52 protein-coding genes and 1 tRNA gene (1 of these 53 running past the window's edge) are annotated in these 57,671 nt (G+C 58.8%); 21 read left to right on the top strand and 32 right to left on the bottom strand.

The genetic code is table 11. The annotated features are described in order from the left end of the window. On the bottom strand, positions 1–486 hold the start of the coding sequence (locus tag BLR72_RS00265) for a glutamate synthase subunit beta (protein ID WP_091943953.1). Its footprint begins 969 nt before the window's first position; only the first 486 of its 1,455 coding nucleotides appear in the window; the start codon lies at positions 484–486; the stop codon falls past the left edge of the window. A 116-nt stretch (positions 487–602) separates the two neighbouring features. Continuing rightward, a complete protein-coding gene (gltB, locus tag BLR72_RS00260) occupies positions 603–5,321 on the bottom strand; it encodes a glutamate synthase large subunit (protein WP_091943950.1) in 4,719 nt (1,572 codons plus the stop codon). Between the two features lie 429 nt (positions 5,322–5,750). Here gltB and BLR72_RS00255 point away from each other — a divergent pair, with 429 nt between their 5' ends. Then, positions 5,751–6,800 carry a threonine aldolase family protein gene (locus BLR72_RS00255; RefSeq protein WP_091943946.1) on the top strand — a complete coding sequence of 350 codons (1,050 nt, stop codon included), beginning with the start codon at positions 5,751–5,753 and terminating at the stop codon, positions 6,798–6,800. 48 nt (positions 6,801–6,848) lie between these two features. On the opposite strand, the gene BLR72_RS00250 is transcribed toward BLR72_RS00255, so the two are convergent. Continuing rightward, on the bottom strand, positions 6,849–7,319 hold the full coding sequence (locus tag BLR72_RS00250) for an Hsp20 family protein (protein WP_027229493.1): 471 nt from the start codon (positions 7,317–7,319) through the stop codon (positions 6,849–6,851). A 295-nt stretch (positions 7,320–7,614) separates the two neighbouring features. On the opposite strand from BLR72_RS00250, the gene BLR72_RS00245 reads away from it, so the two are divergent. Continuing rightward, positions 7,615–8,037, top strand: a complete 423-nt coding sequence (locus BLR72_RS00245) for a hypothetical protein (protein ID WP_051614367.1) — start codon at positions 7,615–7,617, stop codon at positions 8,035–8,037. A 173-nt stretch (positions 8,038–8,210) separates the two neighbouring features. Continuing rightward, positions 8,211–9,236: an alpha/beta fold hydrolase gene (locus BLR72_RS00240; RefSeq protein WP_244506584.1), complete on the top strand. Its 1,026-nt coding sequence runs from the start codon at positions 8,211–8,213 to the stop codon at positions 9,234–9,236. A 39-nt stretch (positions 9,237–9,275) separates the two neighbouring features. On the opposite strand, the gene hisN is transcribed toward BLR72_RS00240, so the two are convergent. Together hisN and BLR72_RS00230 are read right to left on the bottom strand one after the other, a co-directional pair. Next, positions 9,276–10,049 carry a histidinol-phosphatase gene (gene hisN / locus BLR72_RS00235; protein ID WP_091943944.1) on the bottom strand — a complete coding sequence of 258 codons (774 nt, stop codon included), beginning with the start codon at positions 10,047–10,049 and terminating at the stop codon, positions 9,276–9,278. A 240-nt stretch (positions 10,050–10,289) separates the two neighbouring features. After that, a complete protein-coding gene (locus BLR72_RS00230) occupies positions 10,290–11,180 on the bottom strand; it encodes an N-formylglutamate amidohydrolase (RefSeq protein ID WP_091946356.1) in 891 nt (296 codons plus the stop codon). A gap of 282 nt (positions 11,181–11,462) precedes the next feature. Between BLR72_RS00230 and BLR72_RS00225 the strand changes: the two genes are divergently transcribed. Then, positions 11,463–11,825 (top strand): cell cycle two-component system response regulator CpdR, encoded by a 363-nt coding sequence (locus BLR72_RS00225; RefSeq protein ID WP_027229490.1) that lies wholly within the window; start codon positions 11,463–11,465, stop codon positions 11,823–11,825. A 100-nt stretch (positions 11,826–11,925) separates the two neighbouring features. Continuing rightward, positions 11,926–12,000, top strand: a tRNA-Val gene (locus BLR72_RS00220). Between the two features lie 73 nt (positions 12,001–12,073). Here the strand turns inward: BLR72_RS00220 and BLR72_RS00215 are convergent. Next, positions 12,074–12,382, bottom strand: a complete 309-nt coding sequence (locus tag BLR72_RS00215) for a BrnA antitoxin family protein (RefSeq protein WP_091943942.1) — start codon at positions 12,380–12,382, stop codon at positions 12,074–12,076. Then, positions 12,382–12,627, bottom strand: a complete 246-nt coding sequence (locus BLR72_RS00210; RefSeq protein WP_027229488.1) for a BrnT family toxin — start codon at positions 12,625–12,627, stop codon at positions 12,382–12,384. The genes BLR72_RS00215 and BLR72_RS00210 overlap by 1 nt, the downstream gene beginning before the upstream one ends. A 130-nt stretch (positions 12,628–12,757) precedes the next feature. Here BLR72_RS00210 and BLR72_RS00205 point away from each other — a divergent pair, with 130 nt between their 5' ends. Further along, on the top strand, positions 12,758–13,810 hold the full coding sequence (locus BLR72_RS00205) for a trypsin-like peptidase domain-containing protein (protein WP_175492244.1): 1,053 nt from the start codon (positions 12,758–12,760) through the stop codon (positions 13,808–13,810). A gap of 2 nt (positions 13,811–13,812) precedes the next feature. Here BLR72_RS00205 and grrM read toward each other — a convergent pair whose 3' ends face one another. From grrM to BLR72_RS00185, 4 genes are read right to left on the bottom strand one after another with little or no spacing between them, the layout of a single operon-like run. Continuing rightward, a complete protein-coding gene (grrM, locus tag BLR72_RS00200) occupies positions 13,813–15,000 on the bottom strand; it encodes a cyclophane-forming radical SAM/SPASM peptide maturase GrrM/OscB (protein WP_244506583.1) in 1,188 nt (395 codons plus the stop codon). Beyond that, the gene (locus tag BLR72_RS00195) at positions 14,985–15,257 is read right to left on the bottom strand and encodes a hypothetical protein (protein ID WP_139202480.1); all 273 of its coding nucleotides are present in this window, start codon (positions 15,255–15,257) and stop codon (positions 14,985–14,987) included. Before BLR72_RS00195 ends, grrM begins: the two co-directional genes overlap by 16 nt. Next, positions 15,241–18,792, bottom strand: coding sequence for an nSTAND1 domain-containing NTPase (locus tag BLR72_RS00190; protein WP_091943932.1), 3,552 nt, complete (start codon positions 18,790–18,792; stop codon positions 15,241–15,243). Before BLR72_RS00190 ends, BLR72_RS00195 begins: the two co-directional genes overlap by 17 nt. 13 nt (positions 18,793–18,805) lie before the next feature. Next, positions 18,806–20,530 carry a hypothetical protein gene (locus BLR72_RS00185; RefSeq protein ID WP_139202479.1) on the bottom strand — a complete coding sequence of 575 codons (1,725 nt, stop codon included), beginning with the start codon at positions 20,528–20,530 and terminating at the stop codon, positions 18,806–18,808. Between the two features lie 685 nt (positions 20,531–21,215). Between BLR72_RS00185 and BLR72_RS00180 the strand changes: the two genes are divergently transcribed. Genes BLR72_RS00180 through BLR72_RS00170 form a run of 3 tightly spaced genes read left to right on the top strand, consistent with a single transcriptional unit; the run spans position 21,216 to position 24,800 of the window. Further along, a complete protein-coding gene (locus BLR72_RS00180; RefSeq protein WP_027229483.1) occupies positions 21,216–21,581 on the top strand; it encodes a hypothetical protein in 366 nt (121 codons plus the stop codon). A 51-nt stretch (positions 21,582–21,632) separates the two neighbouring features. Then, positions 21,633–23,936 carry a DNA/RNA non-specific endonuclease gene (locus BLR72_RS00175; protein WP_091943926.1) on the top strand — a complete coding sequence of 768 codons (2,304 nt, stop codon included), beginning with the start codon at positions 21,633–21,635 and terminating at the stop codon, positions 23,934–23,936. Between the two features lie 15 nt (positions 23,937–23,951). Beyond that, positions 23,952–24,800, top strand: coding sequence for a peptidoglycan recognition protein family protein (locus BLR72_RS00170; protein ID WP_091943923.1), 849 nt, complete (start codon positions 23,952–23,954; stop codon positions 24,798–24,800). Between the two features lie 5 nt (positions 24,801–24,805). On the opposite strand, the gene BLR72_RS00165 is transcribed toward BLR72_RS00170, so the two are convergent. Further along, complete coding sequence (locus BLR72_RS00165; protein WP_091943920.1) at positions 24,806–25,744, bottom strand: homocysteine S-methyltransferase family protein; 939 nt, start codon at positions 25,742–25,744, stop codon at positions 24,806–24,808. Between the two features lie 235 nt (positions 25,745–25,979). On the opposite strand from BLR72_RS00165, the gene BLR72_RS00160 reads away from it, so the two are divergent. Continuing rightward, complete coding sequence (locus BLR72_RS00160) at positions 25,980–26,639, top strand: TetR/AcrR family transcriptional regulator (RefSeq protein ID WP_091943917.1); 660 nt, start codon at positions 25,980–25,982, stop codon at positions 26,637–26,639. A 94-nt stretch (positions 26,640–26,733) separates the two neighbouring features. Continuing rightward, positions 26,734–27,216 carry a MaoC family dehydratase gene (locus BLR72_RS00155; RefSeq protein WP_091943914.1) on the top strand — a complete coding sequence of 161 codons (483 nt, stop codon included), beginning with the start codon at positions 26,734–26,736 and terminating at the stop codon, positions 27,214–27,216. 16 nt (positions 27,217–27,232) lie between these two features. On the opposite strand, the gene BLR72_RS00150 is transcribed toward BLR72_RS00155, so the two are convergent. From BLR72_RS00150 to BLR72_RS00130, 5 genes are all read right to left on the bottom strand, one after another. Continuing rightward, positions 27,233–28,411, bottom strand: coding sequence for an alpha/beta hydrolase family protein (locus BLR72_RS00150; RefSeq protein WP_091943911.1), 1,179 nt, complete (start codon positions 28,409–28,411; stop codon positions 27,233–27,235). Between the two features lie 168 nt (positions 28,412–28,579). Beyond that, positions 28,580–29,134, bottom strand: a complete 555-nt coding sequence (locus BLR72_RS00145; RefSeq protein ID WP_091943908.1) for a sarcosine oxidase subunit gamma — start codon at positions 29,132–29,134, stop codon at positions 28,580–28,582. After that, entirely contained in the window at positions 29,127–32,138 is a 3,012-nt protein-coding gene (locus BLR72_RS00140; RefSeq protein WP_091943905.1) for a sarcosine oxidase subunit alpha, read from the bottom strand. The genes BLR72_RS00145 and BLR72_RS00140 overlap by 8 nt, the downstream gene beginning before the upstream one ends. Positions 32,139–32,141: 3 nt before the next feature. Beyond that, on the bottom strand, positions 32,142–32,510 hold the full coding sequence (locus BLR72_RS00135; protein WP_027229474.1) for a sarcosine oxidase subunit delta: 369 nt from the start codon (positions 32,508–32,510) through the stop codon (positions 32,142–32,144). 24 nt (positions 32,511–32,534) lie between these two features. Continuing rightward, complete coding sequence (locus BLR72_RS00130; RefSeq protein WP_091943902.1) at positions 32,535–33,788, bottom strand: sarcosine oxidase subunit beta; 1,254 nt, start codon at positions 33,786–33,788, stop codon at positions 32,535–32,537. Positions 33,789–34,180: 392 nt separating this feature from the next. On the opposite strand from BLR72_RS00130, the gene rpsU reads away from it, so the two are divergent. The 3 genes from rpsU to BLR72_RS00115 all read left to right on the top strand — a co-directional run bounded on the left by rpsU (position 34,181) and on the right by BLR72_RS00115 (position 36,030). Next, positions 34,181–34,432, top strand: a complete 252-nt coding sequence (gene rpsU, locus BLR72_RS00125) for a 30S ribosomal protein S21 (RefSeq protein WP_027229472.1) — start codon at positions 34,181–34,183, stop codon at positions 34,430–34,432. Between the two features lie 132 nt (positions 34,433–34,564). Then, complete coding sequence (locus tag BLR72_RS00120) at positions 34,565–35,422, top strand: tetratricopeptide repeat protein (protein ID WP_091943899.1); 858 nt, start codon at positions 34,565–34,567, stop codon at positions 35,420–35,422. An 8-nt stretch (positions 35,423–35,430) separates the two neighbouring features. Further along, positions 35,431–36,030 carry an NAD(P)H-dependent oxidoreductase gene (locus BLR72_RS00115; RefSeq protein ID WP_091943896.1) on the top strand — a complete coding sequence of 200 codons (600 nt, stop codon included), beginning with the start codon at positions 35,431–35,433 and terminating at the stop codon, positions 36,028–36,030. Between the two features lie 49 nt (positions 36,031–36,079). On the opposite strand, the gene BLR72_RS00110 is transcribed toward BLR72_RS00115, so the two are convergent. The 8 genes from BLR72_RS00110 to BLR72_RS00075 form a co-directional block, all read right to left on the bottom strand. After that, positions 36,080–37,480 (bottom strand): NAD(P)(+) transhydrogenase (Re/Si-specific) subunit beta, encoded by a 1,401-nt coding sequence (locus tag BLR72_RS00110; protein WP_091943893.1) that lies wholly within the window; start codon positions 37,478–37,480, stop codon positions 36,080–36,082. Positions 37,481–37,482: 2 nt separating this feature from the next. After that, entirely contained in the window at positions 37,483–37,893 is a 411-nt protein-coding gene (locus BLR72_RS00105) for an NAD(P) transhydrogenase subunit alpha part 2 (RefSeq protein ID WP_027229469.1), read from the bottom strand. Then, positions 37,893–39,200, bottom strand: coding sequence for a Re/Si-specific NAD(P)(+) transhydrogenase subunit alpha (locus tag BLR72_RS00100; protein WP_091946351.1), 1,308 nt, complete (start codon positions 39,198–39,200; stop codon positions 37,893–37,895). Before BLR72_RS00100 ends, BLR72_RS00105 begins: the two co-directional genes overlap by 1 nt. Before the next feature lie 156 nt (positions 39,201–39,356). Beyond that, a complete protein-coding gene (locus BLR72_RS00095; protein ID WP_027229467.1) occupies positions 39,357–39,578 on the bottom strand; it encodes an aa3-type cytochrome c oxidase subunit IV in 222 nt (73 codons plus the stop codon). 137 nt (positions 39,579–39,715) lie between these two features. Continuing rightward, positions 39,716–39,862, bottom strand: coding sequence for a DUF3096 domain-containing protein (locus BLR72_RS00090; protein WP_081815702.1), 147 nt, complete (start codon positions 39,860–39,862; stop codon positions 39,716–39,718). 119 nt (positions 39,863–39,981) lie between these two features. Continuing rightward, positions 39,982–42,285: a putative bifunctional diguanylate cyclase/phosphodiesterase gene (locus BLR72_RS00085; RefSeq protein ID WP_091943890.1), complete on the bottom strand. Its 2,304-nt coding sequence runs from the start codon at positions 42,283–42,285 to the stop codon at positions 39,982–39,984. Positions 42,286–42,452: 167 nt separating this feature from the next. After that, positions 42,453–42,956, bottom strand: coding sequence for a hypothetical protein (locus BLR72_RS00080; protein ID WP_027229466.1), 504 nt, complete (start codon positions 42,954–42,956; stop codon positions 42,453–42,455). Then, positions 42,949–43,557: a CGNR zinc finger domain-containing protein gene (locus BLR72_RS00075; protein ID WP_091943887.1), complete on the bottom strand. Its 609-nt coding sequence runs from the start codon at positions 43,555–43,557 to the stop codon at positions 42,949–42,951. The genes BLR72_RS00080 and BLR72_RS00075 overlap by 8 nt, the downstream gene beginning before the upstream one ends. 64 nt (positions 43,558–43,621) lie before the next feature. Between BLR72_RS00075 and BLR72_RS00070 the strand changes: the two genes are divergently transcribed. After that, entirely contained in the window at positions 43,622–44,521 is a 900-nt protein-coding gene (locus tag BLR72_RS00070; protein WP_091943885.1) for a branched-chain amino acid ABC transporter permease, read from the top strand. On the opposite strand, the gene BLR72_RS00065 is transcribed toward BLR72_RS00070, so the two are convergent. After that, positions 44,518–45,267 carry an SDR family NAD(P)-dependent oxidoreductase gene (locus BLR72_RS00065; protein ID WP_027229463.1) on the bottom strand — a complete coding sequence of 250 codons (750 nt, stop codon included), beginning with the start codon at positions 45,265–45,267 and terminating at the stop codon, positions 44,518–44,520. The genes BLR72_RS00070 and BLR72_RS00065 overlap by 4 nt on opposite strands. A gap of 264 nt (positions 45,268–45,531) precedes the next feature. On the opposite strand from BLR72_RS00065, the gene BLR72_RS00060 reads away from it, so the two are divergent. Both BLR72_RS00060 and BLR72_RS00055 read left to right on the top strand, forming a co-directional pair. Beyond that, positions 45,532–46,116, top strand: a complete 585-nt coding sequence (locus tag BLR72_RS00060; protein ID WP_091943882.1) for a TRAP transporter small permease subunit — start codon at positions 45,532–45,534, stop codon at positions 46,114–46,116. Further along, complete coding sequence (locus BLR72_RS00055) at positions 46,109–47,911, top strand: TRAP transporter large permease (RefSeq protein ID WP_091943879.1); 1,803 nt, start codon at positions 46,109–46,111, stop codon at positions 47,909–47,911. The genes BLR72_RS00060 and BLR72_RS00055 overlap by 8 nt, the downstream gene beginning before the upstream one ends. Positions 47,912–47,975: 64 nt before the next feature. On the opposite strand, the gene BLR72_RS00050 is transcribed toward BLR72_RS00055, so the two are convergent. Next, entirely contained in the window at positions 47,976–49,082 is a 1,107-nt protein-coding gene (locus BLR72_RS00050; protein WP_027229460.1) for a TRAP transporter substrate-binding protein, read from the bottom strand. Positions 49,083–49,325: 243 nt separating this feature from the next. Between BLR72_RS00050 and BLR72_RS00045 the strand changes: the two genes are divergently transcribed. Continuing rightward, positions 49,326–50,096: a gamma-glutamyl-gamma-aminobutyrate hydrolase family protein gene (locus BLR72_RS00045; protein WP_091943876.1), complete on the top strand. Its 771-nt coding sequence runs from the start codon at positions 49,326–49,328 to the stop codon at positions 50,094–50,096. 4 nt (positions 50,097–50,100) lie between these two features. Here the strand turns inward: BLR72_RS00045 and BLR72_RS00040 are convergent, their stop codons facing one another. The 4 genes from BLR72_RS00040 to BLR72_RS00025 all read right to left on the bottom strand — a co-directional run bounded on the left by BLR72_RS00040 (position 50,101) and on the right by BLR72_RS00025 (position 53,268). Continuing rightward, on the bottom strand, positions 50,101–50,562 hold the full coding sequence (locus tag BLR72_RS00040) for a hypothetical protein (protein ID WP_091943872.1): 462 nt from the start codon (positions 50,560–50,562) through the stop codon (positions 50,101–50,103). Between the two features lie 83 nt (positions 50,563–50,645). Then, a complete protein-coding gene (locus tag BLR72_RS00035) occupies positions 50,646–51,665 on the bottom strand; it encodes a LacI family DNA-binding transcriptional regulator (RefSeq protein WP_027229457.1) in 1,020 nt (339 codons plus the stop codon). Between the two features lie 97 nt (positions 51,666–51,762). Further along, entirely contained in the window at positions 51,763–52,683 is a 921-nt protein-coding gene (locus BLR72_RS00030; RefSeq protein WP_091943869.1) for a DMT family transporter, read from the bottom strand. 93 nt (positions 52,684–52,776) lie between these two features. Further along, complete coding sequence (locus BLR72_RS00025; RefSeq protein ID WP_081815700.1) at positions 52,777–53,268, bottom strand: MarR family winged helix-turn-helix transcriptional regulator; 492 nt, start codon at positions 53,266–53,268, stop codon at positions 52,777–52,779. 342 nt (positions 53,269–53,610) lie between these two features. Between BLR72_RS00025 and BLR72_RS00020 the strand changes: the two genes are divergently transcribed. The 3 genes from BLR72_RS00020 (at position 53,611) to BLR72_RS00010 (ending at position 56,566) form a co-directional block, all read left to right on the top strand. Beyond that, positions 53,611–54,357, top strand: coding sequence for a creatininase family protein (locus BLR72_RS00020; RefSeq protein ID WP_091943864.1), 747 nt, complete (start codon positions 53,611–53,613; stop codon positions 54,355–54,357). 116 nt (positions 54,358–54,473) lie between these two features. Then, the gene (locus tag BLR72_RS00015; RefSeq protein WP_091943861.1) at positions 54,474–55,583 is read left to right on the top strand and encodes a CobW family GTP-binding protein; all 1,110 of its coding nucleotides are present in this window, start codon (positions 54,474–54,476) and stop codon (positions 55,581–55,583) included. Between the two features lie 11 nt (positions 55,584–55,594). Beyond that, the gene (locus BLR72_RS00010) at positions 55,595–56,566 is read left to right on the top strand and encodes a WD40 repeat domain-containing protein (RefSeq protein ID WP_091943855.1); all 972 of its coding nucleotides are present in this window, start codon (positions 55,595–55,597) and stop codon (positions 56,564–56,566) included. A gap of 22 nt (positions 56,567–56,588) precedes the next feature. Here BLR72_RS00010 and BLR72_RS00005 read toward each other — a convergent pair whose 3' ends face one another. Next, positions 56,589–57,494: an HNH endonuclease gene (locus BLR72_RS00005; RefSeq protein ID WP_091943852.1), complete on the bottom strand. Its 906-nt coding sequence runs from the start codon at positions 57,492–57,494 to the stop codon at positions 56,589–56,591. Positions 57,495–57,671: the final 177 nt, after the last annotated feature.

Raw genomic sequence — 57,671 nt, 5'->3', positions numbered from 1 at the left:
CTGGGCGGCGGCAAGGCCTGCCGGACCCGAGCCGATGACCGCGACATTCTTGCCGGTCTTGGCAAGAGCCGGCTGTGGAATGATAAAGCCCTTTTCATAGGCCTTGTCGGCAATCGCCTGCTCCACCGTCTTGATCGAAACCGGTACGTCCTCGAGATTGAGTGTGCAGGCTTCCTCACAAGGCGCGGGGCAGATACGGCCGGTAAACTCCGGAAAGTTATTGGTGGAGTGAAGATTGCGGATCGCCTCGTCCCAATTGTCGTTGTAGACGAGATCGTTCCAGTCCGGAATCTGATTGTGGACCGGACAGCCCGTCGGTCCATGGCAGAATGGTATGCCGCAATCCATGCAGCGCGCCGCCTGCTTCTTCACTTCGCTATCCGACATCGGGATCGTAAACTCCCGGAAATGCCGTATGCGATCCGACGCAGGCTGATACTTGCCAACCTGCCGGTCGATTTCGAGAAAACCTGTAACCTTACCCATAAAACTTCTCTCCCTCGCCTCTCGGGGGACTACCCTCGCCTTTTCAGGGGTTAGGGCAGCATTCGCCCATGCCGAGCGTCTTTGATGAGACACTCGAAGCATGGTGCTTGTTGACTTTATTCGGCTGCGACGCCCATGCGCATGCGCTCCATATCTTCGAGCGCGCGACGGTATTCGACCGGCATGACTTTCACGAATTTCGGCCGGAAGCTTTCCCAATTGTCGAGAATTTCCTTCGCCCGCGCCGAACCGGTGTAGTGCATGTGGTTCGAAATCAGCTGTACAAGCCGTTCTTCGTCGTGCCTCGTCATATTGGCCGAGACATCGACGCGACCCTTGTGCATGAGATCGCCGCCGTGATGATGCAACTTTTCGAGAATGTCGTCCTCTTCCGGAACCGGTTCGAGTTCGACCATCGCCATGTTGCAGCGCTGCGCAAAATCGCCGGCTTCGTCGAGTACATAGGCGACACCGCCCGACATGCCCGCCGCGAAGTTGCGCCCGGTCTGGCCAATGACGACGACAACGCCGCCGGTCATGTACTCGCAGCCATGGTCACCCGTGCCTTCGACGACGGCAATCGCCCCCGAGTTGCGCACGGCAAAACGTTCGCCGGCGACGCCGCGGAAATATGCTTCGCCCTCGATGGCCCCGTAAAGCACGGTATTGCCGACGATGATCGAGTTTTCCGGGATGATCCTGGTGTTTTCCGGCGGGCGAATGACTATGCGTCCGCCGCAAAGGCCCTTGCCGACATAGTCGTTGCCGTCGCCGATAAGATCGAACGAAATGCCCCGCGCGAGGAAGGCGCCGAAGGATTGCCCGGCCGTCCCATGGAATTTGACCGAAATGGTCTCGTCCTTGAGCCCCTTGTGCCGGTAGCGCTTGGCCACTTCGCCCGAGAGCATGGCACCGGCCGAGCGGTCGACGTTCTTGATGTCCATCTCGATCCTGACAGGGATCTTGCTTTCGAGCGCGGTCCTTGCCTGCTCGATCAGCTTGCGATCGAGAATATCGACGATCGGATGGTTCTGCCGCTCGGTCCACCGCGTCTTTTCTTCGGGCGCCTCGGGCTTGTGGAAGATGCGGGTGAAGTCGAGACCCTTGGCCTTCCAATGTTCGATCGCCTCGCGCTTCTCGAGGAGTTCCGTCTTGCCGACGATCTCTTCGAGCCGGGTGTAGCCCATTTCGGCGAGGAACTGCCGTACCTCTTCCGCCATGTAGAAGAAGAAGTTGATGACGTGCTCGGGCGTACCCTTGAAGCGCTTGCGCAATACCGGGTCCTGCGTCGCGACGCCGACCGGGCAGGTGTTGAGGTGGCACTTGCGCATCATGATGCAGCCCGCCGCGATGAGCGGCGCTGTCGAGAAGCCGAACTCGTCGGCGCCGAGCAGGGCACCGATGATGACGTCGCGTCCGGTGCGCAGACCGCCATCGACTTGCAGTGCGATGCGCGAGCGCAAGCCGTTGAGCACGAGCGTCTGCTGCGTCTCGGCAAGGCCCATTTCCCACGGGCTGCCCGCATGCTTCAGCGAAGTCAGGGGCGACGCACCGGTTCCGCCGTCATAGCCGGAAATGGTGATGTGATCGGCGCGCGCCTTGGCGACACCGGCCGCGACCGTACCGACGCCGACCTCGGAGACCAGCTTTACCGAAACATCCGCCTCGGGGTTGACGTTCTTGAGGTCGTAGATCAGCTGCGCCAAGTCTTCGATCGAATAGATGTCATGGTGCGGCGGCGGCGAGATAAGGCCAACGCCGGGCGTGGAATGCCGGGTCTTCGCCACCGTCGCATCGACCTTGTGACCGGGCAACTGTCCGCCCTCGCCGGGTTTGGCACCCTGCGCCACCTTGATCTGCATCATGTCGGAGTTGACGAGATATTCCGTCGTCACGCCGAAACGACCCGATGCCACCTGCTTGATGGCCGAACGTTCCGGGTTCGGCTTGCCGTCCGGCAGCGGGTAGAAGCGGTCTGGTTCTTCCCCGCCCTCGCCGGTGTTGGACTTGCCGCCAATCCGGTTCATGGCGATGGCGAGCGTGGTATGCGCCTCGCGGCTGATCGAGCCGAATGACATCGCACCCGTCGAGAACCGCTTGACGATCTCCTTAGCCGGCTCAACATCGTCGATCGATACCGGCTTGCGGCCCGCATCTGTTGCGACCCTGATCTTGAAAAGGCCGCGAATTGTCTGCGCACGTGCCGACTGGCTGTTTACGAGGTCCGAATATTCCTTGAACGTTGCGGCCGATTCCGTGCGGACCGCATGCTGCAGCTTGGCGACCGCATCGGGGGACCACAGATGCGCCTCGCCGCGAATGCGGTACGCATATTCGCCGCCGACCTCAAGCGTGCTCGACAGGACAGGATCATTGCCGAACGCATCACGGTGACGGCGCACCGTTTCCTCGGCAACTTCCTCAAGACCAACGCCCTCGATGGTTGTTGCCGTGCCAAAGAAGAAGCGGTCGACAAAATCAGTCTTCAGGCCAACGGCGTCGAAAATCTGCGCGCCGCAATAGGACTGATAGGTGGAAATGCCCATCTTGGACATGACCTTCAGGATGCCCTTGCCGATCGACTTCATGTAGCGCGAAACGACTTCCTTGGCGTCGACCTCCGGCGGGAACTCGCCGCGCTTGTGCATGTCGAGCAGGGTGTCGAACGCGAGGTAAGGGTTGATCGCCTCCGCGCCATAGCCGGCGAGGCAGCAGAAATGGTGCACTTCGCGCGGCTCGCCCGATTCCACGACGAGACCCACCGAGGTGCGCAGGCCCTTGCGGATCAGGTGATGGTGGACTGCGGCCGTCGCCAAAAGGGCGGGGATCGGTATGCGGTCCGGACCAACCTGGCGGTCGGAAAGGATGATGATGTTGTAGCCGCCATGGACGGCCGCTTCAGCTCGGTCGCACAGGCGTTCGACCGCACCGGCGAGACCGGCAGCACCTTCATCGACGCTATAGGCTATATCGAGCGTCTTCGTATCGAACCGATCTTCGGTGTGGCCGATGGAACGGATCTTCTCGAGGTCGCCGTTGGTCAGGATCGGCTGGCGCACCTCCAGCCGCTTGCGGCGCGAGGAGCCGACGAGATCGAAAATGTTCGGACGCGGGCCGATGAACGAGACCAGGCTCATGACCAGTTCCTCGCGGATCGGGTCGATCGGCGGGTTGGTGACCTGGGCGAAGTTCTGCTTGAAGTAGGTATAGAGCAGCTTCGACTTGTCCGACATGGCCGAAATCGGCGTGTCAGTGCCCATCGAACCGATTGCTTCCTGGCCCGTCGTCGCCATGGGCGACATCAGGAGGCGCGTGTCTTCCTGCGTATAGCCAAACGCCTGCTGGCGATCGAGAAGGCTCACATCCTTGCGCAGCGCGCGCGGCTCGACCGGGCTCAGTTCCTCAAGAATGAGCTGCGTGTTCTTCAGCCACTGCTTGTAGGGGTGGCGCGTCGCGATCTCTGACTTGATCTCCTCGTCAGAAACGATGCGCCCCTTCTCGATGTCGATCAGCAGCATGCGACCGGGCTGCAGGCGCCACTTCTTGACGATCTTTTCTTCCGGCACCGGCAAGACGCCGGCTTCCGACGCCATGATGACGTAATCATCATCGGTCACGATGTAGCGCGCGGGACGCAAGCCGTTGCGATCGAGCGTCGCGCCGATCTGGCGACCGTCGGTAAAGGCGATTGCCGCCGGGCCATCCCATGGCTCCATCAGCGCCGCATGATATTCGTAGAACGCCTTGCGCTCTTCCGACATCAGTTTGTTGCCGGACCATGCCTCGGGAATGAGCATCATCATCGAGTGCGCGAGCGAATAGCCGCCCTGGAACAGGAACTCCAGCGCGTTGTCGAAGCAGGCGGTATCGGACTGACCCTCATAGGAAATAGGCCAGAGCTTGGAGATGTCGTTGCCGAAATACTCGCTGTCGACCGAGGCCTGGCGGGCCGCCATCCAGTTGACATTGCCGCGCAGCGTGTTGATCTCGCCATTGTGCGCGACCATGCGATAGGGATGCGCCAGCTTCCACGACGGGAAGGTGTTCGTCGAAAACCGCTGGTGGACAAGAGCAAGCGCACTTTCAAAGCGCGGATCCTTCAGATCCCTGTAGTAGGCACCAACCTGATAGGCGAGGAACATCCCCTTGTAGACGATGGTCCGCGCCGACATCGAGACGACGTAGAAATCGCTCTCCTTGCCGCCGTTCTCCTGGTAGATGCGGTTCGAGATGACCTTGCGCAGGACAAATAGCCTGCCCTCGAAATCCTCGTTGGTTTCGATATTGGGGTTGCGGCCGATGAAGACCTGCCGGTGGAACGGTTCGGTCGCCGCAATATGCGGTGCCTTCGACAGCGAGGAATTGTCGACCGGAACGTCGCGAAAGCCAATCAACGACTGGCCTTCCGAAGCGATTACCTCCGAAATGACGGTTTCGATATGCGCCCGCTCTTCCGCATCCTGCGGCATGAACAGGTAACCGACCGCATAATGGTTGACCGGGGGCAACTCGACGCCTTTTTCGGCCCATTCGGCCCGGAAAAACGCATCGGGAATCTGGACGAGCATGCCCGCGCCATCGCCCATGAGCGGGTCGGCGCCAACCGCACCGCGGTGGGTGAGGTTTTCGAGCATGAACAGGCCGTCTTCGATGATCTTGTGCGACTTCACGCCCTTCATATGCGCAACGAAGCCGACGCCGCAGGCGTCATGCTCATTGCGCGGATCGTAAAGGCCCTGTTTTGACGGAATACCCGACGATTTATTGGTTTTGACCGCACGAGTCTGTACGGCCTGAGCAAGTTCAGTCGTTACAGATGGCGTCAAATCCGTCATCGTCAATTCCTCCAATTCGGCCCGTTGCGGGCGGTCAATCTCTCATGGGACGGAATAACATAATTCCGGCCCCGCCTCGGTGCGGCATATCTTCCGGTTGCAGGCTGCGGTCACCATTCTAGGGACGGAAGCAAGAATGCCCACCATCCCGTTTCGGTTCACGCAAATAGGACAGCAATGCTGTCTTATTGTGGTATGCCAGAATAAACGCCATCACACAAGATGGAAAAGTAAAAAATATGCGCACTGCGCGAAACATCATTGCGCAAAAGACCGCCAAAGTATCGCGATAGTTTCGGTTAGGGTGATTTCCGCCAAAAAGGCCAAGGAAAACAGCTGCTTCCCCCGCAGCCTCGTGCGAGCATGGCTTTCCACGCGTCTGCTAAAGGGATATGCCAGCGGCATCAGATCGTACTGCAGGACAATCTCATGCATTTTGCTTCCGACAACTGGGCCGGCGCCCACCCCAAGATCGCTGAAAGCCTGGTCAAGAATGCAGGCGGCTTTGTGCCGGCCTATGGGTCGAGCGCGCTCGACAAGGCAGTGGAACAAACCTTTTGCGAGATATTCGAACGTGAGGTCGCGGTTTTCTTCGTTGGAACCGGCACGGCGGCCAATTCTCTGGCCCTCGCAAGCTTTGCCAGGCCTGGCGGGATGACATTCACGCACCGGGAAGCACACCTTATTGGCGACGAGGCCGGGGCTCCCGAATTCATCAGCGCAGGCGCGCGCCTGCGTCCCGTCGATGGGCCGACCGGACGCATGGATTTGAATAACCTCAGATCCGCTCTTGAACCCGTTACGCCCGGTAACGTCTTTATCGGTCAGGCGATGGGCGTGTCTATTACCCAGGCCACCGAGATCGGAACGCTCTACGAACTCGCCGACATTGCCGCCATCTCCGCGCTCTGCCGCGAGCACGATCTGCCGCTGCATATGGATGGCGCCCGCTTTGCCAATGCGTTGGTCTCGCTTGGGTGCTCGCCGGCAGACATGACCTGGCGGCAGGGTGTGGACATCGTCTCGTTCGGCGGTACCAAGAACGGCTGCTGGTGCGCCGAAGCGCTGGTGTTCATGGACCCGGCAAGAGCGGAGGGCTTCCCCTTCCTGCGTAAGCGCGTCGCCCAACATTTTTCAAAATCGCGTTTCATCGCCGCCCAGTTCGAGGCTTACTTCGCCGGTGGCCTATGGCTGGAACTTGCGGCCCACGCCAATGCCATGAGTGCACGCCTCGCTGACCATATTCGCGCATCAAAGCAACTGCGCCTCGCCTGGGAGCCACGCGCAAACGAGGTGTTTCCCGTGATGCCAAGAGAAACAGCCGCAAAACTGCGGGAAGCCGGCGCTGTTTTTCACGATTGGCGAGCGCCGCATTTTGAAGGAAGAGTTGCTGCTGAAGGCGAATCGCTCGTTCGGCTGGTGACGAGTTTTGCAACGACGCCGGATGAAGTAGACCGCTTCGGCGCCCTCATCGCATGAAAAAGCGGCGCTTTCACGCCGCTTTCTCCCGTTGTACCTGCCAATCGCTTAGCGGGCGGCTTTAGCTTCTATCTGCTTGGCTTCCGTGTCCGACAGGGAAGTCACGGCAATCTTGCGCGGCTTCATCTCTTCCGGGATTTCGCGCTTGAGATCGATATGCAGCAGGCCGTTTTTCAGGCTGGCACCACTGACCTCGACGAAATCGGCAAGATGGAAGCGGCGTTCGAAAGCCCGCGAAGCAATGCCGCGATAAAGCGTTTCGGCATTTTCATCGGTTTTCTCGGCATTCTTTTCGCCGGTGACCTTCAGCTGGTTGCGATGTGCCTCGATCTGGATCTCGTCCTCCGAGAACCCTGCAACGGCCATGGTGATGCGATAGGCGTTGTCGCCGGTCCGCTCGATATTATAGGGCGGATAGGTCTGGGCGCCTTCCGGCTGAGCCAGCGAATCAAGAATGGTGAACAGCCGATCAAAGCCGACGGTAGAACGGTAAAGGGGTGAGAAATCAACGTGACGCATGTTTAAGCCCTCCTTTAGAGCGACAATGTTTGCGTATTTTGGTTCGATTGAGAGCTCCCGCAGTGGCAAGCCTTCGTAAACCAGCGACCCCGTTATGGCGGTCACAACGTCTATTTGGTTAGGCATTTTCTCGATTTCAAGGGCGCGGCAGGCATCAAAAAGTCCAGCGCCAGCGTGACGATCCCGGCCGCCAGATGAACGCAAAATGAACATGTTCTTCGGAATACGTTCAGCTCGATGCCGCTAAACCTACACTCAATCTGGCATTCGATCCGACACGACAAAGGACTTTGAAATGAAAAAAACCGTTCTTGCGCTCACGTCAGTGGCGCTTCTGATCACCGGCTTCTCGGCTTCAGCTTTCGCCGATGGCCGCTACTACCGGAACAGCGCGCCGGCGATCTACGTGGACGACGAAGATTACAATGATGGCTATCTGGTACAGGACCGCCGCTACTACGAAGGCTACCGCGATGACCGCCGCTACCGGTTCGGACCGCGCGATGTTACCCGCATGCTCGAACGGCGCGGCTACAGGGTGCGCGATGTGAACTTCGATCGCGGTCGCTACTTTGCCCGCACCTCGCGTCGCGGCGAGCCCGTCCTTGTCGTTGTATCTCGCGACGGCGACATTCTTGAAACCCGGCGCATGGGCCGCGATCGTTACTACGACCGTCCGAAGAGCGGGTTCAGCATCGAAATAAATCCGGCTTACTGATCAATCAAGCCGAGATCGTTGCGGATGTAACGTCCCTTCCAGCCGCAACGTATTGACCGGAAACTCCCAGGCAGGGTTTCCGGTCATTCTTTTTCTGGATGCCGCCGTTTGACCTTTAAGGCGGCGCATCCTATCAAAAGCGCATTCAACCATCACATCGAGCGGGCACCGACGTGGACCAGCCAACGCAAACGATCCGGCCCCTTGTCGAAACCGCCGCCAATCCGATACCGGCAGGCACGCGCGTCGAAGGGCTCGATCTCGGCAAGGGCAAGGTGCTGCGCTATGCGATCACCCCCGCCTCCAGCCACCCGCTGCATGGCACGATCATCATTCTGCATGGCCGCAACGAGTGCATCGAAAAATATTTCGAGACGATTGCGGACCTCTCCGCGCGGGGTTTTGCGGTGGCAACCTTCGACTGGCGAGGGCAAGGCGCGTCAAGCCGATATTTACGCAATGCCGCCAAGGGCTTCGTGAAGCGTTTCGATGATTATGCGGGCGATTTCGAGCTCCTGTTCAAGTCCGTCATCCTGCCCGATTGCCGTGGTCCATATTACGTTCTCGCCCATTCGGCCGGAGCACTGGCTGCCCTCGTCGCCGCACCGGCCTTTGCCAACCGGATAAGGCGGATGGTGCTGATTGCACCACTGCTCGACATCAATTCCAGCCGCGCCCGCAAGCTGACCGCGCGGGTCATCGCCAATACGCTGCGTTCAACCGGGCTTGGCGGCACCTATATGCTCGGCGGTCCGCATGTATTGCGCCCGTTTACTGCCAATGAGGTGACATCTGATGTGAGCCGCTACAATCGCAATTGCGGCGTCCTTGAAAGCGCGCCCGAGCTTGCGATCGGTGGCCCGACTGCAAGCTGGATCGTTGCCGCCGCGAAGGCGATCAAGCGCGTAACCAGGCCCGACTACGTCGACACGATCCGCATCCCGACACTCATCGTTGCAGCGGGGGCCGACACCGTCGTCTCGACGCCGGCAATAGAACGTTTCGCCGTGCAGATGCGCAATACGACGCTGCTTACCATCGATGGCGCGCGCCACGAGATCCTGCAGGAAAAGGATTTGTACAGAGAGCAGTTCTTCGCTGCCTTCGATGCCTTCATCCCTGGCACCGGCGGCGACGATGGCTCCGTTCTGGCGGAGGCTGGCGAAGACAGCGAGCCTGCCCTGGATGTCAGCGCCTGAAAACCGACGAGGCGCGCAGGCGCCGCCGCATGTCGTGCTCTACCCGTTCAAAACCTCAAGAGCCTGAGCATGGAGTTCGGCGTTGGCGGCGGCAATGATACTTCCGGCCTTTTCGGCTGGACCGCCATCCCAGGTTGTCACAACGCCGCCCGCCTTTTCGATGATGGGTATCAGCGCAACAATGTCATAGGGATGAAGGCCCGTCTCGACAACGAGATCCACAAAACCCGCAGCAACCATCGCATAGGCGTAGCAATCGGTGCCGTAGCGGGCGAGCTTGACGCGTTGTTCGACGCGATCATAGGCAGTCCGCTTCTCGGCCTTGAATATAGCGGGCGTCGTCGTGAACAATGTGGCATCGGCAAGATCGCGCGTCTTGCGTGTCTCAAGCTGGCGCGTCCCGCCCGGACCCTCATACCACGACGCTTCGCCATCACACAGGAACAGCTCTTTGGTAAATGGCTGCGCCATGACGCCAGCAACCGCGTCGCCATCCACAGTAAGCCCGGCCAGGGTACCCCAGACCGGTATACCGGAGATAAATGCGCGCGTGCCGTCGATCGGATCGATTACCCAGATATGCGAATGGTCGAGATTCTCGCCGCCATATTCTTCACCCAGAATACCGTGGTCTGGATGCTCCGCGTTGATCAGCCCCCGAATCGCTTTCTCCGCCTCCCGATCAGCCTCGGTAACCGGATCAAACCCCGACTCGAACTTGTTGTCGATGAGCGAAATATTGCGGAATCGCGGCAAAGTCTGCTCTGCGGCGACACTCGCAATCCGCTTTAAAAAGGAAAGTTCTACGACCAAAATGGCTCCTCGCGATTAAAACATTCTCATACAGGTGCATTATGGATGAGATTTGTGCATATTATTTGAGCAGTTTCCAACAGTGCACAAAATCATACACAAATTTCTTGACATTTGTGCGACGCAGCATAGAGTTGTGGGTGAACGGGGCGACCTGTTCTGCCCTCCTTGGGCGTTTCCTCCCTAGACTTGGACCGCGCTTCATGCGCGGTCTTTTTTATTGGCCGCGCTGCTATGCGCCTATTCCGCCGCGAGCGGCTGGTCGAGAAAATAAAAATCTGGCAGCGAGACGAGATCGGCAAGAAACTGGGCGATATCCCGCTGTAATTGATCGAACCCGGACTTCTTCTCGTAACTCTGTTCATTGAGATAGAGGCCGCGATTGACCTCGATCTGTAGCGCGTGAAGGCCCTTCAGCGGGCTGCCGTAATGTTCGGTGATATAGCCCCCGGCATAAGGCTTGTTGTGCGCAACGAGGTAGCCCATTTCCCGCAGGAGATGGATAGCGGAGTTGGCAAGTTCCGGCGCGCAGCTCGTTCCGAACCGGTCGCCGATGATGAAATCCGGGCGCATCCCGCTCTCCGGGAAGCGGATGCCTGTCGGCATCGAATGGCAATCCACCAGGACGCCATAGCCGAAGCGCTGTCGCGTGGCCGAGAGGAGGCCGCTGAGCCTGGCATGGTAGGGCTTGTAAATCGTGCCGATGCGATCCAGCGCCTCACCGAGCGGCAATTTCTTTGCATAGATTTCCTGGCCCTCGCCAACGAGGCGCGGCACCGTACCGAGGCCTCCGGCGACACGGGCGGAACTTCCGTTGGCATAGGAGGGCAGCGCCTCCTGAAACATCTTGGCGTCGAGTTCGTAGGGTTCGCGATTGACATCGAGATAGGCGCGCGGAAAGTGCGCCAGCAACAAGGGTGCTCCAAGCGGCACGGCGGAGGCGAACAGTTGGTCGACGAAACAATCCTCGGACCGGCGAATGGTCTGCGGGTCGAGTTGTGACTGTTCGAGGAAAGCGCGCGGGTAAAAGCGGCCGCTATGCGGGGAATTGAAAACGAAAGGAATGCGCTGGTCGGAGGGTTGCCGCACTTCGAACGGCTGGATATCGGTGAAATCGCGCTCGACTGTCATCTTCTGCTTCAAGGTTTCGCGGCAAGGCGGGCTGGTTTTCCCCTACTCTAGTGCAAGTTTCTACGATAGGGAATTGATGAACGGTTCGAAACGGCTTGTCCGCCAACTTTCTCCGGCGTTAAGGCTCAATGCTGATCACACCGTCGACACCTCGACTTTTGCCCCGTTCGCCCTTATTTCTAGCAAATCATTCACGCGATCTTTACCAAAAAAGCGTTTTGTTAAGAGTAGTACGACGCAGGGTTTGGGGATGATCCGGCGCTAGAGAATTCGGACGGACTGATGAAGAGAATCCTTCTTGCAGAAGATGACAATGATATGCGGCGCTTTCTAGTCAAGGCGCTGGAAAAGGCGGGCTATCACGTCACGCATTTCGACAATGGTGCCAGCGCCTACGATCGCTTACGCGAAGAGCCGTTCTCGCTGCTTTTGACCGACATCGTCATGCCGGAGATGGACGGGATCGAGCTTGCACGGCGCGCCTCGGAGATCGACCCGGATCTGAAGATCATGTTCATTACCGGCTTTGCCGCCGTTGCCCTGAATTCCGATTCGAAGGCGCCAAAGGATGCCAAGGTGCTGTCGAAGCCCTTCCATCTGCGCGATCTCGTCAACGAAATCGAAAAAATGCTGGTCGCAGCTTGAGAAGCTGCGACATTCTTTCGTTCCGGCAAAGAAAGCCTGATAAGTTCTTCAGGCGCTATTGACGGGGCTGATTCAATATGGTGTATGCGCCCCGTCAGATGGGCGTGTAGCTCAGCGGGAGAGCACTACGTTGACATCGTAGGGGTCACAGGTTCAATCCCTGTCACGCCCACCATCTGAACCCTCCCCTATGGTTCGTATATTATATGTCTGCAGCGCAGATGTTGAGGCTGGCCGAGCCAGAAATCCTAAACCTTCGCACGCTTCAAGACGTCATTGATTTTACTTTGCCAGCCCTTGCCCGTGGCTTTGAACTTGGCAACGACGTCTGCATCGAGACGAATCGTAACCGGCATTTTGGTCAGATCCGCCCTTGGCCGGCCGCGTCTGGCAATTTCTCTGTCCATCTCGGTGGCAAGCTCTGGGAGAGCTTCACGGAAGGGCTTCGCTTGGGCGATCTCTTCCGTCGTCAACGGCGGGCTATCGACTGCGTCCCAATCCTCTTGTGTGAAACCACGACCCGGTTCAAAGCCTGTCTTGAACGTTTTTTTGACCATCAGAGCAAACGCCTTTCGTCTATACGTGCTGGACGCATCGAGATCACCGACAATGCTTCTTTTCCAAGCACGTTAAAGACCACCACAATCATGCCGCTCTCGAAACGACCGATAGCTTTGCTGCGGCCTGCCCTGGCTGGAATGATCATCGAAGCAAGAAAGAACTCAAACGACAAGGCAGCAAAGTCCAAGCCATGCTTCGATATGTTAGCCAATCGTTTAGGTTCGTCCCAAATGATCTTCATTTATAATGTACGTACATTAATTCATTAAACAAGGGTCTTCCTGCGCACAGTTAAACCCATTGCATTCTCGTGGCGCAAGCGTTCTCCCCCATGTATGATCGGTGTGAGCGTAGACGAGCGCGGGGGCATCATGGATTGGAACGAGCTTTCAGGGCCGCAGTTGAAAATCCTGCGCGAGGCTATACTGCGCTCGTTTCCGACAGTGTCGCGCTTCGACATGTTCCTCTCCGACGAACTCGACAAGGGGTCGCTCGCCAATGAGGTCGGGCCCGGCAGCTTCGAGCAACAAATCCATGCCTATCTGATCAGCATCCAGAGCGAGGGATGGACCGACAGCCTCGTCGACGCCCTGCAGAGACAACGCGGCAAGAATCCGTGGGTGCGGCGTCTGCCCGATGCCATCCGTGCAGCGGGGACCTCCGCACCGGAGCGCTTGGCCGCCGCCCCCTCGATGCAGCTCGAAAAGATCGTGCAGGGCGGTGGCTTTGCCGATCTGAGGATCTGGGCGCAAAGCCTCGCTCTCGTCAGCGCGGCGACGTGCAGGATCGAGTTTCCGAGCGGGCAGGCCCAAGGCACCGGGCTTCTCGTCGCGCCCGATCTGGTCCTCACCAATTATCATGTCGTCAAGCGGCAGTTGAACAAGGAGGCGAGCCCCGCCGACATCGTTTGTCGTTTCGGGTATGCCCGCGACGCCAACGGGCTCGACGAGGGCACGCCCTATAATCTTGCCGCAGGCGACGCATGGACGCTTGACGCCAGCCCGTTCGATACGGTCGACACCGGCGGTGCAGGCATCGCCAGCGCGTCGAACCTCGATTACGCGGTGCTGCGCCTTGCATCGCCGCTGACCGACTGGAAGCCGATCCGCGTTGCAGCCAATATCGCTCTTCCCAATGCTGATTTGCCAGTTCTCATCGTCCAACACCCGGCGGGAACGCCGCAAGCGCTGGCGATCGGCAAATCGCTCGGCACCAACGAGAACGGCTCGCGCTTCCGCTATGACGCCGATACGCTCGGCGGCTCTTCCGGTTCGCCGGTCTTCAACCAGCGTCTTGAACTCGTCGCCCTGCACCATGCAGGCGATCCGCGGTCCGAGATTCGTGCTGCCTACAACCAAGGCATACCGATGGGCTTAATCGTCGCTGCCTGGCAGGCCAAGCAGCTTCCCCCGTTCTGGCAATAGGCCTAGCCTGCAGCCGCAATGAACGCGGTGGTCTTTGGCGCCGCGGTGAGATTGCTCTCGATTTCCGCCAGCACCACATCAGCGACCGCCTGGTGCGACAGGCGGCAGAACATGGTTTCGGTGCTTTTGAAGGTCTTGTTCTCGAAGAGCTTGTTGACCGGCGCGCCGCCCATGCACAGGTTGAAATAGGCGCAGCTTGCCTTGCATCGACTGACCCCTTCATCGATATCGCGCCACATCGCCCGGAACGCAGGCGATGCCAGCACACCGGACGGCGTCGCATCGGCTAGATTTCCAATACAGAAATCCCCAAAGGCTTCATTTTTGAGGCCGGCAAGTTCAGGCGAGAAAGTGAAGAGATCGCCGCCGGACGATACGGTCACGATCCCGAACGGAGCGTTCTGCGAATTGTAGCCGAAGTAGCCGAAGGCCGGGCTCTGCAGGCAGGCGAGAAGGTCTTCGCGTTCGCGGATCAATATGGGAGGATCGGCTGCGCGCGCTCTTTCGCTCACGTGGGCGAAGAAACGGCGGAATGCGGTGTCAGACCCTTCCGCCTCAAGCGTCGACGTTTCAACGGAGCCCTCTATTTCTTCGACGTTGAAACCCACATGGCGAATATCCTCCGCATTGAAGAAATCCATGAGTTCGTCCGCAGCATCGAGGGTCGCCTTGCCGACGACGCAGATGATATGGAAGGGGACGCCGCGGCGGCGCAGATGATCGATGCCGCGCATGACCTCATCATGCGTGCCTTTCCCCGATCGCGTTTTGCGCCGTGCATCATGCAGCCGCGCTGTTCCGTCGAGGCTGACACCGACACGCATATGCGTTTCCAGGAAGAAGTCACACCATTTGTCGTCGATCAGCATGCCGTTCGTCTGCATGGCGTGCGGCACGGCGAGTCCGGCCGGCGCCACCCGATCGAAAAGGGCAATGGCCTGACGATACCATTCCGGCGCAACGACCAGGGGCTCGCCGGCGTGCCAGACGATTGTAAAGTCCGGCGCATTGAGTTTTGCGTCGAAGATGAAGCTGGCGGCGCGGCCGACTGTTTCCAGCGGCATGACTGTCTTGTCGTTACGATGCGGCAAATAGCAATAATCGCAATTGATGTTGCAGAACGCCGTCGGCTGCATCACCAGCAGCCGGGTCGTGGCACGCAGGGACTGTGCGTCTAGTAATTCTGCCATCCATTCGCCCAGTTCGGAAAATTACCGAAGTTCGGAAAATTCTGCCACTGCGCAATCTGCGTACTGTCAGGCTCTTCTGCCAGTTCGGGCTTGCCGACTGCTTTCAGATAATCCGACCTGATCTGACCAAGCCTGTCGATCGCCCGCAGGTTTTCCACGGCGACAGGTGCTTCGGGCGCTGCGTTCCCCGGCTGGGTCAGTGCGACCGCCGCCAGGGCGCCGAGACCCAAAGTTCGCAGATTACTCGTTACTTTCATCTTCAACTCCAGGCCAACCTTTATCGGGTTTCGATACAAATGCCCTGCATTCCGCGATGTCCTTGCACGTCTGCGGCAAGCGATATTTGAAACCGGCAGCACCCTGAAGCGAGGCTCCGCTGGCATTCTGCCACCGCATCTCGAGGATATCGCTCAGCGGCTGCGTTCCAACGAGATATCGCCACTTGCGCAACTTGACGTCTTCGAGCCACAGCCAATCGCCCTGAACGCCTGCGTCGATGATTTTGGGACCGATATATACGATGCGGGTCCGAGCGGTATGCCCATCATCCGGCTCGGCAAGGCCGTTCGCGGCATCCCTGTACTGCACCTCTATCGTGTTCTGGCAGTCCGACAGATCATCGAGGCATTTCTTGTTGTCATAACCCGCCCTGTATACCACAAGCTGCTTGTCATTTGTATCAAGATCGACGGGACCGGCGTCACAGGTGCGATAGGTCGGCCTCGTGTCGAGGCCCCTGACATCGTCGGGTCCGCCCTTCCCTGCCGTCGCCCTGAAAAGGTTGACCTTGTAGGACCGGCACGCCCGTCCGTCTTTCGCCGCATCGTTCCCTTGTCCGGCGGTCAGCAACCCTGCGCCAGCCATTCCGGTCGGGACCTGGATCGGATCAGAAAGGCCTGTCGTTGTCCACAGATACACATTCGTCCGCTTGCCCGCATGTTCCGGGCCGATGTTCGGAATCAAAAAGCCGACGACCGCGCCGGCCTGGACGAACTTCACATCCTGGATATTTACGTCTGCCAGCCGCGTGCGTATCTCGCGATCCTGAACGAGGAGGTTGATTTTCTCGCCGCTTTCGGTCGAGCGCGGCCCACGAACGCCAAACTGCGTCGGTGTGTTGAGCCGCCGCAAGCCGACATAGGTGTCGAGCCGCGTGGTCATGTTGTTGCTGGGTGATTCCGATACATCGAGACGGAAAACCCAGTTGCCATCCTTGGAAGCGCATTCGAGTTTTGTAACGGTACTAATGAGGTTTCCATCGAAGGGTGACGGCACCTTGAACGCTATCTTGGACGCATCTAATGCGCCGGAATTCTCGGTCGCCTTCTTGCAGTCCACGTTCTGGATTTCGCCCTTCGGCAAGCCAGGCTCGAACGAAACCATAAGATCGGCGCCATAGACCGCCCGCGCACCGGTATCGATGAGGCCGATGGTTTTACGCAGCACGGATTTCTGCTGTTCGTCATGCGTAGATTGATAGTCCGCTTTTACCGTGTCGATCAGCCATTTCAGGGCGCGATCGTCAGCACCGTTACGAGGGGCGGTCGAGTTGGCGAAATCATTGACTGCGAGCGCACGGTTGAGTTGCACCGCAAGGCCGTCAGCCCTGACGCGCTCATTATTGGCCCACAACGAGGCTCCAAGCGCGACCATGGCCAAAACGGCGATGGCGCTGACACCCCACATGACGAGGGTCTGCAACTGGTTGACCCATTTGCTGCCCCATTCGCGCCACTTGACGGCGTCGCGCCAGAGGTCTCCTATCCAACGAATACGCTTGTCCGGCTCTACCAGGGCCTGGCCAGTATCGCCGATCGAAACAAGTTGCTTCTTTTTCTCGACAAGAACGTCCTTGGCCCACGCATCGCTGTAGCGGGAATCCGGGCCGAACAGGAGGCGTAGTGTCGCCTGGCTTTCCGAAGGGATGAGCGTGCTCGCCGCCTCCCAGTTTCTGTGGAACAAGCGATGCAGCAGCCCGCTTTCGATATTGTCGATCGCCGGAAGCTCCTGGATTGCGAGCTGCGCCAGGCGCTGTTCGAGGCGCTTTTGCAATTCGAGATGCTGCTTGTACGCCGCCCAGTTACGGATGAGCGACTCGTGCGTGACATTGTAGATGTCCGACCTCTCTCCGCTCTCGGATGGCAGGAGCTCGACGAGGCCCGCATCTTCAAACTTTTGCAGCGCATCGCGCAGGTAGGACCGAAGGAGCCCCTTCGCCGCCTTCGATGTTCCGAGCCGAACCGCGCCGGCGCTCGTCGCCAGCATCTCGTCGACCGAAACGAATTTTCTCACCGCCTGGCCGCCATCATCGAGCTGCGCCAGACAGCACAAGGAAACGGAAAGAATTCCTTCCGCCTCAAGACGCAAATCATTCTGGCCGCCCTTGAAGCCCTGCTCCTTCGCCATCGCCGTCATCACGTCCTCGGCTTCGGCGAAAACCCGATCGGCGGCGGCGTTTAGACAGCGCCCGAGCCGGCATACCTGCTCGTTGGCCGCCGTTGGCGTCCAACCGGGAACGGACGCAAGGTGCTGCGTGTCGATTTCGAACTGCGCATCCTTGTTCTTTGCCCGCCTCGCAATCCAGTCATCGACGGCGTGTTCCCAGACCAGCGGCAGAAAATGCTGCAAGAGGGGCAACTTATCGGCCTTGTGCTGAAGAGCTTCGCCGGCCTCCCGGTACGCCTCCTTGAGCTCCTTCACCGATTCTGCCGTGTAGGGTGCGATCCGCGCTTCGGTGGCAGCGTCGAGGGGCAGTTCCCAGAGCTTGGCAAGTCGGCCTGCCGGCTCGACGATTGCCGCCTCGATGTCATCACCGGTGACGAGGTCAACCAGATACATCGAGGAATTGATAACCTCGGCCATGCCGGCATATTCGGAAAACCGGTGCAGTTCCTCGCTGCGCATCGTGGCAACCGCGAAGAGACAGGCAGGCTTGTACTCGTAAATATCGCGGAGCAGGCCGATCAGCGCCTTGCGGCCATCCGCATCGCACTCCTTGCGGAATATCTCCTCGAACTGGTCGATGTGAAGCAGGAGCAGTGGGCGCCCGCTCCGCTCGCCATAGCTTGCGGCTTCGTCAAAAGTCGCAAGCACTTCACTGACGAAATCGAATACCGACCGGGTCGATATGGTGCCTTTCGTCGGCGAAATTTCGCGATCCAGCCATCGCAGCGTTGCTGTCTCGACATCGTGCTGTGTTGCATCGTCGGGCCATTCGATACCGAACTCGCGCGCCGCTCCGCGTATACGGTCCGTTGCCCCACGGATCGAGGCCGACTTTTCCGCAGTAGAGCGCTCGGGGAAATCGCCTTTGGGCATGTCTTCAGTATCGGGATCGACATAGGCGAGGTCGATGATCGAACGTAGAACGCTCCACAAAGCTTGTTGAAGCTGTCCGATCGGATCTTTTGCCGGCCGCATTTCGGCGACATACCATGCGCCCCATTGCCCCTTGATCGGAATACTGTCGAGTTCCGCGATAAGGCCAGCGCGTGTCAGCGAAGATTTGCCGCTGCCCGAGCCGCCGACGACAAAGGTCATTCTCCCGGATGTCGCCGTGTTCTCGGTCTCGCGATTGGCGAAGAATTTTTTCAGATCGCGCTTTTGTGTTTCGCGGCCACAGAAATACCGCGCAAGGTCCCTGCGAAAACTGCGCAGGCCCGGATAGGGGGTCGTGATGAGGATACCCGCCCCCTTGGCGAAACACGATTTGTCACCCGCTAGCCAGCGCCGGATGAAGATCTCGGCATGGGTCTCCGGCAGGTCGGTCGCTGCACCGGGGATTACGTTCACGCGTACCGCCTCCCTAGTGGTGCATCATGTCTTTGGCCGCATCGATCAGATGGTTCATATCGCTGCTGTTGAAATCGATCTTGTTGTTGTCGCGTCTGACCTTGAGCAGGTTCCAGCGCCGCACAGAAAGGCCTTCGTCAAATTTGAGACCATCGAACTTATCGAAATTCTGAAACAGCACGGCGATACGGAAAATCTTCGGCTCGCGATCCGGAAAATATTGTCCGACCAGTCGGTCGATCCGCGTATCCCAATCCTCGAAATGATTGATCGTATGCTGCTTATCGCCGGGCCTGGTTCTCTGATCATGGGCGGCGACGATATTCAGCTGCGCCCGATTAAAACGGCTCACACTCTCCTCGAGGCTATCGAGCGATACGGCGACTGTTTCATATTCGCCAGGCTTGACCACGGTCTGGCCGAGCTTTTGCAGGTTGGTCGAAAGAAGCTGGCGGTTTGGATCGCTGTCGGGAAGATTTTCGAAACGCGTACGCAGCTTGCTCTCGCAAAGGTCGCCGAAGCCGGCAAGTTTGGCAAGCTTTGCCCCGATTTCTTCGACCGAACCTTTCCAGGCGTTCTCTGTTTTCGGATTGATCTCCGTGCTGTCCCACCACTCGCCTGCCGAGCGCCAGTAGACGCGCTGGAACTTGCTCACGCTATCGCGCCAAATGCCCACCACATCGTCGTTGGAATACCCGAGGGCGTCCATGAGCAGCGGGATCATCTTGTCCTTGAGCCCGCCGACAGTGGTGTTTCGCTCCGATGCGGAGCGTGTAAAAATCGGCGGATATCGGAAGAACTCGTCACGCTGCGGCACGGTCATCCGCATTGTATCGCCCCAGCCATCCTCCCAGTACTGTACACGGTCAGCGTTGAATCGGCGCAGATATTGAAAAAGCGCAACGTCGCCGGCCTGCGTACCCGGATCGGTGTCAGCGGTCGACGGCGTCCCAAGCAACAAGACATTGGACAATTTGGGTGACAGCGGCTCGTCCGGCAGATTGAGAAAAGCCTGAAGCTCAGCGCGGACGCTAGCCCGATCTTTTGGATCATTCTTGAGCTCCCGCAAGAATATTGGCTCGTCATCGATGGCAGGATACTTGGCGCGATAGCGGTCCTTCCATTTGTTCCACCAGTTGCCCATCTCCTCCTTCTCATAGATGAGCATGAAACGTTTGCGCGCCTCGGGAGGACCCGAACGGGATTTGAGCCAATCGTTGAACGCATGGTCGAATACAGTACCATCCGTCGCTTCGAGATTTTCGAGATCGACCGGCGTTACAATAGCGAGGAAATACTTGGACTGGCTGATCTGCTCTGCTTTGAGTTCAGTAACTTTCGCCCACAGTTCAGCAGTAAATGGATGGTATTGTGCAAAGTAATCGAAGACGCCTTCGTCATCGCAATACTTGAAAGCGACTTCCCCTTGCATGTAGGTCCGGAACCACATGTTGCTGTCGATATCGACTGGGTCCATAAGCGACTGGATCTGCGCGCGGATTCGCTTCTTTGTCGTCAGAATGCGCAGGAACTTGTCCATCAGTGCTTCGGGAATAATCGTATCGACAATGTAATCCTGCAGCGCCTCCTCATAGCCGAGGTCCGGATTGACCACCGTTGCGGGAAGCGGCAAAAATTCCTGATCGGATAGAAAGATAGAGAAGAGGTTCAGGTTGGGAAACGCCTGACCAATCAAATATCGAAGCAATTTGATTTCACTGCCACTCAAGTCACTCACGCAAGCGTCCCCCGAGACACGAGAACTCTGATTGGTCAATATAGCATAAATTACTTAAAGTTCACTCGGATAGACTGGAGAATCTTTAATCACTTGGTATTAACATGTTCGACCATAACTTGTTCATCGCCCGACTTCTACAACTAAGTACTCGATTTCATTGCAGAAAACACTGAATAGCCCCGCAGGCGTTCTTACTTTACGTAGCGTGGTTCGGATATAGCGGCGTTACAATCCCTGATCTATCATTATGTCATACAGCCAGAACGCTCTCGAATACTGAACGGCGCTTTCGACGGTGTGGATTGCCGCAATCACCTCTTCTTGAACCAACTAATTCCTTTGGAGCAAATGGGGCAGGCTTCAGCAGATTTCGCTTGATCAGGCGCAATTTTGTGTCAAGATCGTCAAATATTCGCTTGAATATTACAAGTTACTAAAGCATTTGCGACAACTTATAGTTGATAATACTGGAGTTTATTAGGCTTATTGGTCTTGCACCAATGCTGAAGATTCCGGGTCGGATTACTTTGCCTATTGAATAGCAGTGCATGGCGGCAACCCGAGGAACGCGACCTGACGGCGATATCGGGAATTGACGCGGACGGCAGACTGGAGTTGCGCCCGTTTTACGAAGCCAGGCGTTGGCGGGTCTTGGACCATGTTCCATTTTGCGGAGGATAGGATGCCTGCGACCCCTCAACTGCTCGATCTGACGGCACTCGGCACCATTGGCGGCATGACGCTTGCAACGACCGCAGTGACCAACGGCCTTTGGCGTTCCCTTGGCTGGCAACCGCGATGGCTGGGGCTCGCAGTGTCGTTGGTGATCTGCCTCGCAACGGCCTTCTTTGCCGGCAGCACCGCCGGAGCCGACCTCTTCCTTGCGGTCCTCAACGCCTTTGTCGTCTATCTCGCCGCGGCTGGCACGAGCGGCGCCGGCGCTGCGCTCCAGGGCGGCGGAGCGCCCGCTCCCGCAAATGAGGGGCGCGAACTGCCCGGAGTGGACGAGGGACCAGCGGAAAGGCAGTTCCTGCGCTCCTGGTTTTGACGAATGGAGCTTTCGCAATGAGTTGCGCCCGAGGGCGGACAGGTGGGGAAAATGGGGAATACGGACGCTGACAGGCTGAAGGATTATCTGACGCTCATCACCAGGAAACATGGCGGTATCGAGCCCATCAGAAACATGCTGGAGGAGCGGACCAAGGCTGGAGGCGATTCCGGTCTCGAAAGCATGCCCGGCGATACGGATGAGACGAGGCTCGCCAAATCCGGCCTCGAAGCGATCGAGCTTGGCCGCGATCCCTCCGAGGGTGAGCTTTACGGCCTTGAAGCGATCATCCTGCCGGACTTGCGCCCGGCGATCGACATTGTCGACAATACCTTTACCGTCACGCATCCACTCTGGCGACGCCTGTCGGATGATGCTGCCATCCGCACCAGGATAGAAGGGGTCATTCCGTCGATCGGCCGCATCGAATTGCCGGGCAACAACAAGTATCCCTATGGTGGCACCGGCTTTGTCGTCGGCGACGGCCTGCTCATGACCAACAGGCATGTCGCCGAGATTTTCTCGAAAGGGCTTGGCGACCGCAGGCTCGCCTTTATCGACGGCGCACGGGCGGCCATTGATTTCAAGCGCGAACAGGGACGGCCGACCGGCCCGATGCTCGACGTCGTTCGCGTGGTCATGATCCATCCCTATTGGGACATGGCGATTGTTGCCGTGCACGGCCTTCCCGCCACCGCCAAGCCGTTGAAGCTTTCGCTATCGGATGCGCGCGACCTTACGGGCCACGATATTTTCGCCATCGGCTATCCTGCCTTCGATCCTCGCAACCCCTCCGATGTCCAGAACGATGTCATGGCGGGACGCTACGGCGTCAAGCGGTTGCAACCGGGCGAACTCCAGGGCGGCATAACGACATCAAGCTTCGGCAAGATGGTACCCGCTGCGACACATGATTGCTCGACGCTGGGCGGAAACTCGGGCTCGGCAATTCTCGACCTTGATAGCGGCGAGGTCATGGGCCTGCACTTCGGGGGCCTTTACCAGAAGCAGAATTATGCCGTGCCGGCCTATGAACTGTCGCGCGACAGCCGCGTAATCGCGGCTGGCGTGCAATTTGCCGGAACGCCGGGCGGCGGTGCCAATGATTGGGGCGATTGGTGGCAACGGGCCGATGGTGCCGAACTTGTTGCGAATGGCGCAGACCCGACGATTTCCGGCACCGGGGATACCGCTTCCGGTGCCAACGCCAACGCCGCATCGTCGATCGCGATCAAGCAAGAACGCGAGGTGGGACGCATCGTCCTGCCGCTTCGCATTACCATTTCAGTCGACCTCGACGATCAGAAGGCCGTGGTCGTGGCAAGCGAAAGTGTGAGCGCCGACGACGCTGGCATGACTGAGTCCGCGCGGGCTCCGTTCCGCGATACGGATTTCAGCACGCGCAAGGGCTATGACGCATATTTTCTCAATGACCCAAGCCAAGAGGCGCTCCTCGCGCCGGTCGAGGTGGCCATGCCGCAGGCAGCGGATGCGAGCGTGCTCGCCAGGACGCTCACGGGATCGGACACGCTTCACTATGAGAACTTCTCGATCAAGATGCATGCGCAGCGCCGCCTCGCTCTGATCACAGCGTCCAACGTCACCAAAGCGCCTGACCTCAAACGGCCTGAACCCGGTCGCGACTATACGCGGCGCGGCCTTTCCGGCCTCGGCGAGAGCGACCAGGAACAATGGTTTACCGACCCGCGCCTCGATGAAGCCCTGCAGATTCCGGATGTGTTTTTCACCAGGGATCGCAAAGCTTTCGACAAGGGCCATATCGTGCGCCGCGACGACGTTGCCTGGGGCGCGACCTACGATCAACTGCGTCGGGCGAATGGCGATACCTATCACGTTACCAATTGCTCGCCGCAGGTCGCGGGGTTCAACCGGGCCGCCAGCGGCCACGAAAATTGGGGCGATCTTGAAAACTGCGTGCTCGCCGAGGCAGCCAACGAGCGGCTCTGCGTTTTCGCTGGACCGGTGCTCGACCCTACAGACGAAGTCTTCACCGGTGTCGGCGACGGGCGAACTGTGCTGCGTGCCAAGATCCCGTCCCGCTACTGGAAGGTGATCACCAGCCGCGTGGCCGATGGCATCGCCGCCTATGGATTCATGCTTGAGCAGGACCTTGCCGACATCGATTTCGAATTCGCCGTGCCGGCCGAATTCGTGCCGGCAATGTATCCGATTGCCGACATCGAACGCCTGGCCGGTGTCCGCTTCGACGAACAGGTGCGCAAGGCCGATCAGTACGAGACGGTTCGCGGAACCGAAGTCGGGCTGCACGCAGGCACTCGCCGGAAAAAAATGGCGGCGGGCGGAACGGCTCAACCCGCTCGAACGCAAAAATAAGGGAGGGTACAATCGATGCCACGTTGTCCTTTTGCGACCTGGAAGCCGATCAGCGGTTCGTCTGGAACCTACACCGGGGGCCCGTTCAAGATCGTTCATCACACGACCGAAGGAAGTTCCGCGGCCGGCGCATTCGCCGCGTTCAAGGCGAACAGGTCCGATCCGCATTTCACGGTCGATGCCACCACAATTTACCAGCACATCGATACGGACACTGCGTCACGGGCGCTCAAGAACCTCTCTGACGGCGTCCAGACGAACCGCGATTCAGCCATCCAGATCGAAGTCGTAGGGTTCGCCCACCGGCCAAAGGTTCGCGCCACCCTCGATAATGTTCGACGGCTTTGCCGCTGGCTCGAAGCTACCCATTCCATTCCGAAAGTCTGGCCCAATGGCTTGCCCAAGCCTGCGGTCAACGGTCAGGATCCGGGCGGCCATAACCGCAACGCCAGTATCTGGGATACAAAGGGCGGCCATTACGGCCACAGCAATGTGCCCGAAAATACCCACTGGGACCCGGCCTACACCAAGCCGGAAGTCGATTACCTGATGCTGGAAGATACTGAGGGACCGGAGATCGTGGAGGGGCTGGAAACCATCCCGTTTTCCGATCCCGGGCTTGAAAGCGACCATTCGCATATGCCGGACCATGCCGATCCGCAAGGCACGCATACTGAAATGCCAGTAAGGCGACCGGCACGTGCCCGGGCCAAGCCGGCTGCAAAGGCGCCTTCGCGGCCTAAGAAGACCGTCAAGTTCGACGAGAGCCCCGTGGGCACAGTCAAGGTCGCAAGGGCAGCAGCCGGAACGAAGAAGGCCCCGCGGACGCCTGTAAGGGACAAGGCGCCGCGGAAGATCGACTGAGCACGCTAGGCGGCGCAGGCTTCGCAAATGGCGGCGACGTGGCGATGATCGGTTCCGCAGCATCCGCCGAGGACGCGCATCCGCGGAAACGCGCGTGTCAGTGCTTGATATCGGCGTCCGAGATCGAGTGGATCGCCCGCATCGAGCGTGGTCGAGTCGTCGAGTTCAGCGTGACTTTTGGTCGAGGCATTGGCTCTCAGGCCGCCAATGCGGCGCGTCCACGCTTCGCCCTGTTCCAGGACCTGCGCAAAGTGCGTGGGATGCGCACAATTGATCATGTAATATTGCGGCGACCCCCCCGTCGCCTCGTCGACCCGTTCGATCGCTTCCCGCAGAGACAAACCCGTCACCAGCTTGCCATCGGTTTCCACCGTGAATGATATCACACAAGGCATTTCACTGGCGCGGGCGGCGCGCGCGATGCCAATCGCTTCGTTGTAGTTGGTGAGCGTGTAGGCGGCGACCAGATCGGCTTCGGTATCGGCAAAGGTTGCGATCTGCGCGGCATGATAGGCTTCGGCCTCATCGGCATTCATATTGCCGGCCTTGTAGCCGTCGCCGCGCGGACCGATTGCGCCGCTGATGACGCAGGGCGTTGCAGCCGTTTCATACTCCTGGCGAAGTTCGACAAGCAGATCCACCGAACGGCGGTTGACGGCGTCCAGTTCGGAGCGGCCGTAGCCGAGCTTGGCGCCCCAGTCCGCGTTTGCGCGCCACGTCGGCGTGTCGAGGATGAAGCCGGTAGCGTTCTCTTTCGCCACTTCAAGATAGCGAACATAGTAGTCTTTGAGATGCTGCCGTCCCTCGTCGGTCGACATCAACACGAATGCGGCAAATTCCGGCAGCTCAATGCCCTCAAGGAATATGAGTGTCGTTTCCATCCCCCCATCGCTGAGGAAAAAGTTGCCGGAAAGCTGCGGCAGATTGTGGCGATATTTTGCCATGATCGTCTCCAAGGTTACTGCCGCACTCCCCGGTCACTTGACCCTTGTCGGCATGGTCCTTTTTGCGCTCTTTGGGCTTCACGATCTAGAAAGCTTGCGGTGCGGCGGCGGATCGTCTGACAAACCTGTTGTCGTATCATAGACTTAGCTGCCGCAATGGCCCGGATCGCCCTTTCCATGCTATGCTCACCAATCGCAAAACTGTATCGACGGTACAGTAGTTCTGGGGAAGGCCATGGGCAAGGGCGCGGAAACCCGCGAACGGATCATCGAAATCGCAGAAGCTTCGGTCCTCGCCAAGGGGTTCGGCGCAACGTCGATCGAAGAGATCATTGTCGAGGCCGGTATCACCAAGAGCGGCTTCTTCTATCACTTCAAGGACAAGAACGAACTCGCGCACAAGATGGTTCGGCGCTACGTTGATGAGAACAATCGCGTTTTCGACGAGATTTTCGAACGCGGCCATCAATTGTCAGACGATCCGCTTCAAGCCTTCCTCATCAGCCTCAAGCTTCTTGCAGAAACCATGTCCGACCTTCCGAGCGGCCATCCCGGCTGCCTCATTGCCAGCATCTGCTATCAGGAAAGGCTCTTCGATCGCAATGTGCGCAATTTAATCGCCCAATCGGTGAAGGAATGGCACATGCGGTTCCGGGCGATACTCGATGACATTGCCACTGTTCACCGTCCACGCGATGCGATCGATCTCGGCGATGTGGCCGACATGCTCTCATGCATTGTCGACGGCGCGATCATCATGTCGAAGGCGCTCAACGATCCGAAGCGTATCGAACGTCAGGTGTTGGCATTTCGCAGCTTCGTCAAACTGTTGTTTTCACCGGCAACCGCCCAGCTCGAAAAACCATCCGTTCCGGACAGCATACAGGCCGCATGAGATGGCGCTCCTTTATGACGGGATGACATTCACGCCATAACCCGCTATCGAACAGCCTTGAATAGATCACAAGACGTTCGGAAAGCGCGAAGTTATGAAGGAAGCGATTTCACTCAAGCAGTTGAAGGAAGCGGTTGGCACCGAGCTCGGCTGCTCGGAGTGGCGGGTGGTCAGCCAGGAAATGATCAACCAGTTCGCAGATGCCACCGATGACCACCAGTTCATCCATACCGATCCGGAGCGCGCAGAGAAGGAAACGCCCTTCGGCGGGACGATCGCCCACGGTTTCCTGACGATTTCGCTGCTCTCGACGCTCGCCTATGAAGCCTTGCCGATGCTTGAGGGCGCGACCATGGGCATCAATTACGGTTTCGACAAGGTTCGGTTCATGGCGCCCGTAAAGTCCGGCAAGCGGGTTCGCGCCCGCTTCAAGCTGGCGGATGCCGATATCCGGCCTTCCGGCCGCGTGCTAAACAATTACGAAGTGACCCTGGAAATCGAGAACTCGCTCAAGCCTGCGCTGGTTGCCAATTGGCTGACAATCGCGGTCCTCGAAAATCCGCCTGAAATGGATTGAACGGCGAGCGCTTGCCTCAAGCGGCGAGCTTGCCTTCCAGATCGAGCGGCGCCGCAATCCCCTTGTATTTCGTCACCAGTTCCTTGAATGGAAACGGCCCCTGCACGAACATGCCCATGTCGTAGGGGTTGCGAATCTGTGCGCCTTTGAGGAACAACAGGTGCATCTTGAAGAAGTTTTTCCTGGCACGGGCGTAACGCTTCGCGCTGTGGATGCGCTTGAAACGAATACGCTCGATGACCGGAGCCTGACGTGGCTTTATCCCAAGAGCCACTGCCGGATCGGATTTGTAGAAATGCACGATGTCGGTGACCGTCTGGAACTCCGCCCACAGGACCGGTGTCTCTTGCATGACCACGCGCACATCTTCACGCAAACCATTGGCGCGCGGGTGCAGTGCAATCATCAGCAGGCAGGAACCCGCAGCGACCAGTGACACCGGCTTGCGCCTGAGCAATTCCGGATCGATACGCCATACGTCAGCGATGGCCTCGACCGCGGGCACCGTACCCAGACTATGGGCGATAATGACGACCTCGTCAGCGTCGGTCGCTCGAAGCTTCTCGGCAAGATTGGCTGCAAAAGCCTTGCGGCGTTGGTTGAGAGCGGGATTGCGGCCGTAAATGCGGTCGGAAGCTGCAGCCCAATCGTCAAGCAAGTACGAGAAGAACACTTTCTCCCCGGGCCAACGGATGACCACACAGCCAATGACGAGCGCGAGCGGCACCGTCCATAGAAGGTGAAGCTTGCTGCCCTCGGCGAGCACGGGAAAGAGCCCAACCGCCAGCGCGGCAAGCGTCACGAAGCAGGCATAGGCGAACGGCCAGAGAAAGAAGATGCAGAAGCGCCAGCTGGTGCGCAGATATCGCCAGAAGGTGCCGGTCAACAAAATGTCGAGGAACGCCATGAGACCGGTTGCGAAGCGCGTCACGACGTTGCGCGCTGTATAGGCGTCGAAGATATCGGCCGAACCGTACTGGCAGAATTTCGTTTCGGTTTTCCAGTCGCTGCCGCGCGTCGTGATATCCATGGACGCGATGTCGTCGCCTTCGGCAACCATCGCACCGGCAACAGTTCTTGCGCCCCACAGCTTGTTGAAATCCGACGCGCTATTGAGATAACGCCCGCGCACCGCATCAGGGTGCAGGCCCTCATAACCGGTGAAATTGATGACGAGACGCTTTTTGACGGCCATTTCACTTCTCTCGGCAAAGAGACCACGCGAAATCGGCAGTCATCACAATCGCTGCAAACGCGGCAGCGATCCAAAGTGGATGGCTCCGCCCGCATGATCGCGCCGTTTACATGAAAATGGCCGGACTGCACAACCGGAACTTCATGCAGTCCAAAAATCAGCCGTCGATCAGACCCAGATGTCGCGCGCCGATTCCTGCAGGAAAGCGAAAGCATAGGGCGAGAACGAGCGCCAGCATTCGACGCGGAATGTGTTTTCCGCCGTGCGCCAGAGGACGACCTCGATCTTGCCGAGAACCGTGCGGGAGGCGGCCCCCACCGGGAATGCGCGTTGCGAAAGGTCCTGGGGACAGCCGCCATTGACGACGCCTTCCGCCCCTTTGCCCGAAACGATGATCCCGACATTGCGATGGGAAACGTCGACTGCCGAATGCAGTACCTTGGCCTTGGCGAGGTCCGCAACGAGGTTGCTTTCGCCGTCGTCGATGATCAGCCACTCGTCGGGGCCTAGCCACAAGGCGGCGCGGCTCCCATTCACGGCAGTCGATTTCGGTTTTGTCGGCAGCGCCAGACCGAGTACTTTCGAAAGGGCAGCGACAGCGTCCGGGCGGGCCCGCAGCGAGATACGTGTCGCATTATCAGCCAGCGTCACCGAGACCGCGGCCGGACCGGTGCGACCCGACTGCAACGGATGCAAGCGTGTTGCCTGGATCGTCTCAACCATTCAAACGCTCTCCCTTTTCATCGAAGAATACAGTTCCGGTGACTTCCACTTCGATCACTCCATTCGGCATCGGCACATAGAGCGTCTCGCCGAGCCGCTTCGTGCCATCGATAACCAGCGCGAGGGCAATGGAGCGGCCGCAATTTTCCGACCAGTAGGATGAAGTCACATGGCCAATCATTGTCATCGGCACAGGCTGGTTCGGATTGGCAACGATCTGCGCACCTTCCTCCAGCACCACCTTCGGATCAACGGTCTTGAGACCGACGAGCTGCTTGCGTCCCGGAGTGACGAGATCGCGGCGCAAGAGCCCGCGAATGCCGACATAGTCGGTCTTGTTCTTGCCGATAGCCCAGGTCAGCCCTGCATCCTGCGGCGTCACCGTGCCGTCCGTATCCTGACCAACGATAATATAGCCCTTCTCGGCGCGCAGGATATGCATCGCCTCGGTGCCATAGGGCGTCAGGCCAAGCGGCTTGCCGCGTTCATAGATCGCTTCCCAGACCGCCTGCCCGTAATCGGCCGGAACGTTGATTTCGTAGCCTGTCTCGCCGGTGAACGACATGCGGAACAACCGCGTCGGCACGCCGCAAATCTTGCCTTCGCGCACGCTCATATGCGGCATGGCTTCATTGGACATGTCGATCCCTTCGACCAGCGGCGCGATGATCTCGCGCGATCTTGGCCCCTGCACGGCAATAACCGCCCATTGCTCGGTGGTCGAGGTAAGCCACACATCAAGGTGCGGGAACTCGGTCTGCAGGTAGTCTTCCATATGGTTCATGACGCGGGGCGCACCGCCGGTCGTCGTCGTGACGTGGAAGCGGTCCTCGGCGAGGCGGCCGACAACACCGTCATCGTAGATGAACCCGTCTTCACGCAGCATGATGCCGTAGCGCAGGCGCCCGACGCCAAGCTTTTCCCATGGATTGGTGTAAAGGAGTTCCAGGAACTTCGCCGCATCTGGGCCAACAACCTCGATCTTTCCTAGTGTCGAAGCATCGAAAATGCCGGCCTCGGTGCGAACGGCAACGCATTCGCGGTTGACCGCGGCATGCATATCCTCGCCGGCCTGCGGATAATACCAGGCACGCTTCCACTGGCCGACATCCTCGAAGGCAGCGCCCTGCGCCGCATGCCAGGCATGCATCGGCGTGCGCCGTGTCGGATCGAAAAGATCGTGCCGGGCATGATTGACGATGGTGCCGAACGTCACCGGCGTGAAGGGGGCGCGGAACGTTGTGAGGCCCACCGCCGGAATCGGCTTGTTCAGAGCCTCGGCAGCGATGGCAAGGCCGTGGAGGTTCGATGTCTTGCCCTGGTCGGTCGCCATGCCGTTCGTCGTGAAGCGCTTGACGTGTTCAATCGAGTGCATGCCTTCGCGCACGGCGAGCCGGACATCCTTGGCCGTGACATCGTTCTGAAAATCGACGAAAGCCTTGACCGTCGTGTCTGGGCCGGCGCCGGCAGCCGAGCCGATCATCCCGCCGATCCAGCTGGCACTGCCGGTGGCGGTCAATGATACCGGCGTACCCTTGCCGGCAAAGCCCGCCTGCTCGGCCGACGATCCGCCGGCGGCGATGGCCTCATTGATCACGTCCTGCAAGCCGTCCGTGCCGTTGCAGGCACCGACCGACAGGCAGTCCTGCGCGTAGGTGCCGGGAAGGAACCTCTCGTTCGCCGCGTCCCACGCCACCTTGCCGCGCGACTGCGAGAAGAGGTGAACCGAGGGCGTCCAGCCTGCGGAGACGATGAGGGCATCGACGGCGACCTTGCGCTCGCTGCCGCCCCTGTTGGGTTTGATCAGCATCGATGAAACACGACGCTTGCCGCCGGCGCTGAAGACCGCATGTCCCGGCAGTACCTCGATACCCAGCGACCGCGCTTCCTCGACGATGGCCGATTTCGGGTTGTCGCGCGTATCGACGATGATCGGAACGTCGATCCCGGCTCGCTTCAGGTCGATCGCGGCCGCATAGGCCGAGTCGTTGGCCGTGTAGACGCCAACCTTGCGGCCGATCGCAACACCGTAATGATTGAGGAACATGCGCGCAGCCGAAGCCAGCATGACACCCGGGCGGTCATTATTCGCAAAAACCATGTGCCGTTCGATCGCGCCCGTCGCCAGCACGACCTTCTTGGCGCGAATCTGCCAGAGGCGTTCGCGCGGCATTTCCGCTGCCGGAGTGCTGAGATGATCGCTGATCCGCTCCGCGAGACCGACGAAGTTCTGCGCATAGTAGCCGAAGGCCGTCGTGCGGGTCAGTACGGTGACATTGTCCATGGCGCGCAGCCTGGCGATGGTCGCCGTCGCCCATTCGTAACCGGGCACGCCGTCGATGGTGACATCGCTTTCATAGCGCAGCGCGCCACCGGCTTCCGGCTGTTCATCGCAAAGGATGACGGTTGCACCTGTGGCTGCGGCGCTCAACGCAGCGGCAAGGCCTGCGGCACCGGCACCGACGACAAGCACGTCGCAATGGGCAAAGCGGTTGGAATAGCGGTCGGTATCCGGTTCGCCAGGAACCACGCCGAGGCCGGCGGCTGCGCGAATCTTCGGCTCGTAGATCGTCTTCCATGCGAATTTTGGCCACATGAACGTCTTGTAGTAAAAGCCTGCCGGCAGCATCGGCGAGAAAACATCGTTGATCGCGCCGACGTCGAAGGTCAGCGACGGCCAGCGATTTTGCGACTTCACCTTCAGGCCGTCATAGATTTCCTGAACCGTTGCGCGGACGTTGGGCTGCTTTCGTGACTTGTCACGCTCGATATCGACCAGCGCATTCGGCTCTTCGCTGCCTGCCGACAGGATGCCGCGCGGACGGTGATATTTGAACGAGCGTCCGACCAGATGGATGCCGTTGGCGAGGAGCGCCGATGCAAGCGTGTCGCCTTCGAGGCCGGTAAGGCTCTGGCCGTCAAATGTGAAACGGACTGTCTTTGCGGGTGTAAGCCGACCTGCGCCGGAAATACGGTTGCTGCCGGAATGAACCTGGTTGGTCATGGCTCAGGCCTCCGCTTTCTTGGTGCGCGGCGTGCGCGGCGCGGGAGATTCGACGACCGCTTCTGCCGGCGTCGTCCCTCGTGTCACAAGTTGCTCGACATTCGGCTTCGGTTCGCCGGCCTTGTAGACGGTCAGGAACTTGTCGGAAACGGAATCGCGCACGGCATTGAAGAACCGTCCGCAGCCATGAATGTGCCGCCAGCGCTCGAACTGAAGTCCCTTCGGATTTTGGCGGAAGTACAGGAAGGCGGCGAAATCATCGTCCGACTGGTCAACGATGGGGTTTGCACGGACCAGATGCGCTTCGCCGGCATTGCGGAATTCCAGTTCCGGGCGCTCTTCTTCACAATAGGGGCATTTGATGAGAAGCATGTCTTCGTCTCGTTTCTAAAAAAGTCAGTGCGCCACGGCAGCGGCGGCTGCCTCGTCGATAAGCCGGCCACTGGTAAAGCGCTCGATTGTGAACGGAGCGTTGATACGGTGCGGCTCGTCGCGGGCGATCGTGTGGGCAAACACGTTGCCCGAACCCGGCGTTGCCTTGAAACCGCCCGTGCCCCAGCCGCAGTTGACGTAAAGACCTGGAACCGGGGTCTTGGCCAGGATGGGCGAGCGGTCGGGGGTTACATCGACGATGCCGCCCCACGAGCGCAGCATCTTGAGGCGTGTCAGGACCGGGAACATCTCGCAGATCGCATCGAGTGTATGGTTGATGATGTGAAGTCCGCCCGTTTGCGAGTAGGATGTATACTGGTCGGTGCCGGCGCCGATCACCATTTCGCCTTTGTCCGACTGCGAAATATAGGCGTGCACGGTGTTCGACATGATCACACAGGGAATCAACGGCTTGACCGGTTCCGAGACCAGCGCCTGCAACGGGTAGCTCTCGAGCGGCATGCGGACGCCCGCCATGTTCATGAGTACCGACGTATGTCCGGCGGCGACGACGCCGACCTTCTTGGCGTTGATGGGGCCACGATTGGTGTCGACACCGACCACGGCGCCGTTGGCGGCGCGGCGAACACCGGTGACTTCGCAATTCTGGATGATGTGAACGCCGCGGTCTGCAGCCGCCCGCGCATAGCCCCAGGCCACGGCATCGTGCCGTGCGGTCCCGCCGCGGCGCTGCAATGCTGCACCGATGATAGGATAGCGCGCGTCGGCAGAGAGGTTGATCGGTGGGCAGAATTCCTTGACCTGCTCCGGCGTCAACCACTCATTGTCGATGCCGTTCAGTCGGTTGGCATGGATGTGGCGCTTGAACACTTGAACGTCGTGGATGTTGTGCGCGAGCATCATGACGCCGCGTGCCGAGTACATCACGTTGTAGTTGAGGTCCTGGCTCAGCCCTTCCCAGAGCTTTACCGCATGCTCGTAAATACCGGCGGATTCGTCATAGAGATAGTTGGAGCGGATAATGGTCGTATTGCGACCCGTATTGCCACCGCCAAGCCAGCCCTTTTCAAGCACGGCCACATCGGTGATGCCGTGTTCCTTGGCAAGATAGTAGGCGGTTGCGAGGCCGTGGCCACCGGCGCCGATAATGATGACGTCATATTCCGACTTCGGTTCGGGCGACGTCCACTGCTGTTCCCAGCCTTTATGGGCACGCATGGCTTCGCGGGCCAGAGCAAATACCGAATATTTCCGCATTACCTAATCCCTTTGCGCACAACTTGGCTTCGAGCGCCGATTGTTCAAAGATTTCTCGCCGGTTTCCTGTCCCAAAATCGACATGGACTTTATCGACATGCGCGGCGTGTTAGCGCATCACTATCGTATCTGTCCAAGCGTCTTTTGCCATTTTGCGACGGAGATTGGCGCGCGATGCCGGTCGGCCCGAAATTAAACCGTGGTCCATGGCTTTGGCGAACGAATATCAGCAATTCCATGCTAAATCGCCATGGACATCGTTTTGTGTTTCTGCTAATGCCGACCGCAGTTTGCGATGGATGACCGTCGCGAAGTCCGGTTTGTTGTCCCATGATCTTCGGTCCGGGATTAGTGACCAGGCTCAGTGAAATCTAAGAGATACAGGATAAAACGTGCAGGTACTCGTACGCGAAAACAATGTTGATCAGGCTCTCCGCGTTCTCAAGAAGAAGATGCAGCGCGAAGGCATGTTCCGCGAAATGAAGATGCATGATCACTACGAGAAGCCGTCGATCAAGCGCGCTCGCCAGAAGGCGGAAGCTATCAGCCGCGCTCGCAAGCTTGCCCGCAAGCAGGCACAGCGCGAGGGTCTTCTGCCGATGCCGGCACGCAAGGCGCCGGTTCGCGCCGCTGCGGCTCGTTGATCAGCCGTTTATCGACGCTTTTTAACCCGATATCGGGGTGGAGTGGCTTCACGCCGCGCCGCCCTTTTTTCGTTTGGTGCCATCGGAGCAAAAGAGCTTGCACGGCTCTGAGTTGTACGGGACACATAGACAATGACATATTCATCTGAACGCGCCGCCTACGGCAAATTTCCCTCGGTACGCTATGCCGGATTGTTGATCGCGTCGATCTCTGCGCTCGGCCTTGCCGGATGCCAGAGCACTTCGACCACCGACATGACCGGGATCGACAAGGCACAAGGATCGACCGAGAACATCAGTTCTTTGAATGATGTCATCCGCAACAATCCGAAGGATCCCGAGGCATACAATGTCCGCGGTTCCGCCTATGGTCGCGCCGGCAAGAATAATGACGCGATCAAGGATTTCAACGTCGCGCTTCAGTTGAACCCGAACTTCTACCAGGCCTATTCGAACCGCGCGCTCGTCTATCGCAATATGGGCGACTCCGCCCAGGCGATTGCCGACTACAGCCGGGCGATCCAGATCAACCCGCAATATGATGCTGCCTATATCGGGCGCGGCAACCTCTACCGCCAGGCGGGCCAGCTCGACCAGGCGATGAACGATTTCAACCAGGCGATCCAGCTCAGCACCACGGATGCCCGCGCCTACCACAATCGTGGTCTCATCTATCAGGCGCGCAATCAGCATAAGCAGGCCATCGAGGACTTCTCTACGGCGATCTCGCTGCAGCCCGATGCTGCGGAGCCTTATAATGGCCGTGGCATTTCCTATGTGGCGCTCGGCGATGACGACAACGCCTTCGACGATTTCAATACGGCGATCAAACTCGACGGCACGATTGCCGAGGGCTGGGCCAACCAGGCCCTGATCTACGAGCATCGCGGCGACAAGGCCCGCGCCGCCAAGTCCTACGCCCGCGCCGTTCAGCTTGACCCCAAGTACAAGCCTGCTGTCGACGGTCTGGCGCGCACGCGCAAGTCCTGATGCAATAGATGGGCAAGAGCGTCGTTGTCGTTTTTGCTCACCCTTTGAAAGACAGCCTTTGCGCGCACCTTGCTTCGCTCATAACCGCGAGGCTCGATGCGGCCGGTCACAGTATCACCTTCGCCGATCTCTATGAGCGCGGCTTCGACCCCCGCCTCACGGCAAATGAGCGCAAGGCCTATTACGCGGATGCTTATGACAGAAGCGCCGTGGCCCTCGATGCAGAAGACCTCGTCCGCGCCGACATTCTGATCCTTGTCTTTCCGACATGGTGGTTCGGCCTTCCGGCGATTCTCAAGGGTTGGATCGACCGGCTCTTTGTGCCGGGTGTTGCCTATGACCATGCCCCTGATTTTGGCCGTATGATTCCGCGGCTCACCAGGCTCAAGTCTTGCCTTGCCGTCACCACGCTCGGCTCGCCCTGGTGGATCGACTGGTTTGTGATGTTCCGACCGGTCCGCCGCATACTTTCGCGCGCCATCATCGGTACATGCGCGCCGCAGGCGCGGTTCTCCATGCTCTCGCTCTACAACACCGAACAATTGTCAGCGGAACGGTTGGCGGCCTTTGAGCGTCGGCTCGGGCGGAAATTGGAACGCCTGATCTAACAAAAAGCCCGCCGATGGCGGGCCTTTGCCGCATTCGCGAAACACAAGTTCAGTGGTCCAGCGCCTTGACGATATTCTCTACCATCTTCTTGGCATCGGCAAAGAGCATCATGGTGTTGTCGCGGAAGAACAATTCGTTCTCGACGCCCGCATAGCCGGAGCCCATGCCGCGCTTGATGAAAAGCACCGTCCCCGCCTTGTCGACATCAAGGATGGGCATGCCGAAGATCGGCGATTTCGGATCGGTCTTTGCCGCCGGGTTGGTGACGTCATTGGCGCCGATGACGAAGGCGACGTCGGCCTGTGCGAACTCCGAATTGATGTCTTCGAGCTCGAAGACCTCGTCGTAAGGCACATTGGCCTCGGCAAGAAGCACGTTCATGTGACCAGGCATGCGTCCAGCAACCGGATGGATGGCGTATTTGATTTCAACGCCTTCTGCCTTCAGCTTGTCGGCCATCTCGCGCAGGGCATGCTGTGCCTGCGCAACGGCCATGCCGTAGCCGGGCACGATGATGACCTTGGAGGCGTTCTTCATGATGAAGGCAGCATCGTCGGCGGAGCCCTGCTTGACCGGGCGCTGTTCGACTTCACCGCCGGCAGCAGTGCTGGTCTCGCCGCCGAAGCCGCCGAGGATGACCGAAATGAACGAACGGTTCATGCCTTTGCACATGATATAGGACAGGATCGCACCGGACGAACCAACCAGCGCGCCGGTGATGATCAGCGCGAGGTTGCCGAGCGTAAAGCCGATGCCCGCCGCCGCCCAGCCGGAATAGGAATTCAGCATCGAGACGACGACAGGCATGTCCGCGCCGCCGATGGGGATGATGATCAGGCCACCGAGCACCAGCGACAGGATGACAATCAGCCAGAAGATCGCATGGCTCTCGGTCAGGACCAGCGCGATCACCAGGAGCACTATGGCAGCAAGAAGAGCAATGTTGAGCACATGGCGTCCGGGCAGCATGATTGGCTTGCCCGACATGCGGCCGTCAAGTTTCAGGAAGGCGATGATCGAGCCGGTGAAGGTGATCGCGCCAATGGCGACGCCGAGCGACATTTCCACGAGCGCCTGGCCATGGATGCTGCCGACTTCGCCGATCCCGAAAGAGTCGGGCGAATAGATCGCGGCCGCGGCAACCATGACCGCAGCCAGACCGACGAGTGAGTGGAACGCGGCAACAAGCTGCGGCATTGCCGTCATGGCGATACGCTTGGCAATGTACGCGCCGGCAGCGCCGCCGATGGCAAGACCGAGGACGATCAGGCCGAGACCCTTGAAGCTAGGCTCGGCAAGTGCCAGCGTTGTCGCGATGGAAATGCCCATGCCCGTCATGCCGTAGTAGTTGCCCTGCCGGCTGGTCGTCGGATGCGAAAGGCCGCGCAGCGCAAGGATGAAGAGCACGCCGGAGACGAGATAAAGGAAAGTTGCGATATTCACACTCATGCTCACTTTTCCTTCTTCTTGTACATGGCGAGCATGCGGTGGGTGACCAGGAAGCCCCCGAAGATATTCACGCTGACGAGCACGAGCGCGATGAAACCGAAGCCGGTCGCAAAGCCGCTCGCCGACAGACCGACCGCCAAGAGCGCGCCGACGACGATGACGGATGAGATCGCGTTGGTAACGGCCATGAGCGGCGTGTGCAGTGCCGGCGTCACCGACCAGACAACGTAGTAACCGACGAAGATCGACAGGACGAAAATTGCGAGGCGGAAGACGAACGGATCGACCACTCCGCCTGAAACGGCGTGGGCCGCGGCGCCAGCGGCTTCCGGCATGTTTTCGGCAGCCTGACGGACGATCTCGGTGGCCTGGTTCAGGGTCTCGAGGGCCTTTTCGAGTGTAGCATCAGCCATCATGCCTCTCCTTCAGTCTTTGGCGCCGCCTTGGATGCAGCAGCCTTTTTCGGCGCGGCTTTCTTGGCGGCCGGTTTCACTGCGGCGTCTTTTAGAGCGGCAGGCTTGGCCGGCGCGGCCTTCTTGGCGACAGGCTTGGCAGCCGGCGTCTCGGCAGGGGCAGCAACAGCCGCAGCGGCCTGGGCAAAGTTCGGGTGAACCACCTTGCCGTCATGGGTCAACATGGTCGCCTTGACGAGTTCGTCGTCGAAATTGATTTTCAGCACCTTCGCTTCCTTGTCGACCAGCGTCTCGACAAAAGCGACGAGGTTCTTCGCGTAGAGCTGCGAGGCAGTCGCCGCAATACGGCCCGGGACGTTGAGATGTCCAACGATCTTGACCCCATCGATCTCGGTGATCTTGCCAGCCACCGCGCCTTCGACGTTGCCGCCGCGCTCGACCGCAAGATCGATCAGAACCGAACCCGGACGCATGCGCGCATACATTTCGCGTGTCACCAGCCTCGGTGCCGGACGACCGGGGATAAGCGCCGTTGTGATGACGATATCCTGCTTGGCAATGTGATCATTGACCAGCGCCGCCTGCTTTGCCTGATATTCCTTCGACATTTCCTTGGCGTAACCGCCAGCGGTCTCGGCAGCCTTGAATTCCTCGTCCTCGACGGCGAGAAATTTGGCGCCAAGCGATGCGACCTGCTCCTTGACCGCAGGACGGACGTCCGTGGCGGTTACCACAGCTCCAAGGCGGCGCGCAGTTGCGATAGCTTGCAGGCCAGCGACGCCGACACCCATGACGAAGACTTTCGCGGCCGGCACCGTGCCTGCTGCTGTCATCATCATCGGCAAGGCGCGGTCATATTCTTCGGCGGCATCGATGACCGCCTGGTAGCCGGCAAGATTGGCCTGGCTGGAAAGAACGTCCATCACCTGCGCGCGGGTGATGCGCGGCATGAACTCCATGGTGAAGGCGGTAAGCCCGGCATCGGCGAGTTCCTTGACGGCGCTGTCATTGCCGTAAGGATCGAGCATGGCGATGACGACTGCGCCTTTCTTGTAGGATTTGAGCTCAGGGGAAGCGGGTCGGCGCACCTTGAGGACAATGTCGGCGTCCTTGACGTCCGCGGCCTTGCCGATACTTGCGCCGGCGCCCGTAAACTCTGCGTCAGGAATGCGCGACGCGGTTCCGGCACCCGTTTCGACAACGACGTTGAAGCCAAGGCCAATAAGCCGCTTTACCGTCTCCGGCGAGCCGCCGACGCGCGCCTCGTTGGCATCGGTCTCTTTCGGTATGAATAGTGTCTGAGCCAAGCTCTTCACCCCCCAAAGCAAGTTTTCACTACAAGGCAGTGGCCTGTCGGACCAGCGCGCCTTCCCGCTTGTAACGATTGGCAGTCTTAAAGACCCGCCCGGTCAAGATCGAACGGGCTTTGGACGGACGTCCAGGCTCTTGAGAACCAGCGCGCCCTAAAGGAGGAACCAGGCAGCTCCGCAAATGACAAAGAAAAGAACCAGAGCAGAAAAGAATCCCCCGGCGAAAAAGCCGAAAGCCATGGCAACGACCAGCGCTATGCAGGAAACGAAGCCCCATTTCGAAAGCGAGAGAAAAAGATTGTAGGTCTTCTCATGCTCCGCATAGTCCATGGGGGCGCCCAGTTCTGCAGGCGTGGTGTCGTGATGTTCAGCCATCTTCAAACCTCTTCTAGTCGACGTCGTAAAGGCAATAGCGAAAAGCCGACAACTGCGCAATGCGCAGATCGTCGCTCACCCTGACCTCGATCAATATAAATCAAGAATAGAGTTTCATCGCGGTCGAGCCGAATTAACTAACCGAGAAGATGCGGAAAAAGACCGACAACGCCAATGATGATCAGGTAGAGCGCAACGACATAGTTCAGCAATCGCGGGGCGATCAATATGACGATGCCGGCGATCAGGGCGACGAGTGGTGCGATGGCGATTTCAGCAATCATTTCGGTATCCTTTGTGTGCGCAAGCTACCAGCTCAGAACAGAGCGCTATTCGAATACAATGATTCTGTCGGTAACGGACCGGGATCGTTTAATTTATATTCAAATTGGCAAACAACCGTTCAGTGAAAGACGTGCGGGCCAGCTTCGTTGCCCACGAGCTTGTGTTCCATCGTCACATCGAGCAGCTTCACGATGTCATCGGCGGACATCGCAGCACCGTAGAGAAAGCCTTGAACGTGCTCGGCGCCGACGAGCTGATTGACGAGTTCCGATTGCGCGCTCGTTTCGAGCCCTTCGATGGTCACCGACAAGCCGAGTTCATGTGACATGTGGACGATGCCGCGCAAAAGTTTCAGCGATCGTCCCTCTTCAGCGATGTCGGCAATGAAAGAACGGTCGATCTTGACCTTGTTGACCGGCAAGTTCTTGAGATAGCTCAGGCTGGAATAACCGGTGCCGAAATCGTCGATGGCGACCTGCACGCCGTAACCCTTCAGCTCGGCAAGCACGCTGCCGGTCGTGGCGCGGTCGGTTATGAGCGCGCCTTCCGTGACCTCCACTTCAAGAAGGTGCGGCTCGATCGCGTGCCGTTTCAAAGCGGATTGGATGACACTGACCGTATTGCGGTTCTGCAGATCATGCGAGGAAAGGTTGACCGAAACGGCGATACGCGAATTCCAGTTGCGGCAATCCATCACCGCGCGGTCGATGACGTTGCGGGTCAGGTCCGAGATCAGCCCCATTTCTTCTGCGAGCGGGATGAACTCGGCAGGTGATATGGCTCCGAATTCCGGATGGTCCCACCGCGACAGCGCCTCGCACGCGGTCATGCGCGAGGTGCGGATATTGACGATCGGCTGGTAGGCGACCGAGAGAGTGCCTTCCGCGATGGCCCGGCGAAGATCCGCACGCAACCGCTGCTTCGACCGGAAGGTATGATCCATAGTCTGGACAAAGACCGCCCAGTTCTTCTGGCTATCCTTCTTGGCGACATCGAGCGCCAGATCCGCATTCATGTGCATCACCGAGAGGTCAAACGCATCCACCTCGACGATGGCGACGCCGGCGCGGGCGCCGGTCTGGATATCGTGACCCGAAACACTGTATATGCCGGTAATGGCGGACATGATCCGCTCGACCGTTCCAATCGTTTCCTCATGCGAGCAGGCGGAAAACAGCAGCACGAATTCGTCGCTGCCGAAGCGCGAGAGCAAGGGCCGGTCAGCCTCGACCAGGCTCAGCCGGTCGGCAAAGGCGCGCAGCATTTCATCGCCGATGCGATGGCCGAATGTATCGTTGGTTCGTTTCAGGCCATCGATATCGATCACCATGAGGGCGATCTGCGCGCCCTGCACCATGTCGTCGGCATACGTCGCGGCGATTTCGGCAAACTGGCTGCGGTTGGGAAGGCCCGTCAGGCTGTCGAAGCGCGCCATGCGGTTGATCTGTGCTTCGGCGTCCGCACGCCGCGTGACATCCTGGATGACGAGCACGGTGCCATGCTCGGGATCGGGCGTCGCCGTGAATTCATAGTGGCGCTTGTTCGGTGATTCAAACGTGTCGCGCTGTTTTGAACCGGACAGCAAATCCTGCATCTTGATGCGCAAGGATTGCAGTGCATCCTCGGGGAAATAGGAACGCGATTGGGCAAGCCGCAACAAGGTTGCGAGCGACCTCCCTTCGAGCTGAGCCGGAGAATCGAAACCCATCATCTTCGCCGCCTTCATGTTGGCGACGGTTATCGTCTGCTGGCCATCGAACATCAGCAGGCCCTGCGGCATACCATTGAGCGCAGCATCGAAATTGGTGGCGACGCGAGCGAGCTGGCGCTTGCCCAGCAGTGCATCGAAGAGCGAATTGCGAAGACTGCCCGCAACGCCGATATTGCTCCAGAAATATGGAAGGATCAGCAGGGCAAGCAGCCAGTTATAGACGCCACCGAGCAGCACCAAGGTCGCGCAAAGCGGTGCGAGAATTCCAATCGACAGGCCGAGGACGACCATCGGCGAGACGTAATTGCGCGTGACAAGCGCAAGCATCGATCCAGCAACAATGATGACGCTGGTGATCGCGGCGGTCGCATCGGGAAGCATGTAGATGCTGACAAAGCATAGGGCCCCGAGCACCGAACAGCTTGCAAGCGCGCCGAGCAAATAGCGCCATTCCCACCTCTTCAGCGTTCCCGCCGAAGCTGACACAAGATTGGCGCGTTCGAAAGCGCCGGCATTGGCGGTGCGCGCGAGGTCGACCACCAGAAAGGCCAGCGCGAAGGCAAGATAGATCGCATGATGCGTCTTCAAATAGATTGTCGCCGTGGCGAGGATCTGAATGATCGAACTCCACCACGTCGCCTTGCCGTTCGCATATAGTGTGCGAACCGCAATCAGCTCGATCGACAAGCCGTCGTTGGCTTCAACTTTCATCAATAGGCCCGCAAAACTTTGCCCGTACCGGGAATGTCGACGAGGAACGCCAACGATGCCAGCGTTATAAATCGCACTTCCGACTAAATCGTTTAATTCATCTTCTGTCGCCAGAAATTCCCAACAACCGGCAAATAGAATTACCAATTTCTAAAAGAAGATCATCGCTATGCCGGGCATATCGTCGGCGGGGCTGGTTGCTTGTCGGGATTGGGATCGTAGAACGGTCCAACAACAAGTGGCTTGTCGGGCATGAGTGACTGATCGGTGTCCGAGATCATCTTTCGCTCGATGGTCTGAAGCACGACGCCTTTTGCATCTTCGAGCCGCATCGTCACCTGATACTCCCGGTTCGCTTTCACGCATTTGACGGGTGGGCTTTCGACGGTGATCTTGTCCATTGTCGGCCATATATCTTGCCGCACGACAAAGGGATCGCCACCAGCCGGATTTTCGAAAGTGGTCTCCAATGACGAGCCATCGGGAATCTTGCGCAGTTTCGCCAGGGTGAGAAGATAGGTCGCCTCGGCGATACGATAATTGAAGACGAAAATCTTGCCGGAAACGTTGACATAATCGCCCTGACCGCTATCGCGGCATGCCGCCAGCGTAACCGCAAGGGCAAGCAAACAGGTTGCCATCCGGCGCGAGGCATTCTTCGTCCTAGACATGGCCGCTTACCATCTGCTTGGCGTTGCGATCGTAATAGCGGCGAGCCTTGGCCCTGTTGCCGCAGACATTCATGTCGCACCAGCGGCGGCTGCGATTGCGGCTCTCGTCAAAGTAGAGCCAGTGGCAATTCGGGCAGACCTTGATGCGTTCCAGGCGCAAAGGCTCAAACAGACGCACCCCGGAGAGGAATGACGCCGCCGCCAGGGATATTCGCCCGCCGTCCCTGGAGGGCTGCGGCAGCGCGAGCGCTTGGTTTCCCGGTTCGTCGCCGACGAGTTTCGACCCGAGGCGCAAGAATTCGGAGAGCGGCGCGCGGCTCAATCCGCCGCCATGCACCGCCGTCCTGAACAGGCGATTTATCGCTTCGCGCATGTCGATGAGGCCTGTGATCTCCCGCTCGGAAAGTGGCGGGCGGAACTCGACGTTTCCCCACTCCCCCTGACGGAAATCCGCCGCCGCCGCAGCAAAGCGCGTAACTTCGGCGGGATCGGAAAAGCGATCGAGCGACCGTTCGGGCGACTCGCGAAAGATGACGGTATTGGCGAGGTCGAGTGCCAATACGCCCCCGCTGAAACGATGTGCATTCCATTCAAAGGTCATCGCCAAATTCTAACTGGTAAAATAGGTTTTGCAAGTTAGAATGATTTGCAAAGGCGAGGAGTGATTGACCTATTTCCTGCAGCTCCTGTTGAACGGAATCCACAATGCGGCACTCTACGCGCTGCTTGCCTATGGCTATGTCCTGATCCACGGTCTCACGCACAGGACCGACCTTTCGCTCGGCGCAATCTTTGCCTTTTCCGGGCAGACCTTTATTCTTGTCGCGGCCTTTGCCTGGTCGATCCTCTGGATGACCCTGCCCGCCGCCCTGGCCTTCGGTCTACTGATCGCTCTCGTCTATGTCATGACCGGCGGCTATGTAATCGCTAGGGTGATTTATGCGCCGCTCGAAGCCGGCACGCGCAACACGATCCTTGTCGCAACCCTTGGCCTCAGCATATTTCTTGCCGAGCTTTCCCGCATCGCTGCCAACACGCGCGATTACTGGCTGCCGCCCATGCTGTCGCAACCCGTGCCGGTCCTTGGCCCGCAGGTGGATATCAGCCTCACCCAGATGCAGGTTCTCAACATCGCTGTGGCGCTCACCGTGATCGCTTGCGGTGAAGCGATCATGCTGCGAACGGCGGCGGGACGTATCTGGCGTGCCGTGAGCGACGAGCCGCAGGCAACCGCCATGTGCGGGATCGATCCGAAGCGAGTGAGAACGCAGGCCATCCTTGCCGCATACGGCATATGTGCGCTGGCGGGATTTCTGGCAGCGCTCTACTACGGCAATATCAGCTTCAACACCGGCATGATCTTCGGATTGAAAATCCTCTTCATCACCGCGGCCGGCGGCTTCTCACGGCCGCTTCATGCTGCCTGTGGCGCAGCCCTTGTCGGCATGGTCGAATCGCTCTGGGGCGGATATTTTTCCGTTCTGTGGCGGGATGTCGCCGTTTTTTCCCTGCTGGTCTTCGTACTCGCCACCCGCATCACGGGCCAGGGCGAGGAGCGCATCTAACCCTGCAGGCTGTGACCGCCATCGATGGTGATTACCGTGCCGGTGATATAGCTGCTCGCGTCAGACGCAAGCATGAGTACGGCGCCATCGATATCTTGCGGTTCTCCCAGGCGTCGCATGGGATTCTTGCCTTTCAGGAAGCCGCGCGCCGGCCCATCCATCAGGTCTTCGTTGAGGCGGGTCGGAAACCAGCCGGGAGCAATCGCATTGACCCTGATTCCATGTGCCGCCCATTCAAGCGCCATCGAGCGGGTCATCACAGAAGCGGCGGCCTTCGACATGGCGTAGGCGGTGGAACCCTTGATGGGGGTGTCGGCAAGAATGCTCAAGAGGTTGACGATGGAGCCACCGACGCCTTTGGCGATCATCCGCTTGGCGGCCTCCTGGGCGACGAAGAACGCGCCTTCCGCATTGACCTCGAGAATGCGGCGCAACTGGTCGCGGGTCGTGTCTATCGCCCGGATGATCTCGGCAACCCCGGCATTGTTGAACAGGACCGTCACAGTGCCCTTCCAGCTTTCAGCCTCATCGAATGCACGTTCGATATCGGACGCTTTCGTGACGTCCCCGACAATGCTGAGGATTCTGGGATTGCATGAACCTTCCGGGACCGCCGTTCGCGAGATTGAAACAACATTTGCGCCGTTGGCCGCAAGGACTTCCACCATACGCAGCCCGAGACCGGAGGATCCACCGGTGACCACAATGGTTTTACCTGCAACTGAAAGAGAAGATTCGCCTGCCATTCGCCCTTTTACCAGTAAGTCCTGCATCATTTGTCCAGCAACTGTTAGACCGCGGCTCGACACATGACAACTGCTGAACGTTATACCACTTGGCGCTGGACCTGCGGCCTATCGTATCCCTTTATGAACTAATCAATTCTGTTGATGGTTTCAGATCCCGTGCTGCAACCAGAGCGTGAAGATGTTCTTATAGGCAAGGCTGGGAGGGCCACCGCGAAGAGCGGGGTGTATTGCCGGCTATCTGAATGAATTGGGAGGACGCCAATGCCGGCTTTGCTCGCGATTTCGCGAACGATCGATCGTATCAATGAACTCGTCGGGCGCGGCGTCGCCTGGCTGATCTTCCTAGCGGTCGTCGTCAGCGCCGGCAATGCGATCATTCGCAAGGCGTTCAACGTTTCGTCTAACTCCTGGCTTGAACTGCAATGGTATCTCTTCGGCGGCGCCTTCATGCTTGCCGCCGCCTATACGCTGCAGCAAAACGAGCATATCCGCATCGATATCGTCTACGGCGCTTTTTCAAGGCGCGTGCAGCATTGGATCGATCTTCTCGGGCACCTCTTCTTCCTGATGCCGTTCGTCATTCTGATGATCTTCTATTTCATCCCCTATGTGCGGCTCTCCTTCAAGAGCGGCGAAGTCTCATCAAGCGCCGGCGGCCTCATTCTGTGGCCTGCCAAGCTCATTCTTCTCGCTGGGTTCGTACTCCTCGGCTTCCAGGGCGTCTCCGAAATCATCAAGAAAATCGCGGTAATACGCGGCGACATGCCCGACCCTAACCCACCCGTTTCGATGGAGGAAATCGCGGAACAGGAAGTGGCGACGATTGCGGGAGCGCGCAATGATTGAATTTATCGCGCAGAACATGGCGCCGATCATGTTCGCTTCGCTGATCATCTTCCTGTTGATCGGCTATCCCGTCGCGTTTGCCCTCGCCGCAAATGGCCTTTTGTTCTTCTTCGTCGGGGTCGAACTTGCGCCGCTGTCGAACGGCAGCATCACACTCTCCTGGCCGTTGCTCTATGCCCTACCTGACCGGTTTTGGGGACAGATGTCCAATGAGACCCTGCTCGCCATTCCATTCTTCACCTTCATGGGCATCATTCTTGAGCGGTCCGGCATGGCCGAGGACCTTCTCGACACCATCGGTCAGCTCTTCGGGCCCATTCGCGGCGGTCTCGCCTATGCCGTCATTTTCGTCGGCGCGCTGCTCGCGGCAACAACCGGTGTTGTCGCTGCCTCAGTCATCGCGATGGGCTTGATCTCGCTCCCCATCATGATGCGGTACGGCTACGACAGGCGTGTCGCCTCGGGCGTCATCGCCGCCTCCGGAACCCTGGCGCAGATCATTCCGCCTTCCCTCGTGCTCATCGTCCTTGCCGACCAGCTCGGGCGCTCGGTGGGCGACATGTATCATGGCGCGATTATTCCTGGTCTCGTGCTGACCGGGCTCTACATGCTTTACATCCTTGCCATGACCTTCCTGAGGCGCGATTCGATGCCGGCCCTGCCCAAGGAAGCGCGCACGCTCGGCTCCGGCGTCACATCGCTGATAGTCGCCCTCGTCGTTGCCGGGGCCATCGCCTATGGCGCGCATAAGATGCTCGCGCAAAGTGCCGGTGCGAACGCGGATATTTGGGGCGGCACCATCGCCATCATTGCCATCTATCTCTATGCGCTCGCCGACCGGGCGTTCGGCATGAACACGATGTCGCGGCTTGCCCAGCAGGTGATCATAGTCCTCATACCGCCGCTCGCCCTGATCTTCCTAGTGCTCGGCACCATTTTCCTGGGCATCGCCACGCCGACCGAAGGCGGCGCGATGGGCGCTGTCGGTGCGCTGGTGATGGCTGCCTCCAAGGGCCGCCTCAACATGACCGTGATCAACCAGGCGCTGGCATCGACGACGCGGCTTTCATCCTTCGTCATGTTCATCCTCCTCGGCGCACGCGTGTTCTCGCTTACCTTCTACGGCGTGAACGGGCACGTCTGGGTGGAACACCTCCTGGTCTCCCTGCCGGGGGGCGAAGTCGGCTTTCTGATTGCCGTCAACCTGCTTGTCTTCTTCCTCGCGTTCTTCCTCGATTTCTTTGAGCTCGCCTTCATCATCGTGCCACTCCTGGCACCTGCCGCAGACAAGCTTGGCATCGACCTGATCTGGTTCGGCGTCCTCCTTGGCATCAATATGCAGACGAGCTTCATGCACCCTCCCTTCGGCTTCGCGCTCTTTTATTTGCGCTCGGTTGCGGCAAAGGTGCCCTATCTCGACAAGATTACCGGCAAGAAGATCCAGCCGATCACCACGGGGCAAATCTACTGGGGCGCCGTGCCGTTCGTCGGCATCCAGGTGCTGATGGTGGCGCTTACCATCATGTTCCCGCAAATGGTCATGCACTACAAGGGCACCGGCCCGGTCGTCGACCCGTCGCAGATCAAGATCGAGGTTCCGGGTTTTGGCGGCGACAACGGGCTCGGCAACGGATTGGGTGGAGGCGGACTTGGCAACGGCCTCGGTGGCCCCGCCAACGATCTGAGTTCACCGCCGCCTTTAGGTGGGCCTGCGCCAAATCCGGCAGCGCCTGGGCAACCGGCCGCCCCGGCGCAGCCGCCGGTGCCTGACCTCAGCCAGCCACCGAAGATGTGACGGCAACAAAAAACCCCGGGGACCGCAAGGTTCCCGGGGTTTTGCTTTTGGCTGTATTCAGCGCCTAGAGCTTGCCGTTGCGCTGCTGGATCATCATGAACGTATCGAAGGAATATTCCGCGACCTGCGCATAGAGGAAGTGCTCGTTGCGGAACGCCTTGATCGAATCCCAGATCTTCTTGAACTCGGGGTTTGTGGCTTCCATCTCGCCGTAGACGCCGTTGGCCGCTTCGAAGCAGGCGCTCATGATCTCCGGGCTGAACGGACGCAGCTGCGCGCCGCTCGCGACGAGGCGCTTGATCGCCGCCGGATTGAGCGAATCGTACTTCTGAAGCATGTCGGCATCGGTGGCCTGCGCTGCCGTGCGGAAGAGAGATTGGTAAGCAGGCGGAAGCGAATCCCACTTCGCCTTGTTGACCATGAAGCTGACCGTCGGACCGCCTTCCCACCAGCCGGGATAGTAGTAGAACGGCGCAACCTTCTGGAAGCCCAGCTTCTCGTCGTCGTAGGGTCCGACCCATTCGGCAGCGTCGATCGTGCCCTTTTCCAGCGATGGATAGATGTCGCCGCCGGCGATCTGCTGCGGCACGACACCGAGCTTTTCGAGCACCTTGCCGGCAAACCCGCCGACCCGCATCTTGACTCCCTTGAGGTCTTCGACCGTCTTGATTTCCTTGCGGAACCAGCCGCCCATCTGCACGCCGGTATTGCCGCCGGGATAGACCTGCAGGCCCTGCTTGTTGAAGAACTCGTTGAGGAGATCGATACCGCCCAAATGATACTGCCAGGCATTCATGCCCCGCGCATTCAGCGCAAACGGAACGGCAGCGCCGAGCGCCCAGGTGGGGTCCTTGCCCCAGTAATAGTACGCGACCGTATGGCAAAGCTCGACAGTACCGGCTGCCGCCGCGTCAGCAGCCTGCAGGCCGGGCACGATTTCACCGGCTGCAAATGGCTGGATTACGAAATTCCCGTCCGTGGCTTCCTTCAGGTACTTCGAAAGCACTTCCGCGCCGCCATAGATCGTATCCAGCGATTTCGGAAATGACGACGCGCACCGCCATGTGATTTTCGGCAGCGACTGCGCGATCGCGGGCGCAGCAAGCGTCGTTGCTGCGGCCGCACCGACACCGGCAAATCCAGCCTTTGTGATAAATGAACGACGATCCATAAAATCTCCTCCAAACAATTGATCTGGACCATTCTCCCGATCCCGCGATCACCATACACACTCACTATTTCAAGTCCAGCGGATGAACCGACAAAGCCGCACGGGCAGTAAGTGGATTGATATTGTTGCAGGATTCTCGTCGCAATTCCGATTCCGGCGCGAATGTCACGGCGCCTCTCCGGCCATTGGAAACGCTGGGGAATTGCACTAAATAGAGGGAACAATCTTTGCGGGAGCACTTCCATGCGGCAACCCCTCGTCGCCATAACATCCGATGTACGCGCTTTCGAAAACTATACCTGGCACGCAGCGCCCGATCAGTACCTGATGGCTGCCTATGATGCCGCTGGCGTTATTCCGCTCATCGTCCCTTCCTTTGGGGATGGGCTTGATATCGACGCTATTCTCGACGGGGTCGACGGGGTGCTGATTACGGGCTCCAAGTCCAATGTTCATCCCGCGCTCTATGGAGCGGAGCCTAGCCCGGCGCACGAGCCTTACGATCCGGCACGCGACGCGACCTCCCTGCCGCTCATTCGGCGCGCCATCGAGCGTGGCATTCCGCTTCTCGCCATCTGCCGTGGCATTCAGGAACTGAACGTCGCGCTCGGTGGAACGCTCGCCACGGAAATTCAGGAACTCGACGGCCGCATGGACCATCGCGCCCCGCAGTCGGATCAGCAGGCCGAACGCTTTGCCATTCGTCATCCGATACGCATTAAACCTGGCTCCTGTCTTGCCGACGTCATGAACAGCGATTCGATCAACGTCAATTCGGTCCACCGCCAGGCCATCGAGAAGCCAGCGCCCTCGCTCGAGATCGAAGCCGTTGCCGAAGATGGCACGATCGAAGCCGTATCGGTGAAGACCGCCCGCAACTTCGCCGTCGGCGTGCAATGGCATCCGGAATACTGGGTGAAGACCGATTCGCCGTCGCGCAAGATTTTCACCGCTTTCGGCGATGCGGCGCGAGCGCACAAGGCGAGCCGCGAGCGGCTGCACGCAGCCGAATAGCTATCTAGTACGTCAGCACGCCTTCGGTGGACATCGAAAGGACGACGGAGCGCGGTTCGATGCTGATATAGGCAAGCCCATCACCCGGGCTGAAGGCGACGATGGTTCGGCCCGTATCATCGGCAAGGTCGATCGTCCCGTCCTCGTTATTGTGCCAGCTCCTGGCTTGCGCGAGCGGCGGATAGAGACCGGCGCAGCCCTGCTCGATCGTCAGCGCATTGTGGCCGGGAAGACCGTTTTCAGCGGGAAAAGCCTTGCATTTCGCACTGCCGCCCGGGCCGCTGATGACGAATGTCGGCACATCGAGAATACCGTTCTGTCTCGGCTCTTCGCTGGTGATCGACGCGGTGGTCACCGTATCGACATTCGTTTCCCCACCTGACGTGTAGGTGGCAAAATCAAGAAACATGGCGATGACTGCAACTGCGCTCACAAGGGCGAGCAAGACCGTGTTGGCGGGTTTCATGCCAAGCTCCACAGGGGTCACTCTTTCGAAAACCCTAGTCCCGTAGCGTTAATGAACCGTGAACCATCGTCGCAGCGCGCGCGTCAGCGCTCTTTCGGCTTGGAGGTGGATTGGCGGATGCGCAGTTCAGGCTTGATCAATTCCTGGCGTGCATGGGTGTCGGCGCCATTGAGCTGATCGAGAAGCGCCCTCGCCGCGCGCTGGCCGACTTCGCGCTGGCCGTTCCAGACCGTGGTGAGCGCCGGCGTCGCAATCGCTGCTTCCTCGAGATCATCATATCCGGTGACGGAGATGTCGACGCCTGCGACGAGGCCGGCGCGGGCAATACCGTTCATCATGCCGATCGCAGCAAGGTCGTTCCAGCAGACGGCCGCCGTCGGATGGTCCTTCAGCGCAAGAAATTGCGGCGCCGCATCGAAGCCGGCCTGCTTCGTGCGTGGTCCCGGAATTCGCCACTCGGGCTTTACCTCGAGGCCGGCCTTCTGCATGGCCTGGAGATAGCCTTCGTAGCGGTCGCGGCCCGTCGACGTCTGGTCCGTTCCGCCGACCATGGCGATGCGCGTATGGCCGAGCGAAATGAGATGGTTGGTGGCAAGCCCGATGCCGTAGGCGTCGTCACCGCGGAAAACCGGGACATTCGCATCCTTGACGCTGCGCGCGATCAGAACGACCGGCAGGCCATTGTCTTCCGCCATGCGGATATCTTCAGCGGGCGTTCCGATCGCGGGCGACATGATGACACCATCGCCGCCAAGCTGCAGAACCGTATCGATGAAGGTGCGCTGCTTGTCCAATTGGTCGTAGTGATTGGAAAGGATGAACGTTTGCCCGGATCGGTCGAGTTCACCTTCGATGGCGCGCAAAATCTCGGCAAAGAAAGGGTTCATGATGTCATGGACGACCACGCCGACAATGCCGGATCGCGACGTGCGCAGGCTTGCCGCCCTCCGGTTGTAAATGTAGCCGATCGTGCGGGCGTGTTCCTTGATCTTCTCGCGCGTCTGATCGGCGACGAGAGGACTATCACGCAGGGCCAGCGAAACGGTCGCAGTGGACACTTTCAGCGCGTCGGCAATCGTCGATAGTTTGATCTTTTGCGCCAAAAACCGCCTCCCGCAGTGTCGTCCGACAAATGTAATCTTTACACGGCGTTATGCCACCGCAACCGAATAAATCAAAGTTCTTTCGTTAGGGATACGGTCAGCCATTCTTGCGCTCCTGGCGGGATTTTGCGACCGCTCGCAACTGGCGCTCGCGGTGTACGACGTAAAGGCCGCTACCTATGATGATCACGGCTCCGCATAGCGTGTAGGCATCCGGAAACTGGCCGAAGATGAAATAGCCGAAACCCAGCATCCAGATGATCTGAAGAAACGGATAGGGAGCGAGCGCCGCCGTTGTTGCGCGCTTATAAGCGAGAATGATGAGGAAATGACCAAGTCCGCCAAAAAAGCCCAGAAGACATAGAAGCAGGATCTGGAACGGCGTTTGCGGAAGGACCGCCTGGGTGATTGCCGGCGACATCAAGATCGCCGGCGCAAGGGCGGAATAAAAGATAAGGCTTTCCGGCGATTCAGTTGCGGCCATCTTTCTCGTGAGCAGCACATAGAATGAATAGCTCAGCATTGCCGTGATCGAATAAGGCAGGCCTGGATTGAGTTCGCCAAATCCCGGACGCGCAATGATCAAAACGCCAATGAAGGCGACGATGATGGCAAGCCAGCGCCGCCAGCCTGCCCATTCTCCAAGGATGGGTCCGGCGAGCGCCGTGATGACCATGGGCGCCGCAAAGGTAATCGTCATCGTTTCGGCCAATTGCATGGTCTGCAGGGCGTAGAAGTTAAAATAGGTCGAACCGAACAGGCAGATGCCGCGCAATATCTGCATCGGCAGGTTGCGAGCCCTGAATATGCCGGGATTGGACCATGGCCGAAAGAAGATCAGGACCAGCAGCGTGTGCTCAACGAACCGCATCCATGAAACGAATGCGGTAGGTACGCCGGACAGCACCAGATACTTGGCGCTTGAGTCGAGACAGGAAAACAGGAACCCGGTTGCGAAAATATAAAGGATCGCCGCTAACGGCGCAGAGTCCTGTGACGTAGAGGGTGTGGATGGCAAGGAAACAAACCAATCAGGCGGGCGGCAGCGAGTCCCATGATAACAAAATAAGCTACTTTGTAACCGCCGATTGCAAAAACTTTCGACGAATAATCACTCGTCGTCAGCGTCCTCATCGTCGTGATCCTCTTCGGCCGCCGTCTGGCGCAGATGCTCGGCTGTCGACAGATTGACCTCGAGGCGGGAGAGCATCTTGACGAAGGCTTTGCGCTCCTTCTTGTCGAAACCCTTCATCGCATCCTTTTCCGTCTTGCGGATCGATTTTTCGATGGCCTTGATCGCTTCATTGCCGGTTTCGGTCAAGAAAATATGAGCCTGGCGCTGGTCCGTCGTCGAGCCCTGCTTCTTGACGAACCCCTGTGTCTGCAGTCGCGAAATCGTCTTGGTGATCGTCGGCGGGCGCACGCCCAGCCGCTTGGCAAGAATGCTGGGTGAAAGGCCGTCCTCATGCGCAAGTTGCAGCATTACGGCATCCTGCCCCGCATAGAAGCCGTGGCCGAGGAGCCGCATCGCCAATGCCGTCCGCGTCAGCCGCGCGGTCGATTGCAGACGATGAAGAATGAGGGGCTTACGATCCTTGACCATTCAAACTCCTGCTCGCTTTTCAGCGTTGTTCCGTTGATGATAAGACGGCTAGCTCTGTTTGGTGGATGGCAGTTAACAGACAAAGTTTATTACGCGGAGAGTTACGAAGGAACGAGCAATTTGCTCGCCGAAAAGCGCACGCGATAGTTGACTTATACCCAATATCCGCCCGGCAAAATCGCGTTACAACGCTTATATGACAATCTGATGAAATTTGCCGACGAATTGCTCGTGAAGCAATAATAAGCGCATTGCTTATACGCCGTAAGATGTAGGAGCGGCATTTCCTCCGCATGCGGATACCGATATGATCAGGCAAAGCGCCCGACAGATGAGCACCTCATGCCGATATCCTCCACACATATGATCGCCATTTTGCCCCTTGGCGCTCACGAGCAGCATGGTCCGCACCTTCCCTTCGAAACTGATACGCTGATCGCGACCGGATTGGCCGAGCGCCTAAAGGCGGCGCTTCCCAAGACGCTGTCCGTCGAATGGCTGACTGTCGAGCCCGTTGGCTATTCGATCGAGCACATGGACGTCGCCGGCACGCGGACGCTCGCCTTCGACGAGGCGGTGCATCGCTGGATCGGTATTGGCGAAAAGCTGGCGCAACGCGGTATTCGCAAGCTTGTCATTCTCAATGCCCATGGCGGCAATTCGCCCTTGACGACAATCGTTGCGACAGAACTCCGTATCCGTTTCAACATGCTTGCGGTGGCAACGAGCTGGACACGATTTGGGCTGCCGGAGGGATTTATTTCCCCCGACGAGAAGGCCCTGGATATTCACGGCGGTTTCATCGAGACCTCGGTGATGCTGGCGCTTTATCCGCGATATGTGGACATGACCAAGGCGGGAACCTTCGACTCTCGACAGCGGCAATTTGCGAAAGACTACAGGCACCTGCGCGCCTACGGCCCGCACGCCTTTGGCTGGAAGATGAGTGATCTCAACCCGCAAGGGGTTGCCGGCGACGCGGCACGCGCAACCGCAGCGGCAGGCGAAGCGATTATCGCCCATAGAGTCAAAGGACTCGTCGAGCTCATTGAGGATGTCGACCGGTTTGATCCGGCTGTTCTTGTCTAAAACCATCAATGCTCAACGCGATTGAAGCAGCCATTCACGCAATTGAAGGCGTTTGGTGTGGCAATATGTAATCTTATCACCTATATCGTGGGTCAATCCATCCAAAGAGGCGCACGATGAGTGAAGCTCAAACGACATCCGCTGCCGCGGCAGCAACGGGGCGCGCAGCCCAGATCCCGGTAACCGTATTGACCGGCTATCTTGGCTCCGGCAAGACGACGCTGCTCAATCGCATCCTCAGCGAAGACCATGGCAAGCGTTATGCCGTCATCGTCAATGAGTTCGGTGAAATCGGCATCGACAACGACCTCATCGTCGAATCCGACGAAGAAATCTACGAAATGAACAATGGCTGCATTTGCTGCACGGTTCGCGGCGACTTGATCCGGGTCGTCGAGGGCTTGATGCGCCGTCCGGGCCGGTTTGATGCCATCATCGTGGAGACGACGGGGCTTGCCGATCCGGTGCCGGTGGCGCAAACCTTCTTCATGGACGATGACGTGCGCAGCAAGACCGCGCTTGATGCCGTCGTCGCCCTGGTCGATGCCAAGCATCTGCCGCTGCGTTTGAAGGACAGCCGTGAAGCCGAAGACCAGATCGCCTTCGCCGACGTCGTCCTTCTAAACAAGACCGACCTTGTCTCCGCCGATGAACTTGCAGCCGTCGAAGCGACGGTTCGGGCCATCAACCCGCATGCCGTCATTCATCGTACGGAGCGCGCCGGCATTGACCTTTCCCGTGTGCTTGACCGCGGCGCGTTCGACTTGAAGCGGGCGCTCGAAAGCGATCCGCACTTCCTCGATCATGATCATCCGGACCATGCCTGCGGTCCGGACTGCGATCACCACCATCACGACCACGATCATGATCATGAGCACCACGACCACGACCACGCGCACCACCATCATCATGATCACGCGTCACCCATTCACGATGTGACCGTCCAGTCGGTTTCGCTGCGCACCGGCGAACTCAACCCCGACAAGTTCTTCCCCTGGGTTCAAAAGATCACCCAGGAACAGGGTCCGAACATCCTGCGCCTCAAAGGCATTATGGCCTTTAAGAACGATCCAGAGCGCTATGTCATCCAGGGTGTGCACATGATCATCGAAGGCGATCATCAGCGCGCCTGGAAGGATGGCGAAAAGCACGAGAGCCGACTGGTGTTCATCGGCCGTCAACTTGATCATGCCGCCCTTAAGGCTGGCCTTGAAAGCTGCCTCTAGGACAAGCCCTTATGCCGACAATTGCACCGCTCGATCTGGCCGGCCATTGCGTCGATGCGCGCTTCATCCGGGACGTTCCATTCTTTGCCCTGGCCGATGGCACGGTCCATCGCCTCGACAACGGTCATAAGACGAGCGAGGTCCACGACGGCCTCCTACGCGCGGTTCTTTCAGCAGATGGTAAGTCACTGCTTACGGGTGGAGAAGACGGCCGGGTTTGTTCGACCGGGCTCGACGGCGAAGTAAAAGAACTAAGCAAGTTGCCGCGCAAGTGGATTACCGCGCTCGCTGCCGCCGGTGGAGCGATTGCCTTTGGTTCAGGCCGCTCGGCATGGGTCCATTCAGCCGACGGAACATTGCGCGAGTTTGCCCATGAACGCAGCGCTGAGGGCCTCGCTTTCGCACCAAAGGGACTGCGGCTTGCGGTGGCCCGCTATAATGGCGTTACCCTGCATTGGCCGGCGACGAACAGTGCGCCGACGGAACTCGAGTGGAAGGGCGCCCACGTATCCGTGGTATTCTCCCCCGACAACCGGTTTCTGGTCACGTCGATGCAGGAGAATGCCTTACACGGCTGGCGGCTCGAAGACAGCCGCCACATGCGCATGACCGGCTATCCGAACAAGGTAAAGAGCTGGTCCTGGAGCGTGAAAGGCAAATGGCTGGCGACATCGGGCGCGCCCGCTGCCATTGTCTGGCCCTTTGCCGGCAAGGATGGGCCAATGGGCAAGGCGCCGCTGGAACTTGGAACGCGCGGCGACAGTCTCGTCACCGCCGTCGCCTGCCATCCGATCGAGGAGATCGTCGCCATCGGCTATTCGGACGGCATGATTCTTGTTGCCCGCTTCACCGACCAGAAGGAGGTGCTCTTGCGCCGCCCCGGCAAGGGAGCAGTTTCAGCAATAAATTGGGATGCGTCAGGCCATCGGCTGGTCTTCGGTTCGGACGCCGGCGATTGCGGCGTCGTGGATATCACGGCCTGACGGCCGACTGCACATCAAGCGCTCAGTGCTTGAAGCAATTTTCTCGATGCCACCGCAAGAAATGTGGATGCGGTCTTTGACTGACACGTTGTAGAACGATTGCTCGGCCGGTCTTGTTGAAGAGCATCTGGATGCCTTCTGGATCATTCGCCTGTCGCGAAATCAAAATCTCCAGATCATCGGAGAAGGCAATCAGCCCCCGATCGAACATCCAGTGCACGGTTCCGGAAAGGGCCACGCCATTCGTCAAAATATCTGGTCCGTTGGCTTCGACCGGGCGGATATGCGCCGCGTTGACCTCCGCGCGACCACCCCCATTGATGAGTTTCAGTCCAGTGACCGCGCATCGCTTGTCGTAAGCGTCCAGAACAAGCCGCCGAAAGATACGGTCGCGGACGATGCGAGATGTCATTTGGTTGATGCGATGCCGTTCGGATTCGAAAATGAACGGGGCCTGGGCTGCGTCGGCAAAACCTGTTAAGGGGCCAACGTCTTCGCCGATTCTTGGCAGTTCAGGCTCTGTCTCGTCCAGGCCCAAAGATACGATCCTGTCGAAGTCATTTGGAGAAATTGGCCTCACAGCCGATTGCGCGCGTCCCGAGATGCGCCCTTCATTGTTCAGCACTCCGCGCTCGATCACGCCATCTTCATTACTGAACGGCACTGGATTGATGAAGTCGAGATAAGTCCCCGGCTCAATCAATGCGATGTGCATGTTTGGGGCGTTGCGGTCTGGGATGATTTGCATCACCTTTGCTATTGCAAAGTAACCACGCGTTTCTGCCACCTTCCTCGGCTCGTAATAGATGATCCAGTCACCTACGCACGCCTGGACACGCCCAAGATATTGGCTCGGGAACTGATATCGTTCAGCCGGGCTATCGTCGTAGATTGAATCTGAGCGGTGAATGAAAACCCCGAATCCCATGAAAGTGTTCTAGCACGCTCCACGATTAAGGCCACAAGGCCATTGCTGGAGCGAGCGAACCCTGTTGTGAACTTGCCGCTTGAACGCAGGAAAGCCCGGGGATGCCGGGCTTTTGTGTGGGTTGTTTTGTTGTGATGTTGGTTGCGGGGACAGGATTTGAACCTGTGACCTTCAGGT

Origin of the sequence: Phyllobacterium sp. YR620 (assembly GCF_900104165.1) — a bacterium.
GTDB classification, from domain to species: domain Bacteria; phylum Pseudomonadota; class Alphaproteobacteria; order Rhizobiales; family Rhizobiaceae; genus Phyllobacterium; species Phyllobacterium pellucidum.
The sequence above is the reverse complement of the archived record's forward strand: the minus strand, read 5'-3'. Positions and strand labels throughout refer to the sequence as shown.

Coding starts and splice junctions, on each gene's coding strand:
- BLR72_RS00080 (WP_027229466.1), bottom strand. CDS start 42,956: ATGTCTAGGACGAAGAATGCCTCGCGCCGGATGGCAACCTGTTTGCTT.
- BLR72_RS00045 (WP_091943876.1), top strand. CDS start 49,326: ATGCGGCAACCCCTCGTCGCCATAACATCCGATGTACGCGCTTTCGAA.
- BLR72_RS00090 (WP_081815702.1), bottom strand. CDS start 39,862: ATGATTGCTGAAATCGCCATCGCACCACTCGTCGCCCTGATCGCCGGC.
- BLR72_RS00025 (WP_081815700.1), bottom strand. CDS start 53,268: ATGGTCAAGGATCGTAAGCCCCTCATTCTTCATCGTCTGCAATCGACC.
- BLR72_RS00105 (WP_027229469.1), bottom strand. CDS start 37,893: ATGGCTGATGCTACACTCGAAAAGGCCCTCGAGACCCTGAACCAGGCC.
- BLR72_RS00005 (WP_091943852.1), bottom strand. CDS start 57,494: ATGGGATTCGGGGTTTTCATTCACCGCTCAGATTCAATCTACGACGAT.
- BLR72_RS00055 (WP_091943879.1), top strand. CDS start 46,109: ATGATTGAATTTATCGCGCAGAACATGGCGCCGATCATGTTCGCTTCG.
- BLR72_RS00065 (WP_027229463.1), bottom strand. CDS start 45,267: ATGGCAGGCGAATCTTCTCTTTCAGTTGCAGGTAAAACCATTGTGGTC.
- BLR72_RS00245 (WP_051614367.1), top strand. CDS start 7,615: ATGAAAAAAACCGTTCTTGCGCTCACGTCAGTGGCGCTTCTGATCACC.
- BLR72_RS00135 (WP_027229474.1), bottom strand. CDS start 32,510: ATGCTTCTCATCAAATGCCCCTATTGTGAAGAAGAGCGCCCGGAACTG.
- BLR72_RS00180 (WP_027229483.1), top strand. CDS start 21,216: ATGCCTGCGACCCCTCAACTGCTCGATCTGACGGCACTCGGCACCATT.
- BLR72_RS00040 (WP_091943872.1), bottom strand. CDS start 50,562: ATGAAACCCGCCAACACGGTCTTGCTCGCCCTTGTGAGCGCAGTTGCA.
- BLR72_RS00120 (WP_091943899.1), top strand. CDS start 34,565: ATGACATATTCATCTGAACGCGCCGCCTACGGCAAATTTCCCTCGGTA.
- grrM (WP_244506583.1), bottom strand. CDS start 15,000: ATGGCAGAATTACTAGACGCACAGTCCCTGCGTGCCACGACCCGGCTG.
- BLR72_RS00250 (WP_027229493.1), bottom strand. CDS start 7,319: ATGCGTCACGTTGATTTCTCACCCCTTTACCGTTCTACCGTCGGCTTT.
- BLR72_RS00010 (WP_091943855.1), top strand. CDS start 55,595: ATGCCGACAATTGCACCGCTCGATCTGGCCGGCCATTGCGTCGATGCG.
- BLR72_RS00115 (WP_091943896.1), top strand. CDS start 35,431: ATGGGCAAGAGCGTCGTTGTCGTTTTTGCTCACCCTTTGAAAGACAGC.
- BLR72_RS00145 (WP_091943908.1), bottom strand. CDS start 29,134: ATGGTTGAGACGATCCAGGCAACACGCTTGCATCCGTTGCAGTCGGGT.
- gltB (WP_091943950.1), bottom strand. CDS start 5,321: ATGACGGATTTGACGCCATCTGTAACGACTGAACTTGCTCAGGCCGTA.
- BLR72_RS00015 (WP_091943861.1), top strand. CDS start 54,474: ATGAGTGAAGCTCAAACGACATCCGCTGCCGCGGCAGCAACGGGGCGC.
- BLR72_RS00165 (WP_091943920.1), bottom strand. CDS start 25,744: ATGGCAAAATATCGCCACAATCTGCCGCAGCTTTCCGGCAACTTTTTC.
- BLR72_RS00205 (WP_175492244.1), top strand. CDS start 12,758: ATGGATTGGAACGAGCTTTCAGGGCCGCAGTTGAAAATCCTGCGCGAG.
- BLR72_RS00230 (WP_091946356.1), bottom strand. CDS start 11,180: ATGACAGTCGAGCGCGATTTCACCGATATCCAGCCGTTCGAAGTGCGG.
- BLR72_RS00195 (WP_139202480.1), bottom strand. CDS start 15,257: ATGAAAGTAACGAGTAATCTGCGAACTTTGGGTCTCGGCGCCCTGGCG.
- BLR72_RS00225 (WP_027229490.1), top strand. CDS start 11,463: ATGAAGAGAATCCTTCTTGCAGAAGATGACAATGATATGCGGCGCTTT.
- BLR72_RS00085 (WP_091943890.1), bottom strand. CDS start 42,285: ATGAAAGTTGAAGCCAACGACGGCTTGTCGATCGAGCTGATTGCGGTT.
- BLR72_RS00255 (WP_091943946.1), top strand. CDS start 5,751: ATGCATTTTGCTTCCGACAACTGGGCCGGCGCCCACCCCAAGATCGCT.
- BLR72_RS00150 (WP_091943911.1), bottom strand. CDS start 28,411: ATGGCCGTCAAAAAGCGTCTCGTCATCAATTTCACCGGTTATGAGGGC.
- BLR72_RS00175 (WP_091943926.1), top strand. CDS start 21,633: ATGGGGAATACGGACGCTGACAGGCTGAAGGATTATCTGACGCTCATC.
- BLR72_RS00215 (WP_091943942.1), bottom strand. CDS start 12,382: ATGGTCAAAAAAACGTTCAAGACAGGCTTTGAACCGGGTCGTGGTTTC.
- BLR72_RS00060 (WP_091943882.1), top strand. CDS start 45,532: ATGCCGGCTTTGCTCGCGATTTCGCGAACGATCGATCGTATCAATGAA.
- BLR72_RS00210 (WP_027229488.1), bottom strand. CDS start 12,627: ATGAAGATCATTTGGGACGAACCTAAACGATTGGCTAACATATCGAAG.
- BLR72_RS00020 (WP_091943864.1), top strand. CDS start 53,611: ATGCCGATATCCTCCACACATATGATCGCCATTTTGCCCCTTGGCGCT.
- BLR72_RS00170 (WP_091943923.1), top strand. CDS start 23,952: ATGCCACGTTGTCCTTTTGCGACCTGGAAGCCGATCAGCGGTTCGTCT.
- BLR72_RS00110 (WP_091943893.1), bottom strand. CDS start 37,480: ATGAGTGTGAATATCGCAACTTTCCTTTATCTCGTCTCCGGCGTGCTC.
- BLR72_RS00075 (WP_091943887.1), bottom strand. CDS start 43,557: ATGACCTTTGAATGGAATGCACATCGTTTCAGCGGGGGCGTATTGGCA.
- BLR72_RS00140 (WP_091943905.1), bottom strand. CDS start 32,138: ATGACCAACCAGGTTCATTCCGGCAGCAACCGTATTTCCGGCGCAGGT.
- BLR72_RS00130 (WP_091943902.1), bottom strand. CDS start 33,788: ATGCGGAAATATTCGGTATTTGCTCTGGCCCGCGAAGCCATGCGTGCC.
- BLR72_RS00095 (WP_027229467.1), bottom strand. CDS start 39,578: ATGGCTGAACATCACGACACCACGCCTGCAGAACTGGGCGCCCCCATG.
- BLR72_RS00155 (WP_091943914.1), top strand. CDS start 26,734: ATGAAGGAAGCGATTTCACTCAAGCAGTTGAAGGAAGCGGTTGGCACC.
- BLR72_RS00050 (WP_027229460.1), bottom strand. CDS start 49,082: ATGGATCGTCGTTCATTTATCACAAAGGCTGGATTTGCCGGTGTCGGT.
- BLR72_RS00160 (WP_091943917.1), top strand. CDS start 25,980: ATGGGCAAGGGCGCGGAAACCCGCGAACGGATCATCGAAATCGCAGAA.